We start from the raw sequence: 56,337 nt of genomic DNA, 5'->3' as shown, positions 1-56,337 counted from the left end.
CGAGTCAGCATCGGCATGCGGCGCGCAGCGATGCACCAGGATACCGCTGCGCTTTGCGCCGCAAATGCGCGATACGAAGCGAGCGTGATCCACGCGAAGTGGGCGAGCGGCGTGCCGTGTCATGCAGCGCCGCGAGCCCGAACTGCGTCGCTTCGTTTGCCGGACGCGGGCTTCGCATCCGCAGCGCCGCGTGGCGAGCGGCCCGCTACCGTCGGGCTACCAGGGCAAGGAGCCTCGTGACCGCATATCAAACACAGCGGCATACACGACGGCATACAGCGGCACCCAGCGCATGCGATGACCCGAGCGGAATGTCATGAGCGAAGAAAAAACCGAGCAGCCTACCGACAAACGCCTGCGCGACACACGCAAGGACGGCGAGACGTCGAAGAGCGCCGACCTGGTCGACGCCGCGACGATGGCCGCCGTCGTCGGCGTACTCGCGTTCGCGGCGGCGAGCTTCGGCGGGGCGCTGCGTTCGATCGTGACGACCGCGCTCGAGTTCGCGTCGGGCAACCACGATCAGCCGCTCATGTACGGCAAGCTGTTCGACCTCGGTAAACAGGCGCTAATCGTGATCGTGCCGTGCGTGGGCGCCGCGGCGCTCGCGGCAGTGGCCGCGCTGATGCCGCAAGTGGGCTTTCAGATCGCGACCAAACCAGTCGTGCCCGATCTGAAGCACGTGAGCCCCGTCGACGGCGTGAAGCGGATTTTTTCGTGGCGCACGGTGATCGACCTCGTGAAGATGATCGTCAAGGCCGCGATTATCGGCGTGGTGATGTGGTTCACGATCAAATGGATTTTGCCGTTGATCGTCGGTTCGCTGTATCAGCCGCTGCCGGAATTGTCGAAGCTCTTCTGGTCGCTGCTGATCAAGCTCTTCGCCGTCGCGGTGGCCGTGTTCATCGTGATCGGCGTGATCGACGTCAAGCTGCAACGCGTGCTGTTTCTGCGCAAGCTGAAGATGTCGAAGGACGAAGTCAAACGCGAACGCAAACAGATGGACGGCGACCCGAAAATCAAGGCGGAACGCAAGAAGCTCGCGCGCGAATTCGCGACGTCGGCAGCGCCCGCGCAGCGCGTCGGCTTCGCGAATGCGCTGATTGTGAACCCGACGCACTATGCGGTCGCGATCCGCTATGCGCCGGCCGAGCATCCGTTGCCGCTCGTGATCGCGCGCGGCATGGACGAAAGCGCGGCGCAGTTGCGGCGCTTCGCGCGCGACGCGAATGTGCCGATCATCGGCAACCCGCCGGTCGCGCGCGCGCTCTACAGGGTCGGCATCGACGAGCCGATTCCCGAAGAGCTGTTCGAGACCGTCGCCGCGATTCTCCGCTGGGTCGACGCGATCGGCGCGCGGCAAATCGAGAGCCCGCACGGCGGGCACAGCCACGACAACCACGACAGCCACGACAACCTCAAGAGCCGCGATGTTCAAGACACTTAAGCTACCCGCCGTCGGTGAGATCGGCATCGCGTTGCTGGTGGTCGCGATCATCTCGCTGATGATCCTGCCGCTGCCGCCGTTTCTGATCGACATCCTGCTCGCGATCAACATCACGATCAGCGTGACCTTGCTGATGGTGACCATGTATGTGCCCAACGTGGTGTCGCTTTCGGTGTTTCCGTCGCTGCTGCTTTTCACGACGCTGTACCGGCTTTCGCTGAACATTGCGTCGACCAAGTCGATTCTGCTGCACGCGGACGCGGGCAACATCATCGAAAGTTTCGGCGAACTCGTGGTGGGCGGCAACCTTGTGGTCGGCATGGTCGTCTTCGTGATCATCACGACCGTGCAGTTCATCGTGATCGCGAAAGGCTCCGAACGCGTGGCCGAAGTCGGCGCGCGCTTCACGCTCGACGCGTTGCCCGGCAAACAGATGAGCATCGACGCCGATCTGCGCGCGAACCTTCTCACGCCCGAAGAGGCGCGCCGCAAGCGCGCGACGCTGGCCGTCGAAAGCCAGTTGCACGGCGGCATGGACGGCGCGATGAAGTTCGTCAAGGGCGATGCGGTGGCCGGGCTCATCATCACGCTCATCAACATCATTGCGGGGATCGCGGTGGGCGTCGCGTATCACGAGATGACGGCGGGCGAAGCGGCGAACCGCTTTTCGATTCTGTCGGTCGGCGACGCTATGGTCTCGCAGATTCCGTCGCTGCTGCTTTCGGTGGCCGCGGGCGTGATGATCACCCGCGTCTCCGACGAACGCGACGCGCGGCCTCTGTCGCTCGGCGACGAGATCGGTCGCCAGTTGTCGGCAAGCGCCCGCGCGCTCTACTTCGCGAGCCTGCTGCTGCTCGGCTTTGCCGCCGTGCCCGGCTTTCCGACATCGCTGTTCCTGCTGCTCGCGGCGATCCTCGCGTTCTGCGGCTATCGGCTCGGCAAGCGCAAGCCCGCCGCGACCACGCATGCGGGCGAGGCCGTCAACGCAATGCAGCGCGCCGGCTCCAAAGCCGAGACGCCCGCGATTCTCACGCGTGCGCCGCAGTTCACCTGCCCGCTCGGCGTGCGCATCTCGCCCGACCTCGTCGCGCGCCTGTCGACGGCCGCGCTCGACCGCTCGTTCGAAACCGAACGCGCGCGTTTGCAGGAGTATCTCGGCTTGCCGTTTCCCGGTATCACGATGTGGACCAGCGACGAGTTGCCCGCGTCGAGCTGCGAACTGCTGATGCACGATGTGCCGTATTGCGCAATCGAATTGCCGCCCGGCAAGGTGATGCTGCCGGACCCGAGGCTCACGGGCACACGCGAGCCGCTTTCCGCCGACAGCGAAGCACTCGCCGCGCGTAGTGAAAAACGCCGGGGACTCGACGGCGGGCCTGGGCCCACGTGGTGGATCGACGAAAAGAGCCTGCCGCCGAAGCAACCGGCGTGGCGCGCCGAACAGGTGATCGCGCATGCGTCGGTGGCGATGCTGCGCAAACATGCGTCGCTCTTTCTCGGCATTCAGGAAGTGCAATGGATACTCGATCAGCAGAACGCCGAGTATCCGGGACTCGTCGCCGAAGTGCAGAAAGTGCTGCCGCCCCAGCGTATCGCCGATGTACTTCGCCGGCTGCTGGAAGAGCAGATTCCGATCCGCAACGTGCGCAATATTCTGGAGAGCCTCGTCGTGTGGGGCGCAAAAGAAAAGGACATGCTGATGCTCACCGAATACGTGCGCGGCGATCTAGCGCGCTTTCTCGCGCATCGCGCGGCGGGCGCGGGCCGGCAATTGCCGGCGGTGCTGTTCGATCTGCCGGTCGAGCAGCATATCCGCCAGGCGATCAAGCAGACGCCGACGGGCAACTTCCTCGCTCTGCCGCCCGATGAAGTCGGTTTTCTGATCGACCGCATTCAATCGTTTGTCGGAGATACGCCGCGCGACGGCGTCGCACTTGTCACGTCGATGGATATACGCCGCTACGTGCGCCGCATGATCGAGGCGCGGCTCGGCTGGCTCGCGGTGTATTCGTATCAGGAACTCGGCGAGCATGTCGAACTGCAGCCGCTCGGCCGCGTGACGATCTAGCTGCGCGGCTCGACTTCACGTTCACGCTCATGACAATCATCGAACCGCGGCCGCTGCGCATCATTCCGTCCGACGCCGATTCGCGTCCCGCCGCCGACGCCGCGCGCGCGCGGCGTTTCGATTACGCGGCGCTGGTGCGTCGCACGCGCTCGCAACGCACGCCGGTTTCATTCGACGAAGCCGCAGGCGCGTCGCAAGCCGAGTGCGAGTGCGCAGCAAACGGCGCGGCAGACGACGACGCGCACGCGAACCGCTTCGGCGACGATCACGCCTGCGATTCAAGCGCCGACACAGAAGCCGAGACCGAAGCCCATGCCGCCGATAAAAGCGCGCATGCATCGGAACGCGCTTTCGCCGCTCACGAAGCGTTGCTACAGCGCCTGCCGCCAGCGACGATGCCCGCCGTCGACGCCCTCTTTCGCACGCAAGGCCATTTCCTCGAACTGGCGCGCTCGCTCGCGCGCGAGGTCGCGGCCTTCTGCGCGGACCCCGCGATCGGCGATGCGGGCAACTGGGAAGTGCGCATTCCGCTCGACGAACGCATTCTGCCGGACACGACGCTCTATCTGTCTCTTTCGCGTTTCTGGTTGTCGCTTCGGTTCGACACGCGGGGCATCGAAACGCGGCAGTTACTCTTCGACCACAGTGCGATGCTCGAACGCGAGCTCGCTTCGCTGCTGAACGCGTGGGGCACGCCGCGCGACATCGAACTGACGGTGTGGTGAGCGCGCCGCCCGTCGTTTATCCTGGCCGACGCTGGCCGCATTCCTGAACCGACGCCGCATGGGTTATTCGATCGCCGAAATGCCAGGGGTGGACGCTGCCGCGGAACGTGCGGCGGCGAGGGTTCCCCAAACGGCGCCCATCGCAAGACTGCCGCTTCGCGCCGTGCCGCCGCTTGCCGCGCGCGTCGCGCGGCTCGTCTGCGATGCCGGCGCTGCGCAATGGCTCGCTCGCGATGCCGCTATCGTCGATTGGCAAGCGACGCTCGAACCCGCTGCCGAGCGCAGTCACGCGCCCTTCGAACAGCCCGGCGTGCTCGATCTCGCGCATGCGGCCGGCGCGGTTCGCGTGCTGTTCGATCTCGCCGCGTATCCTGCCCTCGACATCGCCGCGTTGCCCGACGGCACGCTCTCTCGCGCGCCGGTGCCCGGCGATACGGCTCGCGCGTTGCGCATCGCCGTCGCCGGTGTGCTGCTCGAACCGCTGCTGAAGCGGCTCGCGGCGCTCGGCCTCGGCGATATGCATGTCACGCAGCTAGCGCGCGGCACGCCGCCTGAACCTTCGGCGCACGATTGCGCAACATTCGACGCGACCTTCTCGCTCGACGGCACACGGCATCGCGCGCGCGTGCTGCTTACTGCGTCCGTGGTGGACGCGCTCGAAGCATTGCACGGCACCCGCAAAGTCCACCTTACCGCCGACGCTTTTCGTGCACACGCTTCATCGCAGACACAAAACAGCGCGCCGTTCGAAGGCTGCTCGGTGCCTGGACGCCTGATACTCGGCTCGCGCCGTCTGCCGGTCGACACCTTGCGTGCGCTCGAAGCCGGCGATGTGTTGCTGCGTTCGCTGCCGGGCAATCTGCGCGCGCTGCTGCCGGCCAGCGGCGTAGAACGCATCGACGAAACCTGCGCCGCTCACCCAGCCGACGCCAACGGCACGACCCACGCCACGACCCACGCCCCCCCGCTCGCCGAGCCCGCGACGGCGACGGCGAGCGCCACCGTGGCCTGGGGCTCGCCCGGCCTGATGCGCGTTCACGCGCAAGTCAACATTGAAGGCCGCAGGCTTTCACTCACGAAGGAGCCCATCATGACCGATGAGCTGGACCCTGTTCGCCCGGACGATTTGCTCGCACCGGATCAACATTCGAATCCGATCGACATCGGCGAACTCGATCTGCCCGTCCAGTTCGAAGTCGACACCGTCGCGCTGCCGCTCTCGCAACTGTATGCGTTGCGCCCCGGCTATGTGCTCGAACTGCCGACGCCGGTTGCCGACGCGCAGCTCAAGCTGGTCACGCATGGCCAGACCATCGGCTATGGCGAGCTCGTGACCGTGGGCGATCATCTGGGCATCCGCATTTTGCGCATGGCGCACGGCGATGGTCCAGTTCAGTGACATCACCGGACTGCTGATCGTCATCGTTGCGATCAGCCTCGTCCCTTTCGTCGCGATGGTCGTCACCTCTTACGCGAAGATCGTGGTGGTGCTCGGCCTGTTGCGCAATGCGCTCGGCGTGCAGCAGGTGCCGCCCAACATGGTGCTCAACGGCGTGGCGATACTCGTGTCGCTGTACGTGATGGCGCCGGTCGGCATGCAGGCGATGCAATCGATGCAGGGCCAAACGATCGCCGGCCAGCCCACTCAGGCGCTGATCCAGGTCTTCAGCGCCGCGCGCGAACCGTTCCGCACGTTCTTGCAGAAGCACACGAACGAGCGCGAAAAGCGCTTCTTCATCCGCTCGGCGAATGTCGTGTGGCCGAAAGACGCCGCGTCGAGCCTGCATGAAAACGACCTCATCGTACTCGCGCCCGCCTTCACGCTGACCGAACTCACCGACGCGTTCAAGATCGGCTTTCTGCTCTACATCGCGTTTATCGTCATCGATCTGATCATCGCCAATGTGCTGCTCGCGATGGGCCTGAATCAGGTCACGCCGACCAACGTCGCGATTCCGTTCAAGCTGCTTCTGTTCGTCGTGATGGACGGCTGGTCGACGCTGATTCACGGCCTTGTGATGACGTATCGTTAGCACGCAAAGACCGGGAACATCGACTCATGGACATCGACTCATGGACATCGACTCATGGACATCGACACGCTCGTTCGCTTCACCACTCAGGGCATGCTGCTCTGCATGTATATCTCGCTGCCTATCGTGATCGTCGCCGCGCTGGTGGGACTCGGCGTGTCGTTCCTGCAGGCGATCACGTCGATGCAGGATCAGACGCTTTCGCACGGCGTGAAGCTGATTGCGGTGACGGTCGCGATCGTGATCGCCGCGCCGTTTTCGGCGGCGGCGCTGCTGCACTTCGCGAACGAGATCATGCATACGGCGGTGCCGCAATGACGCGCGTCGGCACTCCGTTCAACGCGGCGTCGCTGACGGCACACGCGGATGCGGCTCGCGAACGCTCGCAGCAAACAACGGTCGCGCGCTTCGCGGTGTTGTATCGCGGCACGATTACGTTCAGCTATGCGCGCACGCAGCAAGCGGCGATGCGCGGTTCGCAGCTCGCGCGCAAGCTCGCGGGGCTCAACGCGCGCAGGCGCAATGCCGCGCGTCGCACGGGCGTGCGACGGCCCATCGTCGTGACGGGTAACGATGCGAGCGAGCATGCGCCGGATGCCGCCGACTCCGCTCGTGTAACGCGCGACGGCGGCGGTGGCCGCGGCAATGGCGGGCAATCGCATGACGGCCGCGACGGCGCTGACGGCGAGAATCGCGAGAATGGCGCGCCGCGCACGCAGGTTCGCATGCGCAGCAGCGGCCGGGCGGCGATCGCGGCACCGGAGCGCGGGCCGTTGCAGAAGTTCGTCGAGGTGCAAGCGGGTCGCGCCGATCTTTCAGAGACGCTGCCGCGCCTCTGGTGCGACGCGCTGCTCGCATCGCGCGATGAAGCCGCCGCGCGTCCGCAGGCATCGCTCGATGCGCTGCTGCATGAGCGCTTCATCGATCTGCTTCGCGTGCAGTTGCAAACCGGTGCGCCCGGCGACGCGGACATGGGCGCATGGCGGCAGCGGCTGATCGACGCGTCGGCATCGCGAGGCGCTGGTTCAGATCGCGCGGGCGCAGGCGCAGGAGGCGAAGCATCGGCGGAACAAATCGGCCGCACAGGACGGCTTAATCTGCTGTTGCCGCTGTTGCTGCTTATGTACGGCAAGCCGTCGACACCGCCAATGCGCGAGCGCGCATTGAACGTGCGCATCGTGCAGCGCGGCGCGGCGCTTGCGGCCGCCGCGCGCCGTTAGTGCCGTTAGTGCCGCTAATGCCGCTAATGCCGCTAATGCCTCGCGTTCTCCCGCCCTCGCGCGCAGTTTCGCTTTCCATGTATCCGCTTCGCATTGTGTGCTGGAACGTCATCGGCGGCGGCTAGAGTGAGTGTCGAAGGCGTGCCGCTGCGCGCCGCATCATCCTTGAACGGGCTTTCCATGACGAAGCTGCTGCGTATCCTGACTGGCGTGCATGCCGGCGCGGAATTGCGTCTCGGCACCGGCGCTCATCGGATCGGCGCGGATGACGACGCCGACATCCGCATCTCCGACTGGCATGGCGACGATGTGCTGCTCATCGTCGATGCGAGCGGCGTGGTGAGCGCGCGTCGGATGATGGCGGTCATGGCGGGAGATTCCGCGGCTCAAAGCGATGAGTCAAACAGTAACAACAACGAAAGCAACGACGGCACTCAGGGAGTCCTCCCCACATCGCAAGACGAAGACGAGCCGGGCACCGTCATCCTGCTCGAGTTCGTGCCGATGCAGTTCGGCGATACCGTCGTGTGCATCGGCTCGGACGACGCGGCCTGGCCGAGCGATCTCGACCTGCTGTCCACGCTGCTCGTCAAGCCGGACGAAACCCGGCGCGCGGCGGAGCGCTCGCGCCGCCGCAGAATGACGGGCATCGTCTCGGCGTGCGCGATGCTCGGCGCGGTGCTCGTGATCGGCTCGGTGATGCTGACGACGGCGGTCAGCCGTGCCGCATTGCCGCGCGACGCGGGCGACCTCGCGCAGCGCGTGAATCTCGAACTCGCCGCCGCGCACATGAAGGAACTGCACGCGCAAGTGCGAGGCGCGACGGTGATGGTGAGCGGCATGGTCGCGACGCCCGACGAAGACACGCAAGTGCGCAAGATGCTGATGCGGATCTCGCCGAACGGCATCGTGAGGCACTACGACATCGCGCAGAACGACGTGCGCAACATCGCCGATTCGCTCGCGATGCAGGGACTCAAAGTCGTCTACACAGGACGCGGAAACTTCGAGATCAGCGGCAAGGCGGCCAATCCGCGCGACGTCGAATCGGCCGTCGCGCGCATGCGCCACGATCTGAGCGACAACGTCAAGGACGTGCGTGTGCGCGTCGCGCAAGCGGACGATGCGTTGCCGTCGGCGCCTTCGTTCTCTTTCCTGATGTCCTCCGACGATGTGCGCTACGGCCAGACACCCGACGGCGTCAAACACATTTATACGTTGCCGGAAGAGCCGGCTTCGTCGGCGGCCGCTGCGGGAAATGACGCAGGAAATGATGCGAGCGATGCGCAGAAGAATGCGAGTAGCGACGAAACATCCGCCAACAACGGTCCCGCGATAATCGCGAGCGGCGCTGCACGCGGCGTGATGCAGCCCGTCGAGGATATTCCCGCGACGCCGCCCTCGCCCGCCCCGCGCGCGGCGAACAAGACCGCGGCAAACAAAACCGCTTATCTGCCGCTACCGAAGTGAGGTTCCCATGACGCAAACATCGAACATCTACGCGCCGCTCGAAGCGTGCGCCGGCGACTTCAACGATCTGCAGAAGACGCTCGCCGATCCGGCCGGCGGACCGCGTCTTGCCGCAATACGCGAGGCGCTCGAGGCGACCGCGAAAAACGTCGGCGAGGCGCACGGCGCAACCGAACTCGACCGCAACGATCTCGCGAAGCTCTATCGCGGTCTGCTCGCCGCGAGCCGCATCGTCGGGCAGCTTGCGGATAAACGCGGCGCAACCTGAGCGCCGCGCACGAGGCTCGCCCCTGTGCGGCGGCTGTGGTTGCCTGCCGCACAGGGCAGCATTTCTTCTTAACTTGAGCACGAGGAGGTCTTATGTCTATCGGTCCGGCAATGGGTGCGATCACCGGCATGGCCGCGCAAGGCAGCACCGCTGCTATCGGCGCGGCGCAGGCCACGCTGCAGATGTCGCTGGCGGGCGCGGTTGCCAACACCATGAAAACCGCGGGTCAGACGATCCAGGGCGGCACCGGGCATTAAGCGCCAGGCGCGCCGCAAACCGCGCTGCGGAATGCGGTGCAAGCTTGTCGCCAGTTTGCCGGCCGGCTCGCGGTTCGCCGCGTGCCGGCTCTTTGCGTCATCGGCGGGATTTTATTGAGTTGCGCGGGCCTTTGATTTGGACACCAACGATAGTTCGGAGCGCTACGCATCATTGGTGCGCGATCTGTGCGCGACGGTCGGCCTCGCGGATGCCGAGCATGTGTTGCGCACGCGCTCGATCGAGGTGGAAGGCTTCGACGTGCGGCTCGAACACTTCGAAAACGATCTCGACGCGCTCTACGCCAATTTTCATTACGGCACCGTGACGGCCGGCCGCACGCTGGTCGTGTTCCGGCTGATGCTGGAAGCGAACCTGCTCATCTACGCGCAAGACCAGGCGCAACTCGGGCTCGATACGGATACGGGCGGCATCGTGCTCGTGCTTCGCGTGCCGATGACTTACGACGTCGACGGCGCCGCGCTCGCCGATCTGCTCGCGCACTACGCCGAGCATGGCCGCTATTGGCGCAAGAACATCATCGAATCGACGGATGAGATGTTCGAAGGGATCGTGGCGGGGGAATTTACGTGGCTGCGTGCTTGAAAAGATGTGAGAGGCAGAGCGACGGTGTCGAACCTGTTCGCGTGACGCGGCCGCCAACTTGATGACGCACATGCAAGCGCAGACGCGACCGCGTACAGCGGCCGGTCAAGCGCTGCATGACAGCCGGCTCACGTCGCGCCGTGAATCACCTCGCCGACACGCTTCGTGAATTCAACGAGCAACGCGATGTTGGCGAACATGTCCCTCGCGGCGGCCGCGTCGAATGCGGCTTGCCCGATAGGAGGCGCGTCGGAGAATCGCGTTTGCACGGGCCGAACCGGCAGCGTGCGCGTCCACGACGACTGGCTATCGTCGCCGACGCGTGCCGCGCCTGGCGCGATCACCACGACACTTGGTCTGCGCAGCACCGGCAGATTGTCGCCGCCCTTGCGCGACAGGCTGAACTTGACCGGGCCTTGCGGCGGCGATGCGATGTCGCGCAGTTGCGCCAGTTCGCCTGCGAGCTTGACACTCGTCGGCACGAGCGCCGCGCGCCCGGCGGCTTTCTCTGACGACGCTTGATGACCTGCACCTTCTATGCCGCCGACGCTCGCCGCCGGCAATGCGGCAATGGCTTTGCTGCTCACGTTGGACTCTCCCAGGTTCGGCGCGGCAAACCGGCATGTGCCGCCATGACGGCACCTTAGCGTTGGCTCGCACGCGACGTATCGGGCCGCGCGAAATGCCGGCAGGCGATGCGAACGCGTGGGCCTTCCCCTTCGCATTTGCGCCTCCGCCTTCGCGGCATCCGCGATGTGTCATGCATCTCTTCATCGACAATGGGATCAAACGCCGCGCCTGGAGATCTCCGATGTCGCCATCGCCATTCCGCTTTCCCGCGCTGATCGAATCCGCCGACCTGCTGATGCGGCCGCCCGAGCCGCGCGATGCCGAAGCGCTTTTCGAAGCAATGCTCGGCGATGCCGCGACGACGCGCGACCTCAGTTTCAAGCGTCACACGCAACTCGACGAGACACTCGCATTCATCGACGATTCCGTGCAAGGCTGGCGCGACGGCACACTGATCCGCTGGGTTCTCGAAGACCGCGCGAGCGGCCGGCTCACCGGCATGATCGAATTGCGGCCGCATCCGCCGCGCGTCGAAGTCGGCGTGATGATCAGCCGGCGCGGCGGTGCGCGTCGCCGGCGCGCGGGCCTGCATGCGCTGCGCAAGCTGCTCGCGTGGATGCTCGCGCAGCCGCCGATTCTGCGCATTTACGCGTATTGCGCCGTGGATGGCGACGCGCACAGCAGCATGGAGAAGCTCGGCTTCACGCTCGAAGCGAAGCTGACGAATTACGAATGCCGGCCCAATCGCGGTCTGCTGGCCGGCGACAGTTATCTGTATGCGATGACGCGTCCGCTGCAAGCGCCCGACGACACGCCTGCGACACGCTGGCTCAATGAATACGCGTCGCTGGACGCACATCTCGACGCGGACGACGTCCACGATGCAGCGAACCCGCACGCCGCTGCGGAAGAATCACACATCGTCGCTTCGTAATTCGATGCCGCGCTTCGCATCGCGCGGCGCGGCAGCAACCGGCTGTCACATTGGGAGGACATAGTGCAACGCGGTCTCCTTCTGCCGCGTCGACATGTTCCGCTATCGCCCGCTCGATGTTTCGTCCGCTGACAGCCTGATCGAAAACGCGCCTGCCGCGGCGCAAGCGGAGGCCGCGGCTGCGCTCCCGCCGACGCCGACGCGGCGGCGCATGCCTGAGTGGTTTCGCGGGGCGCTTGCGCGGCCCGCGCGGGTCGTCGGCGCGCGCCGCGTCGAATTGAGCACCGCGCTGTTTCAGCACAGCACGCAGGGCAGCGCATCGGGGCCCGGGGATCACGCGCCTGGGGAGCGCCGCTTTCCGCCGATCACCACGGCGAGACATGCGCGGCGCGGGACCGATCCGTTGGCGGATATGGGACTGCTGGCCGCGGGTGCTGCTGGTGCTTTGGGTACGCGCGAGGGTGGCGCCGTCGCGCATGACATAGATGAAGCGGATCAGGCAGCGACGTCATCGCGGCGGATTCCGCTCGATGCCATCACGACGCGCGCCGGGCTTGTTGGGTATGTGCAGCGGCTATTTAACGACGGCTTCGAGCAGCCAGTCGATGCAGCGGCCCTTGCTGATCGTTTGCATCGACTTTGCTCGGCTGAGGAGCGGGTCGGTGCTGCCTCGCTCTCCGCTTACGGGACGGCCAATGAAACCGTCAGCGGTATCGCAAACCACACCGCCAATGCGACCACCAGCGAGACCGCCAACGACATTGCGAACCGCGCCGCTAACAACAACACCACCAACGAAATCGCCAACGAGCTTGCGAACGACATCGCGAACAATACCGCCGACCACGCCACCGATCTCAACGACATGCAAGCGGCGCTGCGGGGCGCACTGTTAGCCGACGCGCTCGCCCAAGCGGGCGCGGTCGATTGCCGATCCGCGCATCTGATGATCGAGCGCATCGGCATGCTCGACTTCGCGGCACCGCATCTGCGGCGTTCGGCGAGCGACGCCGAGCGCGACGCATGGCGCGCGGCGCGCATGCTCGCGCGCTCCGGCGAGGGCCGCGCGATCCTCACCGCGCTGCGCAGCGCGACGCTCAATCCCTACGACGACGACCTCCATCGCTTCGGCGTCGAAGCGTTGTTGACGAGCGCCATTGCACTCAAGCCGATCCACGCAGACGATTCGACCGCAACCGACGATCCCGCGCCCGGCGCACTCGCGGCCCGCATAAGCACGATCGGCGAAAATCCGCGAGCCGCGGCTGCGCCCACAACGAATAGTGCTGGCGCCACGACGCTGGCCGCACGCGCATTCGATGCCGCATCGACCCTGCTGACCCACGGGCGCGACGCATTGACCGCCGATCAGCGAGGCGCGCTGTTCGCGTGGCGTCAGTCGTTCCGTGACGACGCGCGCCACAGCGAGTTGTCGCAAACGAAGCAGCGCCTCGCGCGCTTCACAGAAAACACGATTCCGCGCGTCGGCGAAAAACGTTGGAAGACGTTGCTGCCGCGCATGTTCCGCGGTCGGCACGGTTCACCGCTTTCCGCGCTGCGTCTCGGCACTCAGGGCGTGCCGCGCCAAACCATCGCCGCCGAAGAGGCGAAGGTCCGCAAGCACTTGCAGGCGGCGCTGCCGCAGTTGCTAGAAAGCCCGGCGATGGATCCGCGCGCGGCGCTCGCTCATGCACGGCCCGAGGCGTCGCTCGCGGAACTCGCGGCGCTAAGCGTCTGGCTGGAGCGCGGCGGCTTTCCACCCGGCCGTCTCGATGACGACACGCTGCGCGCGATCGCGCAGCGCGCTCACGCGATGTGCGAGGAAGCGACGCAGCCGGTGCAGGCTGGCGCGAATTCATCCACATCGGCATCAGCAGCCCACGCCCCGATGCCGCGCCGCCTCCGCGCCAGCCTCCGCCGAACCACCGCCGCCTGGCTCGCAATGCCGCCGCAGCAGTTCGCGAAAACGCGGCCGTTCCGCTTGATCGCGAAGCGCCCGTTCACCGTCGAACGCCTTGCGGTGTGGGGCAAGGTGGCGGGCCTGCCCGACGACGCGCCGTTCTGGCACACCGTGAACGAGTTGCGCGCGGCCACGCAGCATGCGCCGGACATGCGCGCCGCGAACAATGTCGACGATGTGCGCGAGACGCTGGTCGACGTGGCCGCGAATCTGCAATCCGGGCAGCGTCTGCGCCTCACCGACGGCGGCCGGCAAGGCATCAGCACGCGCGGCCTGAACATCACCGTGGAAACCGTTCTGCGCGGACACGGCCTGCCGATTTCGCCGCGCCTCGATCTGCGCGCGTCGCGCACCCGCGAGGCGGTGATCGACATCAGCCGCTCGACGCATGGCGCGGCGCTCTTCATCGGCACTGCGAAGTCGAGCATGCGGCACGTCGGCGCGGGGCTGCTGGTCGGCTATGACGTGAGCACCGCGTTGACGGCGCTGCGCGCGGGACTCGTCGCGAACGCCACGCTGCATGCGCGCGAACTCAGCGAGCCGCGCGGCGTGACGCTGCGCGTCGCGCGGCGACTGCTGCCCGACGGCAGCGGCTACGACGACGCGTCGCTGCGCGCGAAGCTGGCCGGCATCGTCGAGCATCTGTTCGACGAATCGGCCAGCGCGCACGACGACGGGCCCGAAGGCGTCTGGAATCGCCTCGCGTCGCGCTACTGGGACGACGCGGACGTGTCCATCAGTTGGACCGATGCTCACACGCTCAACCGCCGGCGCGGCGTCACGCTCGACGCGAACGCGACGGCCAGGATCGCGAGCTTCGGCCGCGACACCGTCGTCGATCCGGGAAGCGGCGAACGCACGCGTCCGTTGTCGGTGCGAACCGGGCCGTCGGCGGGCGGCGGCTGGCAGCGCTCGCGTCAGAGCGCGGAAGTGGTCGAGCGCAGCGGCCGCGTGCAGGTCGAAGAGCATCGTGTCGGCATCGGCAGCCATTGGCAGTTGCGTGGCGGCATCGCGCCGGGCTTTTCTCATCCGCTCGATGGCGAGGGCCGGCACACGGTGGGCCTCTTCTCTATCGACGCGCCCGCCGCGACGATGACCCTGCGCGAGCGCAACCGTTCCGCGAAGCTGCTGCTGGTGCGCGAGGATGGCCGGCTCAATCATCGCGGCTCGATTCTCGACATCGAGTATCTGGACGCGCGGACCTACACGCGCGCCGTCGATGACGCGCGCGGCGAGCTCGTCGCGCTCTTTGCCGCCGAGGCTCTCGCGCGCCGCGAGCGCAACGAGGCGCTCGGCAAGAGGGGTCATGCGAGTCATGTGCGTTACGAACCTTCGCCGGACGCGCAGGCGGCGGAGCGCATCGACGAGCATCTGGCGAGCGTGCGCAAGAACCAGCGGCCGAATTTGACGTATGTGCAGCGCTATCGATTGCGGCGGCAGGCCGCATTGCGGCTCGACGCGAATCACGCGGCGCTCGCGCAGGCGGGCGGCGACGCTCGGCTTCAGACGCGCATCGCCGCGGCTAACGCGACGATCCTGGACGACCCCGCTTCGTGGATGGCCATCGAGCTGAAAGTGAAGGAGCGCAATGCGAGCGCGCGCAGCTTCGGCCCCAACGCCGTGCTGCAACTGACGACAAGGACCGGCGCTGTGGGCGATCGGGAGATTGTGACGGAGGGTGTGCCGTTTGAGGTGCTGGAGGCGTTGGATCGGTGAGGGTGAGCGAGAGCGCGGTGGTGAAGGTGCTGCAAGCGTTGATCGCTGAGGTCGGTCGCGGGCGCGACGTTCCAGACCTTGCAAGCGTGGGATCGATGAGTTCGCCGAGGACGCGACGTCCAGGACGCTGACCGCGTGGATCGCTGAGCGCGATCCCGCTTCGCGTGTGCGATGGAGGGTTCGCATCGGCGGATATAAGTCCTTCGCAGGAAGACGACAATCCGCTGATTGAGCCGTTCCGCGGCACAGGAGGAATCATGTCGACTCCCGTTGGCGGCAACCCGCCATTCTCCGATCCGCGCATCGGCAACGGTCAGTATGGTCCGCAAGGGCCTGACGATGCACATTCGCCAGCAGGTCCGCACGCGCCAGGCGGCGCTCGGGCCCGGCCGGGCTCGAACTCGCCTATCGATGGTCTTCCGCACGCGGCAAGCGGTACGTCCGGGGACGGTGCGCGAAGGGTGCAATGGGGCGCGAGCGGGGGTGGTGGTGCTGCAAGCGTCAGTGGTGCGGGTGTTGGTAACGCCGGCGCCGCTGGCCCCTCTCCCGGCGCTTTCGGCGGGCCGAGTTCCGCCGCTGCCGGGCAGCCTCACCCTCCGTATCCACCGTATCCACCGCATCCACCATATCCACCGCATCCACCGCACGCCCCGAACTATCAGCCGCATGCACAAGGTCTTACCCAGCCGTGGCAAGGCAGGTCCAACATGAAGCGTTGGGCCGTGGTGGCGGGGCTGATGACGATACCCTCGGTGCTGTCGCTCGGAATGATGGGCGGCGGCATGTCGTTCGGCGCGATGAGCGCGCTGTTCGGACTGAGTTCGATCGCGGAGATGGGCGTGCTCGGCATGCTGCTGTTCCGCAGCAGCGGCGCGGGACAACTCGGCGCGCGTTGGCGTCAATATGGGCAGCAGTCGGCGCCGTATGCGCAGCCCTGGCAAGGAGGGCCGCAGGCGCCGTATTCAGGCGCGCCTGGTCAGCCGCCGTTTTCGCTACCGCCTTATGCGCGGCCGACGGGTTGGGAGGCTTATGCGGCGGCGTACGGCTGGCCTTCGCCGGGTGCGCAGCCTTATTCATCGCAACCGATGAACCCCGCGCCGCAGTCTGGATGGGGGCAGCCGCCTCCTGGACATGCGCAGGGCTATCCGCCTGCGTCAGCGCAACCGCAAAGCTATCCGCCCACGGCGGCACAACCGTAAGGCTATGCACCCGCGTCGGCACAACCGCAAGGCTATCCACCCGCGTCGGCACAACCGCAAGGCTATCCACCCGCGCCCACCCAACCGCCGCCGAGCACTGGCTGGGCGCAGCAGCCGCATGGACATGGCGTCCCGCCACCTATGCGCCTGCCGTACCGGCCTCGGCCTGCGTTGCCGCCCGGTCCGAACGCAGGTGGAGATGACGTTACTGGTTGAGCGTTCTGGCCGCTAGGCAAGCGGGTGCCTGGCGACTCCCAAAGCGGGAGCGGCATCGAAATCGGCTTACGCATTGGCACTGTGGTCGGCTTGAGCATTCGCAGCGGCTTCAGCTTCCACTTCGGTATCGGCGTTCGGTTTCGCTTCGGCTTCGGCTTCGGCTTCGGCTTCGGCTTCGGCTTCGGCTTCGGCTTCGGCTTCGGCTTCGGCTTCGGCTTCGGCTTCGGCTTCGGCTTCGGCTTCGGCTTCGGTTTCGCTTCGGCTTCGGCTTCGGCTCCAGCTTACGTTTCGGCATCGGCACCCGCTTAGCTTCCGGCTTCACTTCGCATCGCATCGGCATCGCCCCACTCCGCCCCCCCACTTCGCATCCCCACTTCCCCCTTCGCGCCTGCAAGCCATCTGCATGGACCGATTTCTACGCTCGATCAGGTCACCTCCGACCGGACGAAGCCATGTCGCTTGCCCCCAGCGTGCAGCAGTTCCTCGCGCGTCGCACGAGCGCCGGCGCGCAGACTCTCGACGCCCTCGAGCTGCGCACCGCGCGGCAGCGCTTCGATTACTACACGCCGCTCGGCGACGTGCCGCCGCGCGCGCTCGCGGCCGTCGAAGACCTGACGATCGAAACGCGCGACCACGCCCGGCTGGACGCGCGCGTCTACTATCCGGCGCCGCCGTGCTGGGCCGATCCGCAGCCCGCCTTGCTGTTCTTTCATTCGGGCGGCTATGTCGTCGGCAGCGTCGCGACCGCCGACGCGCTATGCCGCGCGCTCGCCGACGAAGCCGGCTGCGCGGTCGTCTCGGTCGGCTATCGGCTGGCGCCGGAATACCGCTTCCCGCATGCCGTCGACGATGCATTCGACGCCCTCCGCTGGCTGCATGCGAACGCGGCGTCGCTGGCCATCGACGGCACGCGGCTCGCCGTCGGCGGCGAAAGCTCCGGGGCCACGCTCGCGACCGTCTGCGCGGTCGGCGCGCGCGACAGCGGCATCCGTCTCGCGCTGCAACTGCTGGTTTATCCGGCGCTGTCGGCGGGAATGGAAACCGAAGCGCATCGTCAATTTGGCGACGGCTATTTTCTGTCGCTCGACATCATCCGCTGGATCCAGCGGCATTACCTCGCCACTGCGGATGACCGCCGCGACTGGCGCTTCGCGCCGCTCGACGGCGAGCGCGACGCCCCGCGCGACTGGAGCGGACTCGCGCCCGCATGGATCGTCTCGGCGGAATACGACCCGCTGCGCGATGAACACGCGCGCTACGTCGACAAACTGAAGCGCCACGGCAATGAAGCGAGCGTCGTCTATTACCCGGGCATGATCCACGGCTTTTTCTCGATGGGCGGCATGATTCCGGAGGCGTCGCTCGCGCATCGCGACGCGGCCCGCATGCTGCGCTCAGCGTTGGGCATCCCGTGAATCGGACACGCGCTCGATTCCCGCGCCACTATCTCGCCGCTCGGGCAGCACGTTCCAGCCACGCAGGATCGCCGCGATCTGCCGCGCGTAGCGGTCGCGCAATGCCGGCGTCGCCGAATGGTACGCGCCCACCGCCGCCCACGTATTGCCGTACCTGACGATCTGCCGCCGCAATTGCCACGCGGCGATGTAGATGTTCTTGCACGGCGTCATCAGTTCGTCGCGCGTGATGCCGTAGCGCGACAGCGTGCGCAAATGAATCGAGTTGATCTGCATGACGCCGTAATCGGTCGAGCCGTTCGCGTTCGCATGCGTCGCGCCAGGCTGGTTGCGCGACTCCTGCCACGCGATCGCGCGCAGAATCAGCGGATTGACATGCTGATAGGCGGCGGCATCGTCGAAACAGTTGGCCTGCGCGGGCGTTGCGGCGCTCGCCGCGCAGGCAATCGCGAGGCCGACGGCACACGCATGCACGCGCGATGCAGCATGCGCGCGCAGGGCTCGCGCATCGACGCGACGAGTCGGGCAGAAGGCGGAAAGCACTGACGTCACGATTAAAACGCGTCTGGTGAACCGGGGCTCTCATCATGCCCGGAGCACCGTGCGCCGCGTTCCGTTCGCGCGAACCCGCGCGCGGCGATGCGAAGCGCGCCGTCGCGTCTATTCCATTTGCGCTGATTTGCTTACGGCGAAAGATCGGTTCGTCAGGCTCGCGCCCGCGGGTACGATGGATCGGCCCATGCATCCCTAACTTTTTCGCCTGCCATGTCCACGACAACAAATCGAAACCACCGCCGCTCGTTCATCAAACTCTCCGTGGGCGCCGCCGCGGCAGCCGCATCGGTCGCCGTCTCGACACTGGTGTCGCCGCTCGCGTTTGCGCAGGCGCCGTCGCAAGCCGCGCCGCGCTCGCTGCGGATCGGCAATCAGAAGGGCTACCTCAATCTGCTCAAAGGCCGCGGCACGCTCGAAAAGCGGCTTGCGCCGCTGAATGTATCTGTGAGCTGGACGGAGTTTGCCGCTGGCCCCGTGCAACTCGAGGCGCTGAACGTCGGCTCGATTGATTTCGGCGATGTCGGCGAAGCGCCGCCCATCTTCGCGCAGGCCGCCGGCGCGCCGCTCGCCTATGTCGCGGCGACGGTGCCGCGGCCGCAATCCGAAGCCGTGCTGGTGCCGCCGGGCTCGTCGATCCGCTCGGTGGCGGATCTCAAGGGCAAGAAGATCGCGCTCAACCGGGGCAGCAACGTCCACTACTTTCTCGTCAAGCTGCTGCGTCAGCATGGCCTGCAATACTCCGACGTGAACGTGGCTTACCTCGCGCCCGCCGATGCGCGCGCCGCGTTCGAACGCGCCTCCATCGACGCATGGGTGATCTGGGACCCGTTCTTCGCCGCCGCGCAAAAGACGCTCGGCGCGCGCGTGGTGGCGGATGCGAGCGGCGTCGTCGGCAATCGCGGCTACTACTTCTCGTCGCAGAGCTATGTGGCGAAAAATCCCGACGTGATCCGGATCGTGATCGAGGAAATCGAGAAGGTCGACCAATGGGGCAGCCGCAACAAGGACCAGTTGTCGAGCGAACTGGCGCAGCTTTGGGGCTTGCCGAAACCGGTCGTGGATGCCGCCGTGGCGCGTCAGCAGTTCGGCACCGAGCGCATCACGCGCGCGATTCTCGGCGAACAGCAGCAGATCGCGGACGCGTTCCTCGACCTCGGCCTGATTCCGAAACACGTCGACGTGCTGAGGGCCGGACCGCCGAATCTGGCCTGAGCAGGAGCTTGCAGACACTGCGGCCAGCGCTTAAAAGCCGTGTCCCGGGATAGCTTCCTGTAAAGCCCGGCACAACTCCGGGTTGCTCTCGCGGCCGCGGTGGACTAAATCTAAAGCCGGGGCGCGCTCGGTGGATTCAGCGCGCACAGCGCAAGGCGGCGGTCCCACGTCGCGCCACGCCCCGAGCCAGACAGAGGAGATACCGTCATGGGCATGCGCCCCGATCCCACGTTCCACGCCTCGCCGCGTCTCGCGATGGATGCGCCCGCGGAAGAATACGCGTACACGCTGCTGCTCAGCCCCGATTTCTCGCAGCCGGACGCACTCGCGGTCATCGACGTGAAGCCCGGCTCGCCGACTTATAGCCAGGTGGTTCACACGGTGCCCGTGCCGAACAAGGGCGACGAATTCCATCATTTCGGCTGGAACGCGTGTTCGTCGGCGCTCTCGCCGCTCACCGGCCACGCGTTTCTCGAACGGCGCTATCTGATCATTCCGGGCATGCGCTCGTCGCGCATTTACATCGTCGATACGAAGCCGCATCCGACCGAGGCGAAGATTCACAAGATCATCGAGCCCGAGGAAATCTTCCGCAAGACCGGCTATTCGCGTCCGCACACGGTTCATTGCGGACCCGAAGGCATTTACGTGAGCACGCTCGGCGGCGCAGGGCCGGACGGCACCGACGGCCCTCCCGGCATCTTCATCATGGACTGCGAAACGTTCGAGGTGCTCGGCCGCTGGGAAATCGACCGTGGTCCGCAGCAAAAGCACTACGACTTCTGGTGGAATCTGCCGCGCGACTACATGGTGTCGAGCGAATGGGCGTTGCCGCCGCAGTTCGAAAACGGCATCGTGCCTGAGGACCTGCTCGCGAACAAATACGGCCACGCCGTGCACTTCTGGGACCTTCGCGCGCGGCGCAATGTGCAGACGATAGATCTCGGCGCGAATCACCAGATGGCGCTCGAAGTGCGGCCCGCGCACGACCCGAGCCGCGAATACGGCTTTATCGGCGTGGTGGTCGACACGACCAATCTCGAAGGCTCGATCTGGACCTGGTGGCGCGAAGGCGGACAGTTTCACATCGAGAAGACGGCGACCATTCCACCGGAGCCCGCCGACCCGGCATCGCTGCCGCCGCTGCTGCAAGGATTCGGCGCCGTGCCGCCGCTCGTCACGGACATCGATCTTTCCATCGACGATAAATTTCTTTACGTCGCCTGCTGGGGCACCGGCGAAATGCGCCAATACGACGTGACCGAGCCGCGCAAGCCGAAGCTCGCCGGCTCTGTGCATCTTGGCGGCATCGTGCGGCGCACGCCGCATCCGAACGGCGAGGCGTTCACGGGCGGCCCGCAGATGGTCGAGATCAGCCGGGACGGCAAGCGCGTCTACTGGACCAACTCGCTTTACTCGACGTGGGATAACCAGTTCTATCCGAACGGCGTGCCCGCCGCGCAGGTGATGGCGCATGCGGACCCGGCGGGCGGCCTCGCGCTCGCGGACGATTTCTGGGTCAGGTTCCCCGACGGCTACCGCGCGCATCAGATCCGTCTGGAAGGCGGCGACTGCTCGACGGATTCGTTCTGCTATCCGTCGGTGGGCGTTTGAGCGCAGGCTGGTCGCACGCGGGCCTGTGGCTCGCGGTCGTCGCAAGCGGTTGTTATCACGGCGCAAATCCGGCGATGGGATGGCCGCTCGCCGTATCGAGCGCATTGATGCAACGGAAAGCGTGCGCGCTTGTTAGCGCGCTGCTGTGGCTCGCGACCGGCCATGTGCTGGCGATCTTCCTGATGGTGATGCCGTTCGCGATGCTCGGCGCGCTGCTCGCGTGGCAGCGCGAAATCCAGGCGGGCGCGAGCGCGCTCGTGATCGGCTTCGGCGTCTTCCTGTTGCTGTGGCGGCGTCATCCGCGAGTGCTCGCGCGCATTGCGCCGTCGCGGCTCGCGCTGTGGTCGTTCGCAATCGCGCTCGCGCACGGCGCGGGACTGATGCTCGTGCCGATCTACCTGGGCCTGTGCAGCGCGAACGATCTCGACCGCGCGCACGAAGCCGCGCAGACGCTGATGCAGTCGCGGCTCGGCATGGCGCTCGTCGTGTCCGGCGTGCATGCTGCGGCGATGGTGCTCACGGGCGGCGCGATCGCGTGGCTCGTCTACCGTTATCTCGGGCTCAGGTTCGTGTCGCGAAGCTGGTTCAATCTCGACGCAATTTGGGCGTTCAGTTTTATTCTCGTCGGCACGCTTGCGCTCATGCTGAATGCGCGCGATTTTGCGTGGTCGTGAATGGATGGACCGCGCGCCGAAACGCGCGGCGCGGTCCATTCACGTTATCGCGCTACTACGCTGCTGCGAGCGCCGCATCACGACCGCAGGGACGCAGCGACGCATCATGGACGCAGCACAGCCGCCCTATTCCACGTTCGAAGCCTCCCGAACCACAGACGACACACTGTCGAAAGAGCGATCACCCATTCGTTTGAGCACGGCCAGAACTTCGCCGTCCGCGCCATTGCGCTGCGCAAGCTCGACCAGCTTGTCGCGGGTGGTCGGAAACTCCGCCCCTTCGAGCGCGCGTTCGATTTCCTCCATGCGCGGTTCGTCGGGATGGCGGTGGTTCTGCGAGCGAGCGGGATGCTGAGCCATATTCATCTCCTTGCCGGTGGAAAAGCCTGGTCTCAACGGTTTCGCATAATGTGTGCCGCGCGCTTATTTGCCCGCCGCGCCCTGCGTTCTGAAACGCCACTCGGTGACTTCGTGGAACGTCTCGCCGGGCCGCAGCACCGTCGACGGAAACGCCGGCTGGTTCGGCGCATCCGGAAAATGCTCGGCCTCGAGCGCGAACGCGTCGCCCTGCCGGTAGGTCTTGCCCGATGTGCCGACCACGCTGCCGTTCAGGCCGTTGGCGGTGTAGAACTGCAAGCCGGGCTGCGTCGTATAAAGCTCGAGCACGCGGCCGCTTGCCGGATCGACGGCGCGCGCCGCAAAGCGCGGGGGCGCGTTTTCGCTGGACTTGTCCGCCGCGTTGCTTTCCTGCCGCGCCGCATCAAGCACCCAGTTCTGATCGAAGCCGTGCGCGTAGACCAGTTGCCTGAACGACGAACGCAGCCGCTCGCCGATCGCGGTCGGCTTGCGCAAGTCCATCGGCGTGCCGGCCACGCTCGCGAGTTCGCCGGTTGGGATCGACGTCGAATCGGTCGGCGTGTAGCGCGACGCCCCGATCTGGATCGTCTGCCGCTCGATGCTGCCGCTGCCCTCGCCCGCCAGATTGAAATACGAGTGATTGGTGAGATTGACGACGGTCGGCTTGTCGGTGCTCGCCTGATAGTCGATGCGGAACACGTCGTCGTCCGTCAGCGTGTAGGTGACCCGCGTGGTGAGCGTGCCCGGAAACCCATTCTCGCCGTCGGGGCTCACGTAGCTCAGTTCGGCACTCGCGCCGTGGGGCGATTCGACCGGCTTCACGGTCCATATCTTCGCATCGAAACTCGACGGACCGCCGTGCAGCGTGTTCGGCGGATCGTTGACGGGCAGCGTCCACGTCTGGCCGTCGAGGGTAAAGCGTCCGTTCGCGATGCGGTTCGCATAGCGGCCGATCAGCGCGCCGAAATGGATGTTGCCGTTGAACTTCTCATAGTCGGCAAGACTCGCGAAGCCGAGCACGATGTTGGCCATGCGGCCATGACGGTCCGGCGTGCGAAGCTCGCTGATGACGCCGCCATAGCTCAGAAAGCTCACCGTCAAGCCGTGCGCGTTCGTGAGCGTGTAACGCGTGACGGGATGACCATCGGCGGTAACGCCATACGGCGCCTGCGTCAGCGAGCCCGCGACGGACACGCATGGCAGCCACGCGCACGACAGCGCCACGAGCGTCGCACCGCCAAATCTCGCCGTGCCCGCTTGCACGCGATTTTTCGCGCTGCGGGGCGCGCCTTCGCCGGATCGCGCGACGACATACGGTGCCTGCGAATTCATGCACGACTCCTGGAAGCAAATAGGCAGCGCTTTGCAAAGCGCATGCCTCGCGCGTGCGCCAGGCCTCTCGCGGGGCTTTAAACGGTCGCAGCATTATGTCTGCCAAATTTTCAACGGACGTAGAGCAAATACACGCCGCCCGCCGCTTGCAATAGCGGCGAGCGCAGTCACACGCGGTCGAATGCACCCGGCTGACATGCCGTGGAATGCGACTTGCATGCCGGTTGCCACTGACCGCTGCACGAACCCGCTGCACGACCCTTTTGCACGAACCCGTTGCACAAACCCGCAGCACGCGCCGCCATGAGTGAACCCGACCCGATGCAATCCGAACTGCTCGACCCGCCGTCGCGCGATACCGCCGACGCGCCGCCCGCCGTCCCGAACGGCGCGGTGATGGACACCGGCTCCACCTGCGAATGGATTCTCCAGGCGCACCGCGCAAGCGTGCTGATCGACGCGGCTTCGTACTACGCGGTCCTGCGCAAGGTGATTCCGCGCGCGCGTCATTCGGTGTTCATCCTCGGCTGGGATATCGACAGCCGCATCGAGCTGGTTCCCGGCGGCGTCGACGACGGCTTTCCGCCGAAACTTTCCGAGTTCCTATGCGCGGTGCTCGACGCGAATCCGCAGTTGCGCATCTATCTGCTCGGCTGGGATTTCGCGATGCTGTATGCGTTCGAGCGCGAATGGCTGCCCTCGTACAAACCGGCGTGGCATGCGCACCGCCGCTTGTGGTTCCGGCTCGACGGCCGGCATCCGCTCGGTGCATCGCATCACCAGAAAATCGTCGTGATCGACGACAGCCTCGCGTTCACCGGCGGCATCGACCTCACCGGCTCGCGCTGGGACACGCCCGAGCATCGGCCCGACGATCCGCTGCGCAAGAATCTCGGCAAGACGAGCTACGAGCCGATGCACGACGCGCAACTGATGTTCGACGGCCCCGCGGCCGCCGCCATCGCGCATCTGGCCCGCGAGCGCTGGCGCCGCTCGCGCCGCAGCGGCAAGGCCGGCCGGCCGTTCAACGGCAAGTCGCCGCCGCGCACGGATTTGTGGCCGTCCGACATCGAGCCGGATTTCGCCGACGTCGATCTGGGCATCTCGCTCACGGAGCCGGCCTACGACGGCCGGCCCGCGATCCAGCAGGTGAAGGCGCTGCATCTGGCCGCCGTGGCCGCCGCGCGCCGCAACATCTATATCGAGAACCAGTACTTCACGGCGAATTCGGTCGGCTCGGCGCTGCAAAAGCGTATCGCGGAACCGGACGGCCCCGATCTCGCCGTCGTGTGTCCGTACCGGCAGAGCGGCTGGCTTCAGGAAGCGACGATGGGCGTGCTGCGCGCCCGTCTGCACAAGCTGCTGAAAACGGCGGACAGCAACGGCCGCTATGCGATGTACGCGCCCGCCGTCGATGCGCCGAACGGCCGCTTCATCAACGTGCACAGCAAGATCATGATCGTCGACGAGCGGCTGCTCGTGATCGGCAGCGCGAACCTCAACAATCGTTCGATGGTGCTCGACTCCGAGTGCTGCATCGTGATCGACGCCCGCGACAATCCCGAGCGGCAAGCGGCGATCGCGCGGATTCGCAACCGCCTGCTCGCCGAACATCTCGATTCGAGCGAAGCCGACGTGGACGAGGCGCTCGCGCGGCATGGCCGGCTCAACGCGGCGATCGCGAGCATCAAGAGCAACAGCGATTCGGTGCGCACGCTCGAACCGTTGACGCCGGAAGTGCCGCCCGAACTGCGCGACATCGCGGATGGCGTTCACGTGCTCGACCCCGAAGCGCCGATCGCCGCCAATGAACTGCTCGCGCAGTTCCTGCCGGAGCCGACACATCGTCCGGTGATTGCGAAGTTGCTGGTGCTCGGCGCGCTGGCGCTCGGCGTCGTCGCGCTCACTGTCGTCTGGCGCTTCACGCCGTTCGGTCACGAACTCAGCTTCGCGAAGCTCACCTCGGAGACGCAACGGCTCGCGGCCACGCACTTCGGCCCGATTGCGGTGGTGGCGATGTACGTGGTGGCCGCGCTGCTTTCGGTGCCGGTGACGTTGCTGATCGCCGTGACGGGCCTCGTGTTCGGCGCGATAGCGGGCGCCGCCTATGCGCTCACGGGGACGCTGATCGCCGCGGCGGCGGGCTGGGCGGTGGGCGCCTGGCTCGGCCGCGACGCCGTGCGCGAACTGGCCGGCGCGCGCCTGAATCAGCTCAGCGAACGCTTGCGCAGCAAGGGACTCGTCGCGGTGATCCTGTTGCGGCTCGTGCCGGTCGCGCCGTTTTCGATCGTCAATCTCGCGGCGGGCGCATCGCATATCCGCTTCTGGGATTTCATGGCGGGCACCGCGATCGGCATGGCGCCGGGCGTCTTGCTGGCGACGTCGTTTGCTCGCCAACTCGTCACGGCGGTCAGGCATCCGACGCCGCTTTCGTTGCTGCTGGTGGCCGCGATCGGCGTGGCGCTGGTGTCCATGTCGCTCGTCTTGCGGCGCATGCTGATGAGGCGGCAATGAGTGGCCGCGCCAACGAAACCGTGACCCTCGAAGAAGCGCAGCCCGTGCCGCGCGTGCGTACAGCGTCGGCTCATACACGCGACGCGGGGGAGCCGCTGCGCATCGTCACATACAACATTCACGGCGCGGTGGGCACGGACGGCAAACGCTCGGCGGCGCGCATCGCCGAAGTGATCGCGGCCTTGAACGCCGACGTGGTCGCGTTGCAGGAAGTGCCGCTCGGCGGCGCGGCGAGCATCGACGTGCTGCGCGAATTGCAGGACCTGACCGGCATGCACGCGGTGCCCGGCCCGACGCTCGACGGACCCGACCGGCGCTTCGGCAACGCGGTGCTGACCAATCTGCCGGTGCTCGCGGTGCGCACGCTGGACCTGTCGTTCGGCAGCCGCGAAGCGCGCGGCGCGCTCGATGTCGACATCGACACCGGTAATGGCTTGATGCGGATCGTCGCGACGCATCTCGGCCTGTCGGCGCGCGAACGACGTGCCCAGGTGCGGCTGTTGCTCGAAGCGTTCGATACGCCCGATCTTCCCGTGATCCTGCTCGGCGATCTGAACGAATGGTTCGTGTGGGGATGGCCGCTGCGGGCGCTGCTCACGCGCTTTGGCCGGGTCGCCGCGCCGCGCACGTTTCCGTCGCGCTTTCCGGCGTTTGCGCTCGACCGCGTGTGGGTGCATCCGGCCGCGCGTCTCGTCGATATCGAGGTGGATAGAAGCAGGCCGGCGCGTATTGCGTCGGATCATCTGCCGCTGGTCGCGCGGGTGTTGCGCTGAATTGAATGCTTGTGGCGAACGGCGGGTTGTTGTCGTTGTTGCGAGGGCTTGATGGAACGGCGCGTGCTGCGTTTGCCGTAGACATTGCGATTGGTGTCGTTCGCTATGGACTGGCACCGCCCTCAGCTTGCAATCTCAGCCAGGAGATCCCTCATGACCGAGCAGCCCGACCGTTCTTCCACTTCGCGTTCTTCCAGTCCGAACAACGAGCCTGTCGCGCCGCCCTCGCCGTCCACGCCTTCACGCGAGGGCATGTCGGGGCCGGGGCCGGCTCAGCCGCAGCCGATTCCGTCGCCCGCGCCCGGCACGCCGCGCACGCCGGGCGGCAGTCAGCTCGACGCCATCGACGAAGCCGACGCCGACAAGGTCGTGCCGAAGGACCCCAAAGAGACGCAACTGCGCGACACGATCTCGCCGCCGGGCGCGGGCAGCCATAGCGTCGACGACGACGGCTCGCCGCCCAAGCCGTTATAAGTCGGCGCGAGCGGCGCGGTCAGTCCGTCAGTCGATCAAGCCTCGATCTTCGACATGACCGCCGTTGCCGGATCGTAGCGATAGCCCTTCTGCTCAAGACGTTCGGCGAGCGTCGCGCTGATGAATTTCTGCTGCGCGTCGCGTGAAATCAGATCGTGGTCCGGCTTCAGCCGCTCGAGTTCCGATGACAACCTGCGCAAGAGCGCGACTTCGGCGGCGCTGCGGGCGTCGAGGAACGTCACTTTCTGATTGGTCGCGCTCAGGCGCTGCTTGAGTTCCTTGGCATGCGCGATCCACTGCTCGGCGAGCGTGCGCAGTTCGGCGTAGGCCTTTTCGTGAGCCTTCGCCTGACTCGTCATCTGACGGCGCAGCGACGCGATCTCGTCGGCCATTACGGCTTCTTTCGACTCATCGTCGGCGGACAGTCCTTCCGGCGACGTGCCCTGCTGCTGCGCGTGCGCCGTTTCGAGTTCGGCAAGCTGACGCTCCAGTTCCGCGACGCGCTGTTCGGCCGCCTGCGCGCGGCTCGTTGCCGCCGACGCATCCTGGGCGAGCCGGGTCGTTTCAGCCGTCGCCGCCGCGTTGGCCTCGCTCATCGCCGCAAGCTGATCGCGCGCGGCGGCGAGTTCGTGCTGCACGCGCTCGACCTCGGCGCGCTGAGCCGCGGCTTCGTCGCCGTGAGCCGCGTGCGCGTCGCGCTCTGCCGCGAGTTCGGCGCGCGCCTGGTCAAGCTCGGTCTGCAGCGCGGCGAGTTGCGCGAGGCTTTCGCTGGCTTGCAACGCGGCGTCCTGTGCACGCGATGACGCCGCGTTCGATTCGTCCGCCCATCGTTGGACTTCTCTCGCGTGGGCCTCGCCGGCTTCGCCCAACGCGGCCGCTTTCTCGTGCGCGGCGTCGCGCTCGGCGATCAGCCGCGCGATTTCTTCGTCCCTGGCGACGGTCGCGGCGTTCAACGCTTCGCGTGCGCCGCGCTCTTCGGTCAGCGACGTTTCAGCGGCTTCGAGGCGGGCTTGCATAGCCGACGCGTGTTGCTCGGCTTCGGCAAGGCGAGCTTCCGCCGTCGATGCGCGTTCCTCGGCGTGAGCCACGCGGCCTTCGGCGTCTCGTACGCGCTCGTCGGTCTCGGTCGCGCGAGCTTCGGCGGCCGATGCGCGTTCTTCGGTTTGCGCGACGCGAGCTTCAGCAGTGGATGCGCGCTCGTCAGCTTCGGCGATCCGCGCTTCAGCGGCCAACGCCCGCTCCTCGGTTTGCGTGACGCGCGCTTCTGCGGCGAATGCGCGCTCGTCAGCCTCCGCGATCCGCGCTTCAGCGGCCAACGCCCGCTCTTCCGTTTGCACGACGCGCGCTTCGGCCGCCGATGCCCGCTCGTCAGCCTCCGCAATACGCGCCTCCGCAGCCAACGCCCGCTCCTCCGCCTCCCCGACACGCGCCTCGCTGGCGGCCTCGCGTTCCTCCGTCTGCGCAACGCGCGCCTCCGCCGCCGCGGCGCGGTCCTCGAGTTCAGCGACGCGATCCTCCGCGGTCTTTGCACGGTCCCGCAGCGCCGACAGTTCGGTCGCGAGGCGATTCACGGCCTCTTCGGAAATGCTCAGCGCGTTCGTGAGCGTCGCGACGCGTTCGCGCGCGAGTTCGGCCTCGGCGAGCGTGTTCTGATACTCGGCGAGCGCCTCGTCACGCTCGGCGGCGAGCGCCTCCGCGTGGCCGCCCGCCAGCGCGAGCCGCTGATTGACGACCCGCTCGGCTTCCTCGCGCGCGCTCGCCCACAGATTGCCGGCGGCGCTCAGCATGGTTTGCGCGACGTCGTCCGGCAAGCCGGTCATGACCGACGCCGGCGCCTCCGCCGACGCAGGCTGGCGCGCTTGCCGCCAACGCTCGACGGCCGCCGACACGGCGACGATCGAACCGCAGCGCAGTTCGCCCCAGATTGCCAGCGCGGACACCTTCTTGCCTTCGCCGGCCATGCGGTCCGCGATTTGAGCCACCCGTTCGTCGGTGACGATGTCTGTTTCCATGGACATGAACGCCTCGAAAATCAAAGTAAGCAGGCGGGGATGGAGCGTTCCGCGCCGTCGTGAGTGGCAGGTATTTTACCGGGCAATGCGGCAATGCCGCGAGGCCGCGGCGGCCTGATCCGCGCGCGCGCCGCGGCTCGAACAGGCCGCATCGTCACTTGCCGCTATACACCACCTTCCAGACCACGTTGCCGACATCGTCGGCGACATACAACGCGCCGGCCTTATCGACGGCGACGCCGACGGGCCGCCCGAGCGCGTGGCCATCGGCGCTGAGAAAGCCGCTCAGGAAAGTCTCCGGCATGCCCGCCGGCCGCCCGTGCTCGAACGGCACGAAAACGACCTTGTAGCCGCTGTATTCCTTGCGATTCCACGAGCCGTGCTGGCCGACGAAAGCGCCGCCCCAGTAATGCTGCGGAAAGCTCCTGCCGGTATAGAACGCAAGTCCGAGCGATGCCGTGTGATTGCCGAGCGCATAGTCCGGCGTGAGCGCGCTCGCCACCTTGTCGGGCCGCTGCTCCTTCACGCGCGTATCGACGTGCTGGCCGTAATAGCTGTAGGGGAAGCCGTAAAAGCCGCCGTCCTTCACCGCGGTCATGTAGTCGGGCACGAGGTTATCGCCCAATTCGTCGCGTTCGTTGACGGCGGCCCACAACGCGCCGCTCTCCGGCTGCCAGTCCATCCCGTTCGGATTGCGCAGCCCCGCTGCGAACACGCGGGAGCGCCCCGTCGCGGGCGTGAATTCGAGGATCATCGCGTGCCCCTCTTCGGCCTCGATGCCGTTTTCCCCGACGTTGCTGTTCGAGCCGACCGTCACATAGAGACGCTGCCCGTCGCGGCTCGCCACCACATTCTTGGTCCAGTGATGATTGATCGGCCCGGCCGGCAGATCGGCCACCTTCTCGCCGGGTGTTGTGATCTGCGTATCGCCCGCGCGATACGGAAAGCGCAGCAGCGCGTCGGTGTCCGCGACATACAGCGAGTCGCCGACGAGCGCCATGCCGAACGGCGAATGAAGCCCCGAGATCAGCACGCTGCGGCTTTGCGCGGTGCCGCCCTGGCCGCGCAGCAGCACGATCCGGTCGGGACTCGGCACGCCCGCGCCCGCGCGCTTCATCACGAACTTCATTACCTGCTTGCGAACCCAGCCGACAATGCCGCCGTGCTCGTCGTGCTGCGCGGGCGCATTGCTCTCGGCGACCAGCAGATCGCCGTCAGGCAGCGGATACACCCAGCGCGGATGCTCGAGCCCGCTCGCGAAGGCCGTCACCGTGAAGCCCGGCGGCGCGATGGGGATGCTCTGGCTCGAGCGCGTTTGCACGGGCGCGATGTTGATGGTCGGCAGCAGCGAGGTTTGCGGCGACGGCAGTTCGGGACGCGGTCCCAAACCCGTGTCGCCGATGTCCTCCGTCGTCGACGCGCAGGCGGCCAGACTCAGCGCGAGCATCGCGGCGACTGCGCCGAGGCGCGCTTCGGCCCATCGCGTGTGAAGCTTGTTCATTACATTCGCCTCGCAGGTTGCGGATTTTATGCGCGTGCCTAGACCTCGCCGCGCCGTAGCAGATAATCGAGCCCGCCGACCCGAAACCATCGATAGCCATACGGCTCGAGCACGACCGCATGACGGCCGTCGTCCTTCTCCTCGCTGTGATCGTCCGAGAGCAGGTTGATGAGCCGGTTCTGTTCCGGCTCCTTGCAGCCCGAGCGGAATTTCACCGTGCATGCCTGCGCGCCGAAGTTATGCAGGCATATCACCGAGTTGTTGCGCCAGTCGTAGCGAAGCGCGAGCACATCGTTGCGCGAGGTGCGCAGCACGGCGAAGTCGCCCCAACTGATTTCCGGCACTTCGCGGCGCATGCGGATCATGCGTTCCATCCAGTTCAGCAGCGAATTCGGATCGCGCCGCTGCGTCGCGACATTGATGCGCTCGAACCCGTAAGCGCCGCCCGTGATCACGCGGCACGGCGGCTTCGGGTGCTTGGTGAAGCCGCCTTCCGGTTCCGTCGACCATTGCATCGGCGTGCGCGCGCATTCGCGCTCGGGCAGGCGCAGGTCGTCGCCCATGCCGATTTCATCGCCGTAACGGAACACCGGCGTGCCGGGTAACGTCAGCATCAGACTGTAGGCGAGTTCGAGCCGGCGCCGGTCGCCCGCGAGCATCGGCGCAAGCCGGCGGCGAATGCCGCGCTCATAGAGCTGCATGTCGGGCTCGGGCGCGAACGCGGCAAACACGGCGTCGCGCTGCTCGGGCGTGAGGCGGCCAAGATCGAGCTCGTCGTGATTGCGCAGAAACACGCCCCATTGCGCGGTCGACGGACGCGGCCGCGTGGCCGTCAGCGCTTTTTTCAGCGGCGCGGTATCGCCGGTTGCCAGCGTGTAGAACGTGTGCTGATTGAGCTGGAAATTGAACATCATCTGCAGACGCTCGCCCTGATCGCCGAAATATTCGAGGTCGGTATTGGGCAGCACGTTGGCCTCGGCGAGAATGATCGCGTCGCCCTGACGCCATTGCAGGAACTCGCGAAACGCGCGCAGCATGTCGTATTGCTCGACGGGCTTCTTGACCTTCGGGCCTTTCGTCGCGATCACGAAAGGCACCGCGTCCATGCGAAAGCCCGACACGCCGAGCTGGATCCAGAAGCCCATGATCTTCAGCAATTCCGCGCGCACGTACGGGTTCGCCGTGTTGAGGTCCGGCTGAAAGTCGTAGAAGCGATGGAAATACCAGCGCTTCGCCTGCTTGTCGAACGACCATGTGGACTTCTGCACGCCGGGAAATACCACGCCGTCTTTGGCGTTCGGCGGCTGCCTGTCGGACCAGACATACCAGTCGCGATACTGCGACTCAGGATCGCTGCGTGCTTCCCTGAACCACGGGTGCTGATCGGACGTGTGATTAATGACCAGGTCGATCATCACGCGCAAGCCGCGCTCGCGGCACGCATGCGTGAACTCGGAGAAGTCGCCGAGCGTGCCGTATTTCGGATCGACGTTGTAGTAGTCGCAGATGTCGTAGCCGTTATCGCGCCCCGGCGAAGGCTGGAAAGGCATCAGCCACACCGTCGTCACGCCGAGCCCCTGCAGGTAGTCGAGGCGGCGCAGAAGGCCCTTGAAGTCGCCGACACCGTCGCCGTTCGCGTCCATGAACGTGCCTACCGAGAGGCAATACACAATCGCGTTCTTGTACCAAAGGTCATTGAGCATGCAACCTGCGCCTTGCGCCATAACAATCGATCGTTGAGAGGACTTGCAATGTCGGAACTGGCATGGTGGCAACGCGGCGTGATCTATCAGATCTATCCGCGCTCGTTTCAGGACAGCAACGGCGACGGCATCGGCGATCTCGCGGGCATGAGCTCGCGTCTGCCGTATCTCGCCGAACTGGGCGTCGATGCAGTGTGGGTGTCTCCGATCTACCCGTCGCCCATGGCCGACTTCGGTTACGACGTCGCGGACTACTGCAACATCGACCCGATGTTCGGCACTCTGGCCGACTTCAAGCAATTCGCGGACCGCGCCCACGGACTCGGCATGAAGGTGCTGCTCGACTTCGTGCCGAATCATTCGTCGGACCGGCATCCGTGGTTCGAGGAAAGCCGCTCGTCGCGCGACAATCCGAAGCGCGACTGGTATCTGTGGCGCGATCCGGCGCCCGGCGGCGGGCCGCCTAACAACTGGCAGAGCCGCATGGGCGGGTCCGCGTGGGAATGGGACGAGCGTACCGGCAAGTACTACTATCACGCGTTCCTGCGCGAACAGCCGGATCTGAACTGGCGCAACCCGCAGGTGCGCCGCGCGATGGACGACGTGCTGCGGTTCTGGCTGGATCACGGCGTCGACGGCTTTCGTGTCGACGTGCTGTGGCTTCTCATCAAGGACGCGCAGTTCCGCGACAATCCGCCGAACCCCGCCTATGAGCCGGGTCAGCCCGACCATCACCGGCAATTGCACACGTACACCGAAGACCAGCCCGAAGTGCACGACATCGTGCGCTCGATGCGCGCCACGCTCGCCGAATACGGCCAGCGTGTGCTGATCGGCGAGATCTATTTGCCGGTTCCGCAACTCATCCGCTATTACGGCGCGAACGGCGACGGCGCGGACATGCCGTTCAATTTCCAGTTGCTCAACGCAACATGGCATGCCGGCGAAATCGCACGCATGATCCGCGATTACGACACCGCGCTGCCCGAACACGCATGGCCGAACTGGGTGCTCGGCAATCACGACAATCCGCGCGTCGCTTCGCGCGTGGGCCTCGCGCAGGCACGCGTGGCCGCGGTGCTGCTGCTGACGCTGCGCGGCACGCCGACGCTGTATTACGGCGATGAAATCGGTATGACGGATGGCGTGATTCCGCCGGATCAGGTGCAAGACCCCGCTGAAATCCGCCAGCCTGGCATCGGCCAGGGACGCGATCCCGAGCGCACGCCGATGCAATGGGACACGTCGCTGCCGAACGCCGGTTTTACAACCGGCAGGTCATGGTTACCGGTCGCGAGCGAGACGAGCGTGCATATCCAGAACGGCGATCCGTCGAGCATGTTGTCGCTTTATCGCCGGCTGCTTAAATTGCGGCGCAACAATGCGGCGCTCGTGCAAGGCGCGATTGAACACGTCGCGGCTTATGGCGATGTGCTGACATACGAGCGGCATCACCGCGGCCAGCGTTTGTTCATTGCGCTGAACATGGGTGCAGCGGATGCCGAAGTCGAATCGCGTGAGGGCGTGGTGCTGCTCTCCACATTTGCGGGCCGCGACGGCCAGCCGCTCCGGCAAGGCGCGAATCGTCTTGCTGCGGGCGAGGCGCTGATTGCGTCGGTGTAATAGTTATTCTGCGCTTGCGGCCAGCGCTTCTTCGGGACTCTTCGGCAGCACCACTCTGAAGGTCGAGCCGTGCCCAACTTCGGAGCGCACCTCGATGCGCCCGCCCTGCTTCCTGACGATGCCATACGAAATCGACAAGCCGAGCCCCGTGCCTGTGCCGACCGGTTTGGTTGTAAAAAACGGATCGAAGATGCGGTCGCGATGTTCCGGCTTGATGCCCTGTCCGCTGTCTTCCACTTCGATCCATACGCTCGTTTCGTCGTGACCTGTGCGCACGACGATGTGCCCATGCCCTTCGATGGATTGCGCCGCGTTCATCAGCAGATTCATGAATACCTGGTTGAGTTGCGACGGAATGCATTCGAGCTCGGGAATCGCGCCGAACTCGCGCTTTAACTCAGCCTTGTACTTCAGCTCATTCCAGACGATGTTGATCGTCGTGTCGAGATTGCTCTCGAGATTGGCCCACTGCTTCTCGGCCTTGTCGACATGCGAAAAGTCCTTCAAGCCCTGCACGATGCGCTTGACTCGCTGCAAGCCTTCCACGGATTCGGAGAGCAGCGTCGGAATATCGCTGCGCAGATAGTCGATGTCGATCTCGCGCTTCAGTTCGATGAGCGCGGCCCGCGACTCCGCAATCAGCTCGGCCTCGCTGCGCTCATAAGCGGCGAGCGCGGTCAACAAGTCCGCCATATAGCGTTGCAGCGTGCCGAGGTTGGCATTCACAAAGCCAACCGGATTGTTGATCTCATGCGCAACGCCCGCGGCAAGCTGACCAATCGACGCGAGCTTTTCCGACTGCAACAACTGGCTATGCGCTTGCGCAAGCTCGTTGATGAGCGCTTCCTGACGCGCCTTTTCTTCACGCAGCGCGGCGTACGCATGCGCAAGCTGGCGCCGGTCGTCCTGGAACTGTTCGACCGCGCGCGCCATTTCGCCGATTTCGTCGCGGCCCTTCACCATGCGCGAGACGTGCTGCTCATCGGCAGGGTCGCCGCTGCGCAGATTGCTGCTGACCACTTCGAGCCGCGCGAGCACATGCTTGCCGAGAAACGCATGCGCGACGAGCCACGCAAACAGCAGGCTCACGGCAACGAGGCCGGTAATCCAGCGCTCGTGTCGCGCGGACGTTGCCGCGAGCCGCTGCACGGCCTGCTGAAACTCCTGCGTGCATCGGTCGGATTGAAGCTGCGCCGAGGCGACCATTGCGCTCGCTTGCTGACGCAGGCCGTCGCTGAATCGATCGCGCGAGGCGAGGGTTTGCGAATCGGCTCGCGCAGCCGTGCTGTTTTGATCCGCCATGTTAGGTGCATGCGCAATCGCCGCGCTCAACTCGCTCTCGCGCAACTGCGCGACGATGTTCACCGTGTTGCGAAACAACTGGCTCGCCTGATGAAGGTCGAGCACGCTGACGTCGTCGTCATTGGCGGCGGCGAGCCGGTCCGACAGGCGGTCGAATAGTTGCAGTTGCCTGATGATGTCCGCGTAGCTCGCACGCATTGCATCGAGCGAACCGGTGCTCGCGAGCCGCGCCGATTCGCGCTCGATCAGCAACGTGTGCTGCACCAGCGTGTCGGCGGCCTGCATGCGCGTGAGTTCGCCGGTGGCGAGCAGGCGCGTCTCGTTGGTCGCCACGCGCAGCGTGTAGACGGCGGTCAGGCCGCTCGTCGCGATCAGCAGCGTGAGCACGACCGTCGCCAGCGTGAACTGCCGGCGCAATGAGCGCGGCAACAGCTTCAGGCGTCTCGCCGCTAGTCGCATGAACTGCGCTCCGGGTGCGTTGTTTTGTTCATCGGCGCGTTCATCGCCTTTATCGCTTCCAGATGCCGCGATACAGGTTGCGATAGCCGTTGCCAGGATCGAACTGCCCTTGCAATCCGCCATCGAACGCGATGTTTGCGGCCGTCACCAGATGCACCGGCGACACATAACCTGTGACCGGCTGATGCGCGAGCAGCCGATTCAATTCGTCGACGAGTTGCCAGCCTTGAAAGTTGAGCGGCTCCGCGACCGTGCCGGTCTGGAACGTGCCGGCCTGAATGCGCAGGAAAGCGGCCGCGCTGCCGTCGCCCGCGGACAGCATGCTCAGGCCGCGGCCCATGTTGCCCGCGCGCGTGAGCGCGGGCGCCGCGTAGTCGAAGTAGATGTCGTTGATCGACAGCGCGTAGTTCCAGCTCTTGCCGTATTGCGCGAGCAGTTCGTCGGTGACCGCGGGCATCTGCTCGGCGCTTTTTGAAATCGCCACGTCGCGCACGGCAAGCAGCCGGCAATCGCGGCATGCACGAATCACGTCGAGCATGGCATCCGTCTTGGCTCTTGCGATCTGGAAATTGCCGTCGGTAAACACCACGACGCCCGCGCGCGCGCCTGACTGAATCACCGCGGCCATCGCCGTGAGGCGCGCGACGTCGAGCGGATTGGTCGACACGTTCATCGCGACCGGACTGTTCGTCATTGCGCCTGCAATTGGCCCGACATGCCAGCCGACGAGCGGAATGCGGCGCGCCGCGAACGGCTGTAAGTCCTGCTTCATCTCGCCCGCGTCGACGCCGACGAGGATCGCGCCGTCCGGCTGCAATGCGAGCGCCGCGGCAACGGCCTTGCTGCGGCCTTCAGCGGTTCCGTGCGCATCGTAGACACGCGTATTCCAACCGATCGCGTTGGCGGCTTCCTTGATGCCTTTCGCGACGCCCAGCACGCCGCCGTTACGCAGATCCTCGCTGATGATCGCGATGCTCGCGCCCGCCACCGCCGACGGCCCGGACTTCGGGCCGCTCCAATGCGACGCCGGTTCGCTCGCGCTATCCACGGCGCGCTGCATCGCGGCGAGGTCGAGCGCGGTGTCGGCTGTCGCGCGATGAGCGGGCTGCGGCGCGCTCTGTCCGCATACGGGACGCATGCACAGGCCGCAGAGCACGAGCAACGCGGCCGTGAGCCCAAGGCGTGAACGCATGAATTCTCCCGATATGCCGAACGATGCGTCATCGCCGCGCGCTCTCCCCAATGCGGAGCGTGCGAGGCGAGACATTCCTCTTGCTCGTGTTAACGGCGGATTCGCGGCCTGCTTGATACGCCATGCATTACGGGAAACCCTTGCATTGCGGTTGGTGTTGCCGTTGCGCTTTTGCGCCACGTGGCATGCGCTTTGGCCCAGGGTAAATACCGCTCCGCGCCCGCCCCTTACTTTCCGTTAATTCATTCATGGCGGCGAAGAGAGCGCCGCATGCTTTGTCTTTTCACGGGCCATTTCTTCGGTGAAAACCAGTCTGTCGGAAGCTATTGTCGAGCGCGTGAACTGCGGCGTCTTCACCGTCGATCGCGAGTTACGTATCCTGACGTGGAATCGCTTCATGCAATCGCATAGCGGGCGTTCGGCCGAATCGGTAGTCGGCCAGAATCTGCTCGACGTGTTTCCCGAACTGCCGCGGCAATGGCTGAGCAGAAAGATCGAAGGCGTGTTCGTGCTGGGCACGCCGGCTTATTCGTCGTGGGAACATCGGCCGTATCTGTTTCGCTTCGAGCATTCGCGTCCGATCACGGGCACGATCGACGCGATGCGCCAGAACTGCAACTTCATTCCGATCGAGAACAGCCGCGGCGAAGTGGTCGCGGTCGGCGTCGCGATCGTCGATACGACCGACGTGTGCATTGCGTACGGCGAGCTTCAGGATCGCGAGAAGGCGGTCACGAACGCGCTGGCCGAGCTGACCGTGCGCAACCAGCAGCTTACTTCGCTCAACGATGCGCTCGCCCATGCGCATCAGCAATTGCTGCAATCGGAGAAGCTGGCCGCGATCGGCCAACTCGCGGCGGGCGTCGCGCATGAGATCAACAATCCGGTCGGCTTCGTGCTGTCGAACCTGAACACACTCGACGGCTACGTGAAGACGCTGATCCGTTATGCAGCCGACGTTCAACGCATGGTGAGCGAAGCCGCGCCCGCACTGAAGCATGACATCGAGGCGCTCGCGGAACAGGCGGACCTCGACTATCTGCTCGGCGACGCACCGACGCTCGTGCACGAATCGAAGGAAGGACTCGCGCGCGTGCGCACCATTGTGGTCGATCTGCGCGACTTCTCGCGTGTGGACAGCACGCAGGTATGGGAACTCGCGGACATTCATCGCTGCATCGAGTCGACGCTGAACATCGTCCATAACGAAGTGAAGTACTGCGCGCATCTCGTGCGCGAATATGCGGAGATTCCATTCGTGCGCTGCATTCCGTCGCAGATCAGCCAGGTCGTGCTCAACCTGGTCGTGAACGCGGCGCAGGCTTACGGCGGCAATCACGAGCAGCACGGCGCGCCGCGCGGCACCATCACCGTGCGCACCGGCATGGATGCGGCCGACCCGTCGCGCGTGTGGTTCGAAGTCGCCGACATGGGCTGCGGCATCCCGCCCGAACTGTTGAAGCGCATTTTCGATCCGTTCTTTACGACGAAACCCGTGGGCCAGGGGACCGGCCTCGGTTTGTCGGTGACCTATGGAATCGTCAACGCGCACCGCGGCACGATCTCCGTGGCGAGCACCATCGGCGAAGGCACCACCTTCCGCGTCACGCTGCCCGTCGACGGAGCGCAGCCTGAAGACAGCAACACCGATGCGCTCGCGCAAAGCGGTTCGCTCGATGCAATCGCGTTGCCGGCGCAGTCGCCGGCAGCCACATGAGGTAGACCTATGCCATTGCCTGTACTCGTTGTCGACGATTCGACACTCGCCCGCAAACTATTGATCCGCTCGCTGCCCGAGGAGTGGGACATCGAGATCACCCAGGCGTCGGACGGCGCGGCCGCGCTCGAGCTGTATCGCGCCGGCAAGGGCGCCGTGATGTTTCTCGATCTGACGATGCCGATCATGAACGGCTTTCAGGTGCTCGAAGCGATCCAGCACGAGGGCCTCGATACGTTTGTGATCGTCGTGTCGGCGGACGTGCAGTGCGGCGCCGTCGAGCGCGCGAAGTCGCTCGGCGCGATCGGCTTCATTTCCAAGCCGGTATCGCCCGAAGCGATCCGGCCGATTCTCGCGGAGTACGGTCTCCATGAATGAACAGTTTCTGAACGAAGACCAGCGCGACGCGTTGCAGGAGATCTGCAACGTCGGCATGGGCAAGGCCGCCGCCGCACTGGCCAAACTGCTGGGCGCTTTCGTCACGCTGTCGGTGCCGAATATCCGCGTCGTCGGCGTCGAGCAATTGCGCGTCGCGCTCGGCGCACAGGACGACAGCGAATTGCGGCCGGTGCGCCAGGCGTTTCAATCCGACATATCCGGCGAGGCGATCGTGCTGGTCGGCAAGGACGGCCAGCGCGAACTGCAACAACTGATGGGTCATGACGTCGGCGAGCCCGACACCGAAGTCGAAGTGTTGTGCGACATCACGAACCTGCTGGTCGGCGCCTGCGTGCAAAGCGTGTTCGAGCAGTTGGGGCGGCACATCTGCTTCTCGCAACCGACGCTGTTGCCTTGTGCGACGAAGACGCAGGACGGACTGCTGCCCGGCGGACGCTGGGACGTCGCGCTGCTGCTCGAGATTCACTTCACGCTCGAGCAAGGCGGCTTCGGCGCGCGCATGGTGCTGTTGCTGCCCGATGCGGCGATCCGCGGAATGAAGGAAGCGCTCGACCACTTTCTGGAAGCGCTGTAATGCGGGCCGATGCAAAGCGCGCTGTAAAACGCGCTGTTATTTGCGCTAACCACGAGGTTAATCATGGCTGAGCTTCAGGCAACCGGCAATTCCATCGAGCCCGCTCGCGAAGAACCCGTGCAGCAAACACTGCCCGCTTCTTTCGATGCCGTTGCGGATGCCGCGCCCGCGACAGTCCCCACGCTGCTGCTCGTCGACGATGAGCCCGGCGTGATCTCGTCGCTCAAACGCCTGCTGCGCCCGCTGAAGTACGAGGTGCTGAGCGCGAACAGCGGCGCGGAAGCACTCACGCTGCTCGAATCGGCGCGCGTCGACGTGATCATTTCCGACATGCGCATGCCGAACATGGACGGCGCGGAGTTTCTGTCGCGCTCGCGCAGCATGGCGCCCGACGCGATCCGCATTCTGCTCACCGGCTATTCCGAAGTCGATGCGGTCGTGCGCGCGGTCAACGAAGGCCACGTCTATCACTATCTGCACAAGCCGTGGGACGACCAGGATCTGCTGCTCACGATCCAGCGCGCGCTCGAACAGCTCGCGCTGCAACGCAAGACCGAACGGCTCGCCGCGCTGTTGCAGGAGCAGAACGAGAAGCTCTCGTCGTTCAACATGGAACTCGAGCGCGAGGTCGATGCACGCACCGAGGAAATACGTCAGACCGTGATGTTTCTCGAAGGCGCGCAACAAGACCTCAAAAGCAACTTCCTGACGATGGTGAAGGTCTGCGCGAACATGGTCGAAATGCGCTGCGGGTTGCCCGGCCATTCGGCGCGAATCGGCGAGACGGCAAGACAGCTCGGCGCCGCGCTCGGCCTGAGCGACTACGCGTGCAACGAATTGCTGATGGCGGGCTTGCTGCACGGCATCGGCAAGCTGTTTCTGCCCGATGCGCTGCTGAAGACGCCTATCGCCAAGCTGCAGCCGCAGGAAGCGAAGCTCTATCAGCTTCATCCGTTGCATGGGCAGATGGCGCTCACGCCGGTCTCGCAACTAAGCGGCGTGCAGGCGATGATTCGCCATCAGTATGAACGTTACGACGGACGCGGCACGCCGGATGGCCTGCTCGGCGGCCTGATTCCGCTCGGCGCTCGCGTGCTTGCGCTGGCGCGCGATGCGGAAGATCTGCGCATCGGCGTGATTGCGCCGCAAAAGATGAACGACGCGCAGATCATCTCGACCGTGCGCGCGCAAAGCGGCATTCGTTACGATCCGGCGATTGCGGAGAAGTACATCGAGTTGCTGATGAAGCACGCGGAATTGACGCCGGAAGGCGTGCCCGACCGCGTCGACGCATCGCATCTGAAAGAAGGCATGAAACTCGCCGACGATCTGCGCACGTCGCGCGGCACGCTGCTGATGACCAAGGGCAAGGTGCTGTCCGCCGAGCAGGTCACGCAGATTCGCCGCTATGAAATCCACGAGGGCGAGCCGTTCGTGATTCTGGTCGAGCGCGCGGCGGAGGTGCGGAAGGCGGAAGTGGCGTGAGCGGGCCGGATGAGGTCACGTCAGCTCATTCGTTGCTGTTGCTGTTGCCGTTGCCGCGGCACAGCGCGGCGGCCGCGAAACCTGCTGCGAGCGCCGCATACACGTAGAACATCGAGCGCTTCGTCAGATGCGCTTCGAAGCCGGGCGTGAGACGGCGCGGCACCATGTGATAGTCGACGGTATAAGCGACGGCCGCCGTGGTCACCGCACTCGCCGCGATGTCCGCGACACCGGCGCGGCGTTTTACATGGCACTGCCAGCGGTCCAGTAATCCTTCGAACAGCACGCCCCAAAAAATCGCCGACGCCTGATGGATCGCGAGACCCGTCAGCGTGAAGCGCGCGCTCGGACCCGTTTCGCTGAACGCGCGGCGCGGCCACAAGCAATGCGTGACGGCGTTGAGCGGCGCGTACGGCGTGCTGCCGTCGGCGCGCGCTCGCGCGGCGGCGGCGACGGCTGCGGCGCTGCCCGCTGCGGTGCCGGACACCGTCGCGCGGCACACGAGATTGGCGAGACGGTTCATCAGTTGCCTCCCGATCCGTGCGCTGAATCTTCGAGACCGTGACCGGCCTTGCTTCGCTCGACCAGATAGCAGCCGCGTTCGACGCCATCGCGTAACGCCTCCGCATGCGTCGTCCATTCCGGTGTGACCGGTTCGACGTCGGGCAGCGCGAACGGCTTGCCGTCCACGGACGCGTCGATCCGCGCGACCCACGCGCCCCGATCGTTCTGCTTCGCACTGACGACGATATCCACGCCGCGATGCGTCACGCGCATCGTGCCGTCGCTTTGCGTCTGTAGGTCGGTGCTGCGGAAATCCGTGCCTGCCATGCGTGCCTCCAATGCATCGTCCGATACGCGGATGGAGCAACGTGCGTGCCCTGCGATGGCACGGCCATTGCTGCACCCCTGGTTCAGAGACAGACGTCAGACATTTGGGCATCGACGTGAAAAGCACATCCGGCGAGATTCATATCGGCATTTCAGGCTGGCGCTACAAAGGGTGGCGCGGGACGTTCTATCCGAAAGGCCTGAAGCAGGACAGCGAGTTGCAGTACGCATCGGGCCTCATGCAGACGATCGAAATCAACGGTACGCACTACAGCCTGCAATCGCTCGACAGTTGGCAGCACTGGTACGCGGAAACGCCGCCTGGTTTTGTTTTCAGCGTGAAAGGCGCGCGCTATCTGACGCATCTTTTGCGCTTTCGCGACGAGACGGCCACCGTCGCGTGCGCGAATTTTTTTGCGCAGGGACTGCTCGCGCTGAAGGACAAGCTCGGGCCGATACTGTGGCAATTTCCGCCGTCGTTGCGTTTCGATCCTGAGCACATGGAGCGCTTCCTGAGCCTGCTGCCGCGCGATACCGAAGCGGCGCTCGCGCTCGCGCAGCAGCACGATCAGCGCGTGAAGACGCCGTATGTCGAGATCGACCGCAAACGCAAATTGCGTCACGCGATTGAAGTGCGTCATGACAGTTTCGTCGACCCCGCGTTCGTGAAGCTGCTGCGTCGTCACAAGGTCGCGCTCGTCGTGTCGGATTCGACTGAAGCATGGCCGCAGTTCGAGGATCTCAGCGCGGGCTTCGTCTACATCCGTCTGCACGGCACCGAGACCAAGTATTCTGGCGAGTACTCCGATGCGGCGCTCGAACGATGGGCGCGCAGAATCGAATCGTGGAGCCAGGGTTCGCAGCCCGCCGACGCGCGTCTCGCCGCGCCGGCCCTGCAGCCGCCTCGCGCGCAAACGCGTGACGTGTACTGCTATTTCGACAACGACGCCAAAACCAACGCGCCGTTCGACGCCCAACGATTGATGGAGCGCCTCGGGCTGCACGCGCAGCAAGCGGCGGCGTGAGAGTTCGCCACGCCCGCGCCTATTTGCGCCGCTGCGCGAGTTTTTTCGCGTCCTGCAGCGCGGCGACGATCGCTGCATACGCGCGATGACGCGTCTCGGGATCGGGCGCACGCAAGGCGAACGAAGGATGATACGTCGCGACCACGAGCCGGTCGCCGTGTTCGATGACCTTGCCGATCGCGTCCTGCAAGCGCGACTTCGGATCTTCGAGCACGGCTTTCAGCGCGGTCGCGCCCAAGGCGACGATCACGTGAGCGCCGACGCTCTCGAGTTCCTGATCGAGCCAGTAGCGGCACGCGTCCACCTCGCGTTGCCCCGGCGTTTTATGCATGCGGCGCTTGCCGCGCGGCGTCCATTTGAAATGCTTGACCGCGTTGGTCACATAGACTTCCTTGCGGCCTACGCCGGCTTCGACGAGCGCGTCGTCGAGCAACGCGCCGGCGGGTCCGACGAAAGGCAAACCTTGCAGATCTTCCTTGTCGCCCGGCTGCTCGCCGACCATCATGATCGGCGCGCGGCGCGGACCCGCGCCCGGCACGCCTTGGGTCGCGTTGGCCCAGAGCGGACAGCGGCGGCAATCGTCGAGCGTCGCGGGATGCTGGTCGGGATCGACCTCGGGCGCGGCCGGCTCTTCGCCTTCCGTGGATGGTGGGCGCTTGGGTGTGCGCTTCGGTGTGCGCTTCGTGGTAACCATAGTTCGTCGCGTTGCGCTGCTCGCTTCGCGTTTTTGCATGGGGCGGATATGCACGCGAAGCAAGCAAGCCGCGTTCCGACGATTGGCCACGCACTGCATCATGAAGCCAGGCGCGCAATGTGCTTGGGAATAAGCCTGCCGATGGCCCTTGCGTTAGCGGCATCATAGGCAACCATCGGAGCGCACGGTAAATTTTTCACGGCAGGCAACCGGCGCCATGAGCCGACAACAGAAGGAGAAAAACGATGACCCTGCTTATCTACCTGGTCGGATGGATCATTTTTATCGGCGGCGTCGCGTGGGGATTGACGGCGCTGCACGTCGCGCAGCACATCATCGCGATCGTGGCCGTGATTCTGTTCGGCATCGCGGTCATCACCGGTGCGACGCGAGCGCGCAATCGGGATCGGTCGTGACAGGAGTGGACTTGCGCACGCGTCCAGAGCGCGTGCCGTCCATGCACGCGCCAAATCCATTCCTCTCTCCCTGCTAAGAATCAGCGAAATCCTTCGTTGCTCCGCGCTCGCCGTATGTCTTACCGTTGCCGGATTGCGCATTGCGCGTCCCATACGGAGAACCCATGTCCGCGCCCTCTTCACACGACAACCCGCCGCATGCGGCCGACCTTGCCGATGCCGCGCAACTTTTCGACGACAACGCGCTGACGCGCCGCTTCGCGCCCGTCTTCGCACGCATCGCGGAAGGCGCGGTGCATCGCGAACGGCATCGCGAGCTTGCCTACGAACCCGTCGAATGGCTGCGCGAAGCCGGCTATACGAAGCTGCGCGTACCGACGCAATACGGCGGCGACGGCGTGTCGCTGAGCGAGTTCCTCGGCCTCGTCACGCGCCTCGGCGAAGCGGATTCGAACCTGCCGCAAATCCTGCGCGTGCATGGCGGCTTCATCGAATCGCTGCTGGAATATGGCGACGACGCGTTGCGCGACCGCTGGCTCACGCGCGTCGCGCAAGGGCAGATCATCGGCGGCGCCGTGGCCGAACGCACCGCCGTCACCAACAACAGCCTGCGTCTCACGCAGACCGACGGCGCGTGGCATCTCGACGGAGAGAAGTACTACACCACCGGCACGCTCTACGCGGACTGGGTCGACGTCACCGCGTACGACGGCGAAAGCGACCTGCGCGTGCTCGTCAAGACCGACACGCCGGGTCTCGAACGTATCGACGATTGGGACGGTTTCGGCCAGCGCCTGACGGGCAGCGGCACCACGCGCTTTAACCATGTGCCCATCTCACGCGAGAACGTGTACCGGCGCTATGACGCGTCGGCGCCGCGCCGCAACAGCGTGCTCACGTCGTACTATCAGGCGCTGCACATCGCGAATCTGGCCGGCATCAGCCGTGCCGCGCTGCGCGACGCCGTCGCCTTCGCGCAGGCAAAAACGCGAACCTTCGGTATCCCAGGCGAATCGAGTCCGCGCGACAATCCGCTCGTGCAACGCGTCGTGGGCCGGCTCGCGAGCCTCGCCTATTCGACGCAAAGCATCAGTGCATCGCTCGCAAGGGCCATCGACGAAGTACTGATCGCGCGGCACGAAGGCCGCACGACCGAAGAGACCTATTTCCGGCTCGACATTCAGACCTTCCAGGCGCAGCAGATCGCCATCGAGCAAACGTTGCAGGCCGCGACGCTGCTGTTCGAAGTGGGTGGCGCATCGGCGACGAGCGAAACGCGGCGCTTCGACCGCTACTGGCGCAATGCGCGCGTGCTCGCGTCGCACAATCCGGCGATCATCCGCGAGGCCGCCATCGGCGACTTCTATCTGAACGGCAGGCCGCACAACGAGCGCTTCGGCATAGCGCGGCCGGCCGCGCAGGCGGCGTGACACGCGCGGCTCCAGGCCGCGCCTTCATGTGGCACAGTAACGTCATCGGTGCACGCGCGCGGAGCGCGGCACGCCACTGCCCTGACGAGCCCCATGAAGAATCTGCCTGCCTACGAGCCGCCGGTCGACGAACAGCAGCTTCTGCTGAAATGGATCCGACGCGCGCGCGAATCCCAGATGAGTCACTACGACATGGCCGATCTGCTGTCCGCGCGCGACCGTCAGATGGGCTGGCTCGTCACCGTACTGGCCGCGTTCGTGGGCACGGCCGTGTTTGCATCGCTGAATTCGAGCGCCGTTTCGTTCGAGGTCAGGATGCTGGTCGGGCTCGTGAGCGTGGTCGCCGCGGTGTCGGCGGCGCTGCAAACGTATCTGCGGTATGCGGAGCGCGCCGAAAAACATCGCGCGGCGGGCGCGCGTTACGGCGCGGTGCGGCGGCGTCTCGAATCGGTTTTCGCGGGCGACCCCGACGCGCGCGACGGCCACTATCTGACCGCGATTCGCGACGAGCTCGACCGGCTCGCACAAGACTCGCCGAATGTGCCGCCGCGCAATTTCTATCGCACGCAGCGTGCGTTATCCACCGATCCGCGCCGCGGCACCGACACCTGAGCGTCAAAGCTCACGCATCGAGATCGTTCGCGTCGATGCCCAGTTCGGCGGCCATGCGCCGCACCACCACCTGCAGCCGGCTGACTTCGTCGGCGAGTCTTTTTTGCTCGGCTTTCAGCGCCTCGAACGCGGAGAGCGGCACGCTTTCGTCCGCGCTGCCGCCCGGCTGCGCGAACTCGCTCAGGTTCACTTCGCCGCACAGCAAATGCATCCAGCGATGTTCGCGCTCGCCTGGCGTGCGAGGCAGTCTGACGACACGCGGCGGATCGTTCGCGGCGAGTTCGTCGAGAAACGCCTCGACCGACGAAATATCGGCGAATCCATGAAAGCGCGCGCTGTTCAAACGCAATTCCGCGGCCGTCTGCGGACCGCGCAGCAGCAACGTGGTGAGCAACGCAGCCGATTGACTCGGCAATCCAAGCACGCGATTCATGTTGTGCTCGAAGCGCGGCACGCGGCTGCTGCTGCCCTCCATGACGAGGCTGAGCCGCTTGAGGCCGTCGAGCGCGGTCAGCACTTCGGCTTCGGTCGCGTTCATCACCGGCGAGCGGCCGGTCTTCTGGTTGCAGCCCAACGTCAGTGCGTTGAGCGAAAGCGGATAACTGTCGGGCACCGTGTGCTGTTTTTCGACGAGCACGCCAAGCACGCGCCCCTCGAGCAGCGTCAACGCGCGGATCGAAGGACGGGAGGGAACATCGGGAGTCGAATTCATGTGGTGTAGCGGCATGACTGCCGTGGTGATCGGTGAAACGCCTTGCCGCGCTCAGCGAGGCGGCACTTTTCTGGTTGTGGGCACTATGATAAACGGCCTGGGCGCCGGCGGTGCATCTATCTCGCCGCAGCGGGTCGTATCGCGCGCCGCTGGGCATGTCGCCTGCCTGGCTTTCTGCTTTTTCACATGGAGTATTCAACGCCTATGCGTTTGCAGCCGGTCCTGCGTGTGAGCGCCGTGTCGCTCGCAGTGGGTGCATCACCCACGCAACAACGCACGGCAATGCCTTGCAATCTGTTTCTCCTCTTCCGTATGAACCGCCCTCACCTTGCCCGAAGCATCGCCCTCCCGAAGGCCAAGAAACCCCAGTCCCTCGCAAATGCGCTTGCGAATCTCCGCGCTATGCTCGCCAATGCCGCCGGTGAACACCAGTAGATCGATGCCGCCCAGCAAGGCCGCATATCCGCCGATGGTCTTGCGCACCGCCGTGGCGAACGCGTCGAGCGCGAGGGACGCATTCGCGTCGCCCGCCGCCGCGCGCTGTTCGAGCACCTGCATGTCGCTCTCGCCATCGGCGTAACCGGCGAGACCGCTGTGCCGGTTCAGCAGCGTTTCGAGCGCGTCCGCGTCGAGCTTTTCCACCCGCATCAGATACAGCAACACGCCCGGATCGAGATCGCCGCAGCGCGTGCCCATCGGCACGCCGCCGGTCGGCGTCATGCCCATCGACGTATCGATCGATCGTCCGTCGCGCAACGCGCACACGCTCGAACCGTTGCCGAGATGCGCGAACACCGCGCGCGGCGGCAGCGCCGCGCCCAGTTGCGCGACGAGCGATTCGTACGAAAGCCCGTGAAAGCCATAGCGAATCACGCCGGCATCCGCATAACGGCGCGGCAACGCGAGCTGCGCCGCGCGCGGCGGCAGCGTCGCATGAAACGCGGTGTCGAAGCAGGCAAAGTGCCCGGCGTCGCCGAAGATGCTCTGCGCCTCGTCGATCAACGCAAGCGCCGGCGGAATATGCAGCGGCGCAAAATGCACGGCATCCTGCAAGCGGCGGCGCACCTCGGGCGTGAGCCGCTGATGCGTGCGCAGATGCGGCCCGCCATGCACCACGCGATGCCCGACCGCCGTTGGCTGCGCATAGTGCTGAGCGGCAAGCACAGCCGAGAGCTTTTGCAACGCATCGGTCTGCGATTCCAGCACATGCTGCTCGTGCACCAGCACGCGTGCGTCCGGCGCGGCAATGCGCAGGCTGCCGTCGCCGCGGCCGATGCCTTGCGCGCTGCCTTCGAGCAGCAGCGATTCGTCGTCGCCCGAATGCGCGAACAGCCCGAACTTCAGTGACGACGATCCGCTGTTTAGCACAAGAATGGTTGGCGGCGAAGCGCCGTGCTGCGTGTTCATGGCGCGCCTCGCTCAGTCTTTCCACGTCCAGTTGCGGATTTCTTCCTTGTCGATGCCCTCGGCATGCGCATAGGCGAGATGCTCGATGATCTGCCCACGCAGCCATTCCTTCGCGTGATCGCCGACGCCGCGCAGCTTCGGCACGCGATCGATCACGTCGATGGCGAGCGAAAAGCGGTCTACCTGATTGATGATCGCGAGTTCGAGCGGCGTGTTGATGTTGCCCTTCTCGTGATAACCGTGCACATGCAGGTTGTCGTGATTCGTGCGGTTATAGGTCAGCTTGTGAACCAGCGACGCATACGAATGGAAGTTGAAAATCACCGGCTTGCTCGTCGTAAACAGCGAATCGAAATCGCGGCTCGACAGGCCATGCGGATGCGCATGCTCGGGCATCAGCCGGAACAGATCGACGACGTTGACGAAGCGGATCTTTAGATCAGCAAAACGCTCTTTCAGAAGCTGCACGGCGGCGAGCGCCTCCATTGTCGCGATGTCGCCCGCGCACGCGATCACCACATCCGGCTCGGCGCCCTGGTCGGTCGACGCCCAATCCCAGATGCCGATGCCCTTCGTGCAATGCGTGACGGCCGCATCCATGTCGAGATACTCCAGATGCGGCTGCTTGTCCGACACGATCACGTTCACGTAATCGCGCGAACGCAGGCAGTGATCGGCCACGCTCAACAGACAGTTTGCGTCGGGCGGCAGATAAATGCGCACTACGTCAGGGCTTTTATTCGTCACGACGTCCAGAAAGCCGGGGTCCTGATGCGTGAAGCCGTTGTGATCCTGACGCCATACAAGCGACGTGATGAGCAGGTTGATCGACGGCACCGGCTGGCGCCAGCCGAGTTCGCGCTTGGCTTTTTCGAGCCACTTTGCGTGCTGGTTGAACATCGAATCGATCACATGCACGAACGCTTCATACGTCGCGAAGAGACCATGCCGGCCCGTCAGCACATAACCTTCGAACCAGCCTTCGAGCGTATGTTCGCTCAGCATTTCCATCACGCGGCCATCCGCCGACAGCGCGCCGCCGTCCGCATCGTTCGGCTGCGAGTCGGCGAGCCAGGTCTTGTCCGATGCTTCATAGATGGCCGTGAGCTTGTTGCTCGCTGTCTCGTCGGGGCCGAACACGCGGAAGTTGGTCATGTTCCTGCGCATCACGTCGCGCAAAAATTTGCCGAGCGTCTGTGTGGGCGACGAGTACGCGGATGCGGGCTTTTTCACTTCGACCGCGTAGTCGCGAAACGCGGGCATGTCGAGCATCTTGCACAGCACGCCGCCGTTCGCATGCGGATTCGCGCTGATGCGGCGCGTGCCCTTCGGCGCGAGTTCGCGCAATTCCTCGACGAGCCGCCCGCTTTCGTCGAACAGCGACTCGGGCTCGTAACTGCGCAGCCAGCCTTCGAGCAGTTTCAGGCTCTTGCTGTTGGTCGCCGGATCGGCAATGGGCACCTGGTGCGAGCGCCACGAACCTTCCACCTTGTGACCGTCCACTTCTTTCGGCCCGGTCCAGCCTTTCGGCGAACGCAGCACGATCATCGGCCAGCGCGGACGCGTCGTGTCGTTGCTGGCGCGCGCATGTTGCTGGATCGCCCTGATTTCGCCGATGCATTGTTCGAGCGTCGCGGCCATCTGCTGATGCATGACGTTTGGATCGTCACCTTCGACGAAATACGGTTTGTGGCCGTAACCGGTCAGCAACGCTTCGAGTTCTTCGCGCGGAATGCGTGCGAGCAGCGTCGGATTCGCGATCTTGTAGCCGTTCAGATGCAGCACCGGCAGCACCGCGCCGTCGCGCACCGGGTTCAAAAACTTGTTCGAATGCCATGACGTGGCGAGCGGCCCGGTCTCCGCTTCGCCGTCGCCGATCATCACCGCGACGATCAGGTCGGGGTTGTCGAACGCCGCACCATAGCCATGCGACAGGCTGTAGCCGAGTTCGCCGCCTTCGTGAATGGAGCCCGGCGTTTCCGGCGTGCAGTGCGAGCCGATGCCGCCGGGAAACGAAAACTGGCGGAAAAAGCGCCGCAGGCCGGCTTCGTCTTCGCTGCGGTCCGGATAGATTTCCGAGTAATGTCCCTCGAGATAACAGTTCGCGAGCGTCGCGGGTGCGCCGTGCCCTGGACCGGAAATGTAGATCATGTTCAGGTCGAGCTTGTTGATGAGCCGGTTCAGATGCACGAGCAGGAAGCTCTGTCCAGGGTCCGAGCCCCAATGTCCCAACAGACGATTCTTGATGTGCTCCGGCTTCAGCGGTTCGCGCAGCAGCGGGTTGTCGCGCAGATAGATCATGCCGGCGGACAGGTAATTGCATGCGCGCCAGTAGCGGTCCATCTTGCGCAGCGTTTCGGGGTCGAGAGTTTGCGGCGGGGCAGGACGGGAGATTGCTTCAGCCATGACGTCACTCCTCGTAAGAACTGTCAGGCGGGTTAGCGGACGTTGCGAAGTGTTTTGCCGATGCGTGTCATGCGCGTGACATGACGGGGGTGAGGCGTGTTGCGAAGCGCGGTCGTCTGCGGTGTGACCATATGCGCGCATCATGGTTCGGGAATGCGGACAAATGCTTGCGCGTGGTCAAGCGTCACCATCACCGCACGCCGCACGCCCCGCTGCAAGTCCTGCGCCACCCACGCTGCACGCATCCTCCGAAACGCTTAAGCTGCGCAAAGCGACTGCGCATATCGTCGCGCACTCGTATTACTCGCTCTTAACCATACACATTCATCATGCCGACTTCCAACCGTATGAAAGCGCCGCTCGTTCTTCTTCTCACGCTCGTGGTGCTGTGCGCGGGCCTGGCTGTCCTCGTCGGCATATTCGGGCTGCTCGTGAAGCTGTTCGGCCACGCGTGATGGGACGTGCCGCTGCGCGCGTCGACGGCGCAAACTGTGTATGCTGCCGGTTGTTCATGCGCCGAGCGGCGCAGCGTTCTTGCAAGGAGATTTCATTGACCAATCCGGCCGACTCTTCCCCGCCTTCCGGGCAGCCCATCGACCCGCAAGTGCTCGAACTCGCGCGGCAGGTGTTCGACCTCGCGCGCCAGGGCGATGCCGCGATGCTCGCCGCCGTGATCGAAAAAGGCGTGCCGCCCAATCTGCGCAACGACAACGGTGACAGTCTGCTGATGCTCGCGAGCTATCACGGACATGTCGACGCGGTGCGCACGCTGCTCGAACGCGGCGCCGATCCCGACTTGCGCAACAATAACGGCCAGACGCCTATCGCGGGCGCGGCTTTCAAGGGTTTCGACGCCGTGGTCGAAACCTTGCTCGCGCATGGCGCCGATGTCGAAGGCGCATCGCCCGACGGACGCACCGCGCTGATGGTCGCCGCCATGTTCAACCGCACCACGATCATGGATCTGCTGATCGCGCACGGCGCGAATCGCGATGCGCGCGACGCGGCAGGCACAAGCGCACAGGATGCGGCAGGCAGAATGGGCGCCGCCGACGCGCAGGAAAAACTGCGCAACGTCTAGGGCTTTTCCGCCAGCAGCGCTTTCACGTCAAACTGCGCGAGGTCGCCGATCCGCTCGATCGTGACGTCCGCGGGCGGATTGCCGAGTATCTCCTTCGGGTCCAAAGCGTAGTGACCCTGGCGCGGAAATACCGTGGTGAGCCGCCCGCCCCAGGCATTCTTCATCGCGGTGAGAATGCGCAGCTTGTCGTCGACCATCACGTAGTGGCGCGCGGGATAGCATTCCATCACCTGATCGAGCATCAGCTCCTTGTGGATGTAGATCAGCACGCGGCCTTCGACTTCGTCCCATAGGCCCGAACGCGCGAGCTTGCGCGGCTGGAACACCACGTCCCCGTCCGACAGAATCACCGTGGGCCCGTATTCGCCCACGTGGCGCAACGCGTCGAGCGCGCCCGGATAGAGCCGGTTCGCAAACGGATAATCGATCAGAAACGACGACATCAGCAACAGCCGCGTGTCCCGCGGATGCTCCGTGCGATACCGCTGCAACGCGCCCAGGTAGTCGGCATAGCCGAGCTCGCCGCGCAACTGCTCGAAAATTTCCCAATAGCGCGTGCTGTTGTCGGTGCCGAACTCGCGCATCATGTGGCTGCGCAAGTCGGAGAGCACATGGTCGTTGTCGAGCAGCGTGTTGTCGCAATCGAAGAGGAAAACGACGTCGTGCGGTGCAGTGCGGGTGGCGGGTGCGGCTGGCATGTGCGGCTCCGTGGATTCGGCTGTGCTTGTGCTCTGTGCTTGTGCTCTGTGCTTGTGCTCTGTGCTTGTGCTCTGTGCTTGTGCTGCTTGTGCTGCTTGTGCTGCTTGTGCTGCTTGTGCTGCTTGTGCTGCTTGTGCTGCTTGTGCTGCTTGGGCTGCTTGGGCTGCTTGGGCTGCTTGGGCTGCTTGGGCTGCTTGGGCTGCTTGCTGCTTGTGCTATTAGCGGACGGTCAACCCTGCGAACTCGCGGGCGGCGCAGCCGGCTTTTCTGCATGGCCGCCGAAGTCATGACGCATCGCCGACAACACGCGGTTCGCGAAGTCCGCTTCGCCGCGCGAACTGAAGCGCGCGAACAGCGCCGCGCTCAGCACGGGCGCGGGCACGCCTTCGTCGATGGCCGCCGACATCGTCCAGCGTCCTTCGCCCGAATCGGATACGCGGCCCGCGTACTGTTGCAGATCGGCGTCGCCCGCGAGCGTGCCCGCGATCAGGTCGAGCAGCCACGAGCCGATCACGCTGCCGCGCCGCCATACTTCGGCGATATCGGCCAGATTGAAATCGTATTGATACAACTGCGGACGACGCAGCGGCGAGGTCTCGGCGTCCGCCTCGCGCGCGTGCTTGCCGGCATCCGCGTGACGCAGAATGTTGAGGCCCTCGGCATACGCGGCCATCAAACCGTATTCGATGCCGTTGTGGACCATCTTCACGAAATGCCCCGCGCCGAGCGGACCGCAATGCAGAAAGCCCTGCTCCGCCGTGCTGTTGCCCGGATTGCGTCCTGACGTCGCGGGCGCGGCGGCGGCGCCTGGCGCGAGCGTCGAAAAGATCGGCTCAAGCCGTTCGACCACCTGCGCTTCGCCGCCGATCATCAGGCAATAACCGCGCTCCCGGCCCGCGACGCCGCCGCTCGTACCGACGTCGACGTAATGCAGTTTGCGTGCGGCGAGGTCGGCGCCGCGGCGAATGTCGTCGTGATAGTACGAGTTGCCGCCGTCGATCACGATGTCGCCCGGCTCGAGCAAGGGCACGAGTTTTTCGAGCGTGCCGTCGACCACCGCGGCGGGCACCATCAGCCACACGGCGCGCGGCTTGTCGAGCCTGGCGACGAGGTCTTCGAGCGACGACGCGCCCGTCACGCCCTCCTGCGCGAGCCGCTCGACAGCCGCAGGCTGTACGTCGTAGACGACGCATTGCTGCGCGCCCTTCGTCAGGCGCCGCACCATATCCGCGCCCATGCGTCCCAATCCAATCATGCCTAGCTGCATTTTCACCGCTCCCGAAAGTGCCTTGTGATGCTGCCTGGTTTCAGTCAGATGGTCATGCTGCGTTTGTTGCGTCGGCCGCGTCCGGCAGCATGCGTGACGACAACGATACGCCTCCTTGCCGAAGTTGTGCGCGGCGTAAGGTCTCTGTCATTCAGCGCGTGGCAAACCGGCCCGCCGCACATGAAACGTGTCCCGTGCCCGCTAAAGCTCGCGCCCTCCGCGCAACGCGCGCCTCGATTGAAGCTTCGCGTATTGCGTGCGGGCGAAACGCCGCACGGCTCGCCACATCAGCGGATAACGATAGCCCGGCACGGCAAACAGCACGAGCGCGCACAGCGCGAGCAAGCCGCAGAAGAGGAACGTGCCGCGATAGCTGAACGCCTGCACCAGCAGGCCGGACAACACGCCGGAAAGAATCGAGCCGACCCGCGCCGCGTTGAAGAAGAGCGCGGTGGCGCGGCCTGGCGCATCGGGCATCAGGTCCTGCACGTAGGTCATGCCGAGGCATGAAGTCACGGCAACGACGAACGCGTTGAGGATCTGCATCGGAATCAGCACATGCACGTTTCCGGCGAGCGACATCGCGACGAAATAGGCCGCGTGAACCGCCGCGCAGGCGGCAAGCCAGTTCGGCTTGTGCAGGCTCGAAGACTTCGCGCCGAGCGCGAGCATCATCGGAATCTCGGTCAATGCGCCGAGGCCGAGCATCACCGATACGTCGAGATGCGTGCCGTTCAGGCCATGCACGATGTAAAGCGGCAACACGATCATCGTGGCGTTGGCCGCGAGCCCGAGCAAGGTCAGCGCGGCGACCGCACGGCCAATGTCGTTCGCCGATGCGACGCCGGGCAGGTCCTCGTGCGCGTCGGCGCGAGGTTCCCTGAGCGGCGGCACGGTAATCGACGACGACGGCTCCGATGCGGTGTCTTCTACCGTATGGTCGCCGAGATGCCCTTGCGGTTCGCGCATGCGCCACACGATGGCCGCGCACGCCGCGAAGCTCGCCGCGGCGAACAGAAAGAGTCCGGTGAAACTGGTCGCCGCGAGCACCAGCGCGCCCACCGACGGCCCGAACACCCACGCCGCCGAGAGAATCGTGCGCAGCGTCGCGCTGGCAAACGCGCGTTCGGACGCGTCGGGCACGGGCAGCGCGGCGCGGCTGAATGAGAACACCATCGAAATAGCCGAGCCGCCGACACCGATAAACACAATGCCGACGACGAGCAGCAGCCGGTAATCGCGCACCACGCATAACGACAGATAGCCGAGCGCGGCCAGCACGAGCGCGACGAGCAGTAACGGCCGATGCCGCCCGCTTGCATCGCTCCAGCGGCCGGCGAAGGTGCTCGCGAGCACGCCGCTTGCCGCGATCAGCGTCATGAAGACGCCGAGCCGGAACGGCGTCATGCCCGCGCGCTCGACGCCGAACAGCGACAGATACGGCGCGGTGAACGACATGGCCACACCGAGCATCAGCGTGGCGGCGGCAAGCGGCTTGAAGCCGGGAATGTGCAGCAGACCAAAAAAACGTGAGTTTTTCGACACGGGCGGCTGTGAGTTCAGGAGAAGCGAGCCTGCGAGGCGCGGCGCGCACGGCAGGCTTCGTGGCGGGAATGAACGGGGCATTATCGACCGCTCGCGCGGGCGCGTAAAGGTGGGGAGGCGTGTCCCAAATCTCACTCCCGACCGCACTGGCGCGTGAACTACAGCACCGCATACCCCCGTTTCTCCAAGACCCGTCGATGCCAGCCATTGCCATACTTCCCGCAGGCGATGCCAAACAGGATCGACAGGAGCAAGGTCACTATGTCGCCCCGGTCTAACCACAAGCCGGGTAAGTACAGTGCCAGCTCGACAGCCACCATTGCAAAGGCCGCAAACCACATGCGCCTCGACAGAGCCCAGATCGGGCCCAGCAAGAATGCGCCCCAACTGAAACCAGTGGGGACGCCAATGGTGTCGTCCGTGCCGGGGCGCCCCAGATAAATCCTGTCCGCCATTTTTTCTTCCTCAAATTCGCCGGCAGATTGCCGACGATGTCAGGCATTGTTTAACAGCCGCGCGTGACGAACTTGTACGTTTGTGTCAAATCCCCGTTCCGCCAGTCTGAACCCCGAACCAATAGCTGATACTCTTATCCAAGCAAAATGCGGCGCATGCCGACCGCGGCGATTACTGCGGCG

The 56,337-nt window shown here is 65.2% G+C and carries 52 protein-coding genes; 33 read left to right on the top strand and 19 right to left on the bottom strand.

The window, feature by feature from the left end; translation table 11 throughout:
- Nucleotides 1–316: 316 nt before the first annotated feature.
- The 11 genes from sctU (at nt 317) to CUJ91_RS23505 (ending at nt 10,092) form a co-directional block, all read left to right on the top strand.
- Entirely contained in the window at nt 317–1,447 is a 1,131-nt protein-coding gene (gene sctU / locus CUJ91_RS23550; RefSeq protein WP_114157281.1) for a type III secretion system export apparatus subunit SctU, read from the top strand.
- A complete protein-coding gene (gene sctV / locus CUJ91_RS23545) occupies nt 1,431–3,515 on the top strand; it encodes a type III secretion system export apparatus subunit SctV (RefSeq protein ID WP_006047119.1) in 2,085 nt (694 codons plus the stop codon). Before sctU ends, sctV begins: the two co-directional genes overlap by 17 nt.
- Before the next feature lie 29 nt (nt 3,516–3,544).
- Nucleotides 3,545–4,240 (top strand): type III secretion system protein SctP, encoded by a 696-nt coding sequence (gene sctP / locus CUJ91_RS23540; RefSeq protein ID WP_114157280.1) that lies wholly within the window; start codon nt 3,545–3,547, stop codon nt 4,238–4,240.
- Nucleotides 4,241–4,298: 58 nt separating this feature from the next.
- A complete protein-coding gene (gene sctQ / locus CUJ91_RS23535; protein ID WP_114157279.1) occupies nt 4,299–5,639 on the top strand; it encodes a type III secretion system cytoplasmic ring protein SctQ in 1,341 nt (446 codons plus the stop codon).
- Nucleotides 5,623–6,273: a type III secretion system export apparatus subunit SctR gene (gene sctR, locus CUJ91_RS23530; protein WP_053860688.1), complete on the top strand. Its 651-nt coding sequence runs from the start codon at nt 5,623–5,625 to the stop codon at nt 6,271–6,273. Before sctQ ends, sctR begins: the two co-directional genes overlap by 17 nt.
- Before the next feature lie 54 nt (nt 6,274–6,327).
- Nucleotides 6,328–6,591 carry a type III secretion system export apparatus subunit SctS gene (gene sctS / locus CUJ91_RS23525; RefSeq protein WP_006047114.1) on the top strand — a complete coding sequence of 88 codons (264 nt, stop codon included), beginning with the start codon at nt 6,328–6,330 and terminating at the stop codon, nt 6,589–6,591.
- A complete protein-coding gene (locus CUJ91_RS23520; RefSeq protein WP_006047113.1) occupies nt 6,588–7,493 on the top strand; it encodes a hypothetical protein in 906 nt (301 codons plus the stop codon). The genes sctS and CUJ91_RS23520 overlap by 4 nt, the downstream gene beginning before the upstream one ends.
- Before the next feature lie 180 nt (nt 7,494–7,673).
- Nucleotides 7,674–8,963 (top strand): hypothetical protein, encoded by a 1,290-nt coding sequence (locus CUJ91_RS23515; protein WP_006047112.1) that lies wholly within the window; start codon nt 7,674–7,676, stop codon nt 8,961–8,963.
- Nucleotides 8,964–8,970: 7 nt separating this feature from the next.
- A complete protein-coding gene (locus CUJ91_RS23510; protein WP_114157278.1) occupies nt 8,971–9,231 on the top strand; it encodes a type III secretion protein in 261 nt (86 codons plus the stop codon).
- A 92-nt stretch (nt 9,232–9,323) separates the two neighbouring features.
- Complete coding sequence (locus tag CUJ91_RS34500) at nt 9,324–9,488, top strand: hypothetical protein (RefSeq protein ID WP_006047110.1); 165 nt, start codon at nt 9,324–9,326, stop codon at nt 9,486–9,488.
- Nucleotides 9,489–9,624: 136 nt separating this feature from the next.
- The gene (locus tag CUJ91_RS23505) at nt 9,625–10,092 is read left to right on the top strand and encodes a CesT family type III secretion system chaperone (protein WP_029970641.1); all 468 of its coding nucleotides are present in this window, start codon (nt 9,625–9,627) and stop codon (nt 10,090–10,092) included.
- A 128-nt stretch (nt 10,093–10,220) separates the two neighbouring features.
- Here the strand turns inward: CUJ91_RS23505 and CUJ91_RS23500 are convergent, their stop codons facing one another.
- Nucleotides 10,221–10,679 (bottom strand): hypothetical protein, encoded by a 459-nt coding sequence (locus tag CUJ91_RS23500; protein WP_244231076.1) that lies wholly within the window; start codon nt 10,677–10,679, stop codon nt 10,221–10,223.
- A 224-nt stretch (nt 10,680–10,903) separates the two neighbouring features.
- On the opposite strand from CUJ91_RS23500, the gene CUJ91_RS23495 reads away from it, so the two are divergent.
- The 5 genes from CUJ91_RS23495 to CUJ91_RS23475 all read left to right on the top strand — a co-directional run bounded on the left by CUJ91_RS23495 (nt 10,904) and on the right by CUJ91_RS23475 (nt 18,102).
- Nucleotides 10,904–11,596 (top strand): GNAT family N-acetyltransferase, encoded by a 693-nt coding sequence (locus tag CUJ91_RS23495; protein WP_053860692.1) that lies wholly within the window; start codon nt 10,904–10,906, stop codon nt 11,594–11,596.
- A 94-nt stretch (nt 11,597–11,690) separates the two neighbouring features.
- Nucleotides 11,691–15,272: an autotransporter gene (locus CUJ91_RS23490; protein WP_114157277.1), complete on the top strand. Its 3,582-nt coding sequence runs from the start codon at nt 11,691–11,693 to the stop codon at nt 15,270–15,272.
- Nucleotides 15,273–15,979: 707 nt separating this feature from the next.
- Nucleotides 15,980–16,471: a hypothetical protein gene (locus CUJ91_RS34910; protein ID WP_244231075.1), complete on the top strand. Its 492-nt coding sequence runs from the start codon at nt 15,980–15,982 to the stop codon at nt 16,469–16,471.
- Between the two features lie 240 nt (nt 16,472–16,711).
- Nucleotides 16,712–16,996, top strand: a complete 285-nt coding sequence (locus tag CUJ91_RS23480) for a hypothetical protein (protein ID WP_161966592.1) — start codon at nt 16,712–16,714, stop codon at nt 16,994–16,996.
- Between the two features lie 143 nt (nt 16,997–17,139).
- A complete protein-coding gene (locus tag CUJ91_RS23475; protein WP_044020114.1) occupies nt 17,140–18,102 on the top strand; it encodes an alpha/beta hydrolase in 963 nt (320 codons plus the stop codon).
- Here CUJ91_RS23475 and CUJ91_RS23470 read toward each other — a convergent pair.
- On the bottom strand, nt 18,082–18,576 hold the full coding sequence (locus CUJ91_RS23470) for a lytic transglycosylase domain-containing protein (protein WP_006047103.1): 495 nt from the start codon (nt 18,574–18,576) through the stop codon (nt 18,082–18,084). The two genes, CUJ91_RS23475 and CUJ91_RS23470, sit on opposite strands and share 21 nt — an antisense overlap.
- A 291-nt stretch (nt 18,577–18,867) precedes the next feature.
- On the opposite strand from CUJ91_RS23470, the gene CUJ91_RS23465 reads away from it, so the two are divergent.
- From CUJ91_RS23465 to CUJ91_RS23455, 3 genes are all read left to right on the top strand, one after another.
- On the top strand, nt 18,868–19,869 hold the full coding sequence (locus tag CUJ91_RS23465) for a sulfonate ABC transporter substrate-binding protein (protein WP_006047102.1): 1,002 nt from the start codon (nt 18,868–18,870) through the stop codon (nt 19,867–19,869).
- 207 nt (nt 19,870–20,076) lie between these two features.
- On the top strand, nt 20,077–21,483 hold the full coding sequence (locus CUJ91_RS23460) for a selenium-binding protein SBP56-related protein (RefSeq protein WP_006047101.1): 1,407 nt from the start codon (nt 20,077–20,079) through the stop codon (nt 21,481–21,483).
- A complete protein-coding gene (locus CUJ91_RS23455; RefSeq protein WP_006047100.1) occupies nt 21,480–22,157 on the top strand; it encodes a hypothetical protein in 678 nt (225 codons plus the stop codon). The genes CUJ91_RS23460 and CUJ91_RS23455 overlap by 4 nt, the downstream gene beginning before the upstream one ends.
- Before the next feature lie 126 nt (nt 22,158–22,283).
- Here the strand turns inward: CUJ91_RS23455 and CUJ91_RS23450 are convergent, their stop codons facing one another.
- Both CUJ91_RS23450 and CUJ91_RS23445 read right to left on the bottom strand, forming a co-directional pair.
- Nucleotides 22,284–22,517, bottom strand: a complete 234-nt coding sequence (locus tag CUJ91_RS23450) for a DUF2795 domain-containing protein (protein WP_006047099.1) — start codon at nt 22,515–22,517, stop codon at nt 22,284–22,286.
- 63 nt (nt 22,518–22,580) lie between these two features.
- Nucleotides 22,581–23,846 carry an aldose epimerase family protein gene (locus CUJ91_RS23445; RefSeq protein WP_114157276.1) on the bottom strand — a complete coding sequence of 422 codons (1,266 nt, stop codon included), beginning with the start codon at nt 23,844–23,846 and terminating at the stop codon, nt 22,581–22,583.
- 303 nt (nt 23,847–24,149) lie between these two features.
- On the opposite strand from CUJ91_RS23445, the gene CUJ91_RS23440 reads away from it, so the two are divergent.
- From CUJ91_RS23440 to CUJ91_RS23430, 3 genes are all read left to right on the top strand, one after another.
- Nucleotides 24,150–26,360 carry a VTT domain-containing protein gene (locus CUJ91_RS23440; RefSeq protein ID WP_006047097.1) on the top strand — a complete coding sequence of 737 codons (2,211 nt, stop codon included), beginning with the start codon at nt 24,150–24,152 and terminating at the stop codon, nt 26,358–26,360.
- Nucleotides 26,357–27,133 carry an endonuclease/exonuclease/phosphatase family protein gene (locus CUJ91_RS23435; protein ID WP_006047096.1) on the top strand — a complete coding sequence of 259 codons (777 nt, stop codon included), beginning with the start codon at nt 26,357–26,359 and terminating at the stop codon, nt 27,131–27,133. Before CUJ91_RS23440 ends, CUJ91_RS23435 begins: the two co-directional genes overlap by 4 nt.
- Nucleotides 27,134–27,286: 153 nt before the next feature.
- Nucleotides 27,287–27,607 (top strand): hypothetical protein, encoded by a 321-nt coding sequence (locus CUJ91_RS23430; protein WP_114157275.1) that lies wholly within the window; start codon nt 27,287–27,289, stop codon nt 27,605–27,607.
- Nucleotides 27,608–27,642: 35 nt separating this feature from the next.
- Here the strand turns inward: CUJ91_RS23430 and CUJ91_RS23425 are convergent, their stop codons facing one another.
- The 3 genes from CUJ91_RS23425 to CUJ91_RS23415 form a co-directional block, all read right to left on the bottom strand.
- Nucleotides 27,643–29,625, bottom strand: a complete 1,983-nt coding sequence (locus tag CUJ91_RS23425) for a DNA-binding protein (RefSeq protein ID WP_006047094.1) — start codon at nt 29,623–29,625, stop codon at nt 27,643–27,645.
- 148 nt (nt 29,626–29,773) lie between these two features.
- On the bottom strand, nt 29,774–31,120 hold the full coding sequence (locus CUJ91_RS23420; RefSeq protein WP_006047093.1) for a PQQ-dependent sugar dehydrogenase: 1,347 nt from the start codon (nt 31,118–31,120) through the stop codon (nt 29,774–29,776).
- A 38-nt stretch (nt 31,121–31,158) separates the two neighbouring features.
- Nucleotides 31,159–32,823, bottom strand: a complete 1,665-nt coding sequence (locus CUJ91_RS23415) for an alpha-amylase family protein (RefSeq protein ID WP_029970625.1) — start codon at nt 32,821–32,823, stop codon at nt 31,159–31,161.
- A gap of 48 nt (nt 32,824–32,871) precedes the next feature.
- Between CUJ91_RS23415 and CUJ91_RS23410 the strand changes: the two genes are divergently transcribed.
- Nucleotides 32,872–34,446 (top strand): alpha-amylase family glycosyl hydrolase, encoded by a 1,575-nt coding sequence (locus CUJ91_RS23410; protein ID WP_114157274.1) that lies wholly within the window; start codon nt 32,872–32,874, stop codon nt 34,444–34,446.
- Between the two features lie 3 nt (nt 34,447–34,449).
- Here CUJ91_RS23410 and CUJ91_RS23405 read toward each other — a convergent pair whose 3' ends face one another.
- Both CUJ91_RS23405 and CUJ91_RS23400 read right to left on the bottom strand, forming a co-directional pair.
- The gene (locus tag CUJ91_RS23405) at nt 34,450–36,207 is read right to left on the bottom strand and encodes an ATP-binding protein (protein ID WP_006047090.1); all 1,758 of its coding nucleotides are present in this window, start codon (nt 36,205–36,207) and stop codon (nt 34,450–34,452) included.
- 49 nt (nt 36,208–36,256) lie between these two features.
- On the bottom strand, nt 36,257–37,399 hold the full coding sequence (locus CUJ91_RS23400; protein WP_006047089.1) for a substrate-binding domain-containing protein: 1,143 nt from the start codon (nt 37,397–37,399) through the stop codon (nt 36,257–36,259).
- 301 nt (nt 37,400–37,700) lie between these two features.
- Between CUJ91_RS23400 and CUJ91_RS23395 the strand changes: the two genes are divergently transcribed.
- The 4 genes from CUJ91_RS23395 to nosR all read left to right on the top strand — a co-directional run bounded on the left by CUJ91_RS23395 (nt 37,701) and on the right by nosR (nt 41,574).
- On the top strand, nt 37,701–39,116 hold the full coding sequence (locus CUJ91_RS23395) for an ATP-binding protein (RefSeq protein ID WP_114157273.1): 1,416 nt from the start codon (nt 37,701–37,703) through the stop codon (nt 39,114–39,116).
- 9 nt (nt 39,117–39,125) lie between these two features.
- Entirely contained in the window at nt 39,126–39,494 is a 369-nt protein-coding gene (locus CUJ91_RS23390; protein WP_053859110.1) for a response regulator, read from the top strand.
- Nucleotides 39,487–40,089, top strand: a complete 603-nt coding sequence (locus tag CUJ91_RS23385) for a chemotaxis protein CheC (RefSeq protein ID WP_006047086.1) — start codon at nt 39,487–39,489, stop codon at nt 40,087–40,089. Before CUJ91_RS23390 ends, CUJ91_RS23385 begins: the two co-directional genes overlap by 8 nt.
- 63 nt (nt 40,090–40,152) lie before the next feature.
- Complete coding sequence (nosR, locus tag CUJ91_RS23380) at nt 40,153–41,574, top strand: response regulator c-di-GMP phosphodiesterase, NosR family (RefSeq protein WP_006047085.1); 1,422 nt, start codon at nt 40,153–40,155, stop codon at nt 41,572–41,574.
- A 25-nt stretch (nt 41,575–41,599) separates the two neighbouring features.
- On the opposite strand, the gene CUJ91_RS23375 is transcribed toward nosR, so the two are convergent.
- Together CUJ91_RS23375 and CUJ91_RS23370 are read right to left on the bottom strand one after the other, a co-directional pair.
- A complete protein-coding gene (locus CUJ91_RS23375) occupies nt 41,600–42,097 on the bottom strand; it encodes a hypothetical protein (protein ID WP_006047084.1) in 498 nt (165 codons plus the stop codon).
- Nucleotides 42,097–42,405, bottom strand: a complete 309-nt coding sequence (locus tag CUJ91_RS23370; RefSeq protein ID WP_114157272.1) for a DUF6566 family protein — start codon at nt 42,403–42,405, stop codon at nt 42,097–42,099. Before CUJ91_RS23370 ends, CUJ91_RS23375 begins: the two co-directional genes overlap by 1 nt.
- 116 nt (nt 42,406–42,521) lie before the next feature.
- Here CUJ91_RS23370 and CUJ91_RS23365 point away from each other — a divergent pair, with 116 nt between their 5' ends.
- Nucleotides 42,522–43,430 (top strand): DUF72 domain-containing protein, encoded by a 909-nt coding sequence (locus tag CUJ91_RS23365; RefSeq protein ID WP_114158038.1) that lies wholly within the window; start codon nt 42,522–42,524, stop codon nt 43,428–43,430.
- A 19-nt stretch (nt 43,431–43,449) separates the two neighbouring features.
- Here the strand turns inward: CUJ91_RS23365 and CUJ91_RS23360 are convergent, their stop codons facing one another.
- A complete protein-coding gene (locus CUJ91_RS23360; protein ID WP_279635435.1) occupies nt 43,450–44,163 on the bottom strand; it encodes a UdgX family uracil-DNA binding protein in 714 nt (237 codons plus the stop codon).
- A 206-nt stretch (nt 44,164–44,369) separates the two neighbouring features.
- On the opposite strand from CUJ91_RS23360, the gene CUJ91_RS34495 reads away from it, so the two are divergent.
- The 3 genes from CUJ91_RS34495 (at nt 44,370) to CUJ91_RS23350 (ending at nt 46,582) form a co-directional block, all read left to right on the top strand.
- A complete protein-coding gene (locus CUJ91_RS34495) occupies nt 44,370–44,540 on the top strand; it encodes a hypothetical protein (RefSeq protein WP_006047080.1) in 171 nt (56 codons plus the stop codon).
- A gap of 164 nt (nt 44,541–44,704) precedes the next feature.
- The gene (locus CUJ91_RS23355) at nt 44,705–45,970 is read left to right on the top strand and encodes an acyl-CoA dehydrogenase family protein (RefSeq protein WP_114157270.1); all 1,266 of its coding nucleotides are present in this window, start codon (nt 44,705–44,707) and stop codon (nt 45,968–45,970) included.
- A gap of 93 nt (nt 45,971–46,063) precedes the next feature.
- A complete protein-coding gene (locus CUJ91_RS23350; RefSeq protein ID WP_006047078.1) occupies nt 46,064–46,582 on the top strand; it encodes an SLATT domain-containing protein in 519 nt (172 codons plus the stop codon).
- A 10-nt stretch (nt 46,583–46,592) separates the two neighbouring features.
- Here the strand turns inward: CUJ91_RS23350 and CUJ91_RS23345 are convergent, their stop codons facing one another.
- From CUJ91_RS23345 to CUJ91_RS23335, 3 genes are all read right to left on the bottom strand, one after another.
- Nucleotides 46,593–47,294: a YceH family protein gene (locus CUJ91_RS23345; protein WP_006047077.1), complete on the bottom strand. Its 702-nt coding sequence runs from the start codon at nt 47,292–47,294 to the stop codon at nt 46,593–46,595.
- Nucleotides 47,295–47,552: 258 nt separating this feature from the next.
- Nucleotides 47,553–48,701, bottom strand: a complete 1,149-nt coding sequence (locus tag CUJ91_RS23340) for an acetate/propionate family kinase (protein WP_114157269.1) — start codon at nt 48,699–48,701, stop codon at nt 47,553–47,555.
- A gap of 12 nt (nt 48,702–48,713) precedes the next feature.
- The gene (locus CUJ91_RS23335; protein WP_114157268.1) at nt 48,714–51,107 is read right to left on the bottom strand and encodes a phosphoketolase family protein; all 2,394 of its coding nucleotides are present in this window, start codon (nt 51,105–51,107) and stop codon (nt 48,714–48,716) included.
- Between the two features lie 329 nt (nt 51,108–51,436).
- Here CUJ91_RS23335 and CUJ91_RS35140 point away from each other — a divergent pair, with 329 nt between their 5' ends.
- Both CUJ91_RS35140 and CUJ91_RS23330 read left to right on the top strand, forming a co-directional pair.
- On the top strand, nt 51,437–51,562 hold the full coding sequence (locus CUJ91_RS35140) for a hypothetical protein (RefSeq protein WP_258196184.1): 126 nt from the start codon (nt 51,437–51,439) through the stop codon (nt 51,560–51,562).
- Nucleotides 51,563–51,657: 95 nt separating this feature from the next.
- Nucleotides 51,658–52,188, top strand: a complete 531-nt coding sequence (locus CUJ91_RS23330) for an ankyrin repeat domain-containing protein (RefSeq protein WP_053860703.1) — start codon at nt 51,658–51,660, stop codon at nt 52,186–52,188.
- Here the strand turns inward: CUJ91_RS23330 and CUJ91_RS23325 are convergent.
- The 4 genes from CUJ91_RS23325 to CUJ91_RS23305 form a co-directional block, all read right to left on the bottom strand.
- The gene (locus tag CUJ91_RS23325) at nt 52,185–52,886 is read right to left on the bottom strand and encodes an HAD family hydrolase (RefSeq protein ID WP_114157267.1); all 702 of its coding nucleotides are present in this window, start codon (nt 52,884–52,886) and stop codon (nt 52,185–52,187) included. The genes CUJ91_RS23330 and CUJ91_RS23325 overlap by 4 nt on opposite strands.
- A 230-nt stretch (nt 52,887–53,116) precedes the next feature.
- Nucleotides 53,117–54,154 (bottom strand): phosphogluconate dehydrogenase (NAD(+)-dependent, decarboxylating), encoded by a 1,038-nt coding sequence (gene gnd, locus CUJ91_RS23315; RefSeq protein ID WP_029970605.1) that lies wholly within the window; start codon nt 54,152–54,154, stop codon nt 53,117–53,119.
- Nucleotides 54,155–54,355: 201 nt separating this feature from the next.
- Nucleotides 54,356–55,699: a sugar efflux transporter gene (locus CUJ91_RS23310; RefSeq protein WP_114157266.1), complete on the bottom strand. Its 1,344-nt coding sequence runs from the start codon at nt 55,697–55,699 to the stop codon at nt 54,356–54,358.
- 158 nt (nt 55,700–55,857) lie between these two features.
- Nucleotides 55,858–56,154 carry a DUF2628 domain-containing protein gene (locus CUJ91_RS23305; protein ID WP_029970603.1) on the bottom strand — a complete coding sequence of 99 codons (297 nt, stop codon included), beginning with the start codon at nt 56,152–56,154 and terminating at the stop codon, nt 55,858–55,860.
- Nucleotides 56,155–56,337 lie beyond the last annotated feature (183 nt).

It is taken from the genome of Paraburkholderia graminis (assembly GCF_003330785.1).
In the GTDB taxonomy this organism is placed as follows: domain Bacteria; phylum Pseudomonadota; class Gammaproteobacteria; order Burkholderiales; family Burkholderiaceae; genus Paraburkholderia; species Paraburkholderia graminis.
The sequence above is the reverse complement of the archived record's forward strand: the minus strand, read 5'-3'. Positions and strand labels throughout refer to the sequence as shown.

Excerpts from the sequence above, each read along its gene's own strand:
- CUJ91_RS23350 (WP_006047078.1), top strand. The coding sequence starts at position 46,064 with ATGAAGAATCTGCCTGCCTACGAGCCGCCGGTCGACGAACAGCAGCTT.
- CUJ91_RS23495 (WP_053860692.1), top strand. The coding sequence starts at position 10,904 with ATGTCGCCATCGCCATTCCGCTTTCCCGCGCTGATCGAATCCGCCGAC.
- CUJ91_RS23415 (WP_029970625.1), bottom strand. The coding sequence starts at position 32,823 with ATGCTCAATGACCTTTGGTACAAGAACGCGATTGTGTATTGCCTCTCG.
- CUJ91_RS23430 (WP_114157275.1), top strand. The coding sequence starts at position 27,287 with ATGACCGAGCAGCCCGACCGTTCTTCCACTTCGCGTTCTTCCAGTCCG.
- CUJ91_RS23370 (WP_114157272.1), bottom strand. The coding sequence starts at position 42,405 with ATGGCAGGCACGGATTTCCGCAGCACCGACCTACAGACGCAAAGCGAC.
- CUJ91_RS23450 (WP_006047099.1), bottom strand. The coding sequence starts at position 22,517 with ATGGCTCAGCATCCCGCTCGCTCGCAGAACCACCGCCATCCCGACGAA.
- CUJ91_RS23465 (WP_006047102.1), top strand. The coding sequence starts at position 18,868 with ATGTCCACGACAACAAATCGAAACCACCGCCGCTCGTTCATCAAACTC.
- CUJ91_RS23490 (WP_114157277.1), top strand. The coding sequence starts at position 11,691 with ATGTTCCGCTATCGCCCGCTCGATGTTTCGTCCGCTGACAGCCTGATC.
- CUJ91_RS23410 (WP_114157274.1), top strand. The coding sequence starts at position 32,872 with ATGTCGGAACTGGCATGGTGGCAACGCGGCGTGATCTATCAGATCTAT.
- CUJ91_RS23435 (WP_006047096.1), top strand. The coding sequence starts at position 26,357 with ATGAGTGGCCGCGCCAACGAAACCGTGACCCTCGAAGAAGCGCAGCCC.
- CUJ91_RS23405 (WP_006047090.1), bottom strand. The coding sequence starts at position 36,207 with ATGCGACTAGCGGCGAGACGCCTGAAGCTGTTGCCGCGCTCATTGCGC.
- CUJ91_RS23385 (WP_006047086.1), top strand. The coding sequence starts at position 39,487 with ATGAATGAACAGTTTCTGAACGAAGACCAGCGCGACGCGTTGCAGGAG.
- sctP (WP_114157280.1), top strand. The coding sequence starts at position 3,545 with ATGACAATCATCGAACCGCGGCCGCTGCGCATCATTCCGTCCGACGCC.
- CUJ91_RS23445 (WP_114157276.1), bottom strand. The coding sequence starts at position 23,846 with ATGAATTCGCAGGCACCGTATGTCGTCGCGCGATCCGGCGAAGGCGCG.
- sctV (WP_006047119.1), top strand. The coding sequence starts at position 1,431 with ATGTTCAAGACACTTAAGCTACCCGCCGTCGGTGAGATCGGCATCGCG.
- CUJ91_RS23515 (WP_006047112.1), top strand. The coding sequence starts at position 7,674 with ATGACGAAGCTGCTGCGTATCCTGACTGGCGTGCATGCCGGCGCGGAA.
- sctR (WP_053860688.1), top strand. The coding sequence starts at position 5,623 with ATGGTCCAGTTCAGTGACATCACCGGACTGCTGATCGTCATCGTTGCG.
- CUJ91_RS23325 (WP_114157267.1), bottom strand. The coding sequence starts at position 52,886 with ATGCCAGCCGCACCCGCCACCCGCACTGCACCGCACGACGTCGTTTTC.
- CUJ91_RS23520 (WP_006047113.1), top strand. The coding sequence starts at position 6,588 with ATGACGCGCGTCGGCACTCCGTTCAACGCGGCGTCGCTGACGGCACAC.
- CUJ91_RS23510 (WP_114157278.1), top strand. The coding sequence starts at position 8,971 with ATGACGCAAACATCGAACATCTACGCGCCGCTCGAAGCGTGCGCCGGC.
- CUJ91_RS23355 (WP_114157270.1), top strand. The coding sequence starts at position 44,705 with ATGTCCGCGCCCTCTTCACACGACAACCCGCCGCATGCGGCCGACCTT.
- sctQ (WP_114157279.1), top strand. The coding sequence starts at position 4,299 with ATGGGTTATTCGATCGCCGAAATGCCAGGGGTGGACGCTGCCGCGGAA.
- CUJ91_RS35140 (WP_258196184.1), top strand. The coding sequence starts at position 51,437 with ATGCCGACTTCCAACCGTATGAAAGCGCCGCTCGTTCTTCTTCTCACG.
- CUJ91_RS23340 (WP_114157269.1), bottom strand. The coding sequence starts at position 48,701 with ATGAACACGCAGCACGGCGCTTCGCCGCCAACCATTCTTGTGCTAAAC.
- CUJ91_RS23420 (WP_006047093.1), bottom strand. The coding sequence starts at position 31,120 with ATGAACAAGCTTCACACGCGATGGGCCGAAGCGCGCCTCGGCGCAGTC.
- CUJ91_RS23460 (WP_006047101.1), top strand. The coding sequence starts at position 20,077 with ATGGGCATGCGCCCCGATCCCACGTTCCACGCCTCGCCGCGTCTCGCG.
- CUJ91_RS23305 (WP_029970603.1), bottom strand. The coding sequence starts at position 56,154 with ATGGCGGACAGGATTTATCTGGGGCGCCCCGGCACGGACGACACCATT.
- CUJ91_RS23440 (WP_006047097.1), top strand. The coding sequence starts at position 24,150 with ATGAGTGAACCCGACCCGATGCAATCCGAACTGCTCGACCCGCCGTCG.
- sctU (WP_114157281.1), top strand. The coding sequence starts at position 317 with ATGAGCGAAGAAAAAACCGAGCAGCCTACCGACAAACGCCTGCGCGAC.
- CUJ91_RS23360 (WP_279635435.1), bottom strand. The coding sequence starts at position 44,163 with ATGCAAAAACGCGAAGCGAGCAGCGCAACGCGACGAACTATGGTTACC.
- CUJ91_RS23390 (WP_053859110.1), top strand. The coding sequence starts at position 39,126 with ATGCCATTGCCTGTACTCGTTGTCGACGATTCGACACTCGCCCGCAAA.
- nosR (WP_006047085.1), top strand. The coding sequence starts at position 40,153 with ATGGCTGAGCTTCAGGCAACCGGCAATTCCATCGAGCCCGCTCGCGAA.
- CUJ91_RS23375 (WP_006047084.1), bottom strand. The coding sequence starts at position 42,097 with ATGAACCGTCTCGCCAATCTCGTGTGCCGCGCGACGGTGTCCGGCACC.
- CUJ91_RS34495 (WP_006047080.1), top strand. The coding sequence starts at position 44,370 with ATGACCCTGCTTATCTACCTGGTCGGATGGATCATTTTTATCGGCGGC.
- CUJ91_RS34500 (WP_006047110.1), top strand. The coding sequence starts at position 9,324 with ATGTCTATCGGTCCGGCAATGGGTGCGATCACCGGCATGGCCGCGCAA.
- CUJ91_RS23345 (WP_006047077.1), bottom strand. The coding sequence starts at position 47,294 with ATGAATTCGACTCCCGATGTTCCCTCCCGTCCTTCGATCCGCGCGTTG.
- CUJ91_RS23335 (WP_114157268.1), bottom strand. The coding sequence starts at position 51,107 with ATGGCTGAAGCAATCTCCCGTCCTGCCCCGCCGCAAACTCTCGACCCC.
- CUJ91_RS23425 (WP_006047094.1), bottom strand. The coding sequence starts at position 29,625 with ATGTCCATGGAAACAGACATCGTCACCGACGAACGGGTGGCTCAAATC.
- CUJ91_RS23400 (WP_006047089.1), bottom strand. The coding sequence starts at position 37,399 with ATGCGTTCACGCCTTGGGCTCACGGCCGCGTTGCTCGTGCTCTGCGGC.
- gnd (WP_029970605.1), bottom strand. The coding sequence starts at position 54,154 with ATGCAGCTAGGCATGATTGGATTGGGACGCATGGGCGCGGATATGGTG.
- CUJ91_RS34910 (WP_244231075.1), top strand. The coding sequence starts at position 15,980 with ATGAAGCGTTGGGCCGTGGTGGCGGGGCTGATGACGATACCCTCGGTG.
- CUJ91_RS23475 (WP_044020114.1), top strand. The coding sequence starts at position 17,140 with ATGTCGCTTGCCCCCAGCGTGCAGCAGTTCCTCGCGCGTCGCACGAGC.
- sctS (WP_006047114.1), top strand. The coding sequence starts at position 6,328 with ATGGACATCGACACGCTCGTTCGCTTCACCACTCAGGGCATGCTGCTC.